This window comes from Okeania sp. SIO3B5, from assembly GCF_010692555.1.
GTDB lineage: Bacteria > Cyanobacteriota > Cyanobacteriia > Cyanobacteriales > Microcoleaceae > Okeania.
Map to the genome: position 1 here is coordinate 1 of NZ_JAAHHG010000020.1, position 50209 is coordinate 50209.

General features: G+C 36.7%; 47 protein-coding genes and 3 pseudogenes. 21 read left to right on the top strand and 29 right to left on the bottom strand.

Translation table 11 applies throughout. The features are described from left to right. Nucleotides 1-137: 137 nt before the first annotated feature. A complete protein-coding gene (locus F6K54_RS04380; RefSeq protein ID WP_293075009.1) occupies nucleotides 138-533 on the bottom strand; it encodes a hypothetical protein in 396 nt (131 codons plus the stop codon). A gap of 648 nt (nucleotides 534-1181) precedes the next feature. Between F6K54_RS04380 and F6K54_RS04385 the strand changes: the two are divergent. Next, nucleotides 1182-1847: pseudogene (locus F6K54_RS04385) on the top strand (RNA-guided endonuclease InsQ/TnpB family protein); the annotation flags it as partial. Between the two features lie 6 nt (nucleotides 1848-1853). Here F6K54_RS04385 and F6K54_RS04390 read toward each other — a convergent pair. The 5 genes from F6K54_RS04390 to F6K54_RS04410 form a co-directional block, all read right to left on the bottom strand. Further along, entirely contained in the window at nucleotides 1854-4814 is a 2961-nt protein-coding gene (locus tag F6K54_RS04390; RefSeq protein ID WP_293075012.1) for a CHAT domain-containing protein, read from the bottom strand. A gap of 63 nt (nucleotides 4815-4877) precedes the next feature. Beyond that, a complete protein-coding gene (locus F6K54_RS04395) occupies nucleotides 4878-5438 on the bottom strand; it encodes a hypothetical protein (RefSeq protein WP_293075015.1) in 561 nt (186 codons plus the stop codon). Nucleotides 5439-5835: 397 nt separating this feature from the next. Further along, the gene (locus tag F6K54_RS04400) at nucleotides 5836-6111 is read right to left on the bottom strand and encodes a hypothetical protein (RefSeq protein ID WP_293075018.1); all 276 of its coding nucleotides are present in this window, start codon (nucleotides 6109-6111) and stop codon (nucleotides 5836-5838) included. Further along, the gene (locus tag F6K54_RS04405; protein WP_293075020.1) at nucleotides 6101-7018 is read right to left on the bottom strand and encodes a hypothetical protein; all 918 of its coding nucleotides are present in this window, start codon (nucleotides 7016-7018) and stop codon (nucleotides 6101-6103) included. Before F6K54_RS04405 ends, F6K54_RS04400 begins: the two co-directional genes overlap by 11 nt. Next, nucleotides 7015-8688, bottom strand: coding sequence for a protein kinase (locus F6K54_RS04410; protein WP_293075023.1), 1674 nt, complete (start codon nucleotides 8686-8688; stop codon nucleotides 7015-7017). Before F6K54_RS04410 ends, F6K54_RS04405 begins: the two co-directional genes overlap by 4 nt. Nucleotides 8689-9457: 769 nt before the next feature. Here F6K54_RS04410 and F6K54_RS04415 point away from each other — a divergent pair. Then, entirely contained in the window at nucleotides 9458-9583 is a 126-nt protein-coding gene (locus F6K54_RS04415; RefSeq protein ID WP_293075025.1) for a hypothetical protein, read from the top strand. 356 nt (nucleotides 9584-9939) lie between these two features. On the opposite strand, the gene F6K54_RS04420 is transcribed toward F6K54_RS04415, so the two are convergent. The 4 genes from F6K54_RS04420 to F6K54_RS04435 all read right to left on the bottom strand — a co-directional run bounded on the left by F6K54_RS04420 (nucleotide 9940) and on the right by F6K54_RS04435 (nucleotide 14193). Beyond that, nucleotides 9940-11526, bottom strand: a complete 1587-nt coding sequence (locus F6K54_RS04420) for an NB-ARC domain-containing protein (protein ID WP_293075028.1) — start codon at nucleotides 11524-11526, stop codon at nucleotides 9940-9942. 1743 nt (nucleotides 11527-13269) lie between these two features. Then, on the bottom strand, nucleotides 13270-13437 hold the full coding sequence (locus F6K54_RS42685; RefSeq protein WP_366558054.1) for a hypothetical protein: 168 nt from the start codon (nucleotides 13435-13437) through the stop codon (nucleotides 13270-13272). 134 nt (nucleotides 13438-13571) lie between these two features. Continuing rightward, a complete protein-coding gene (locus tag F6K54_RS04430; RefSeq protein WP_293075031.1) occupies nucleotides 13572-13742 on the bottom strand; it encodes a hypothetical protein in 171 nt (56 codons plus the stop codon). 259 nt (nucleotides 13743-14001) lie between these two features. Beyond that, the gene (locus F6K54_RS04435; RefSeq protein WP_293075034.1) at nucleotides 14002-14193 is read right to left on the bottom strand and encodes a hypothetical protein; all 192 of its coding nucleotides are present in this window, start codon (nucleotides 14191-14193) and stop codon (nucleotides 14002-14004) included. A gap of 188 nt (nucleotides 14194-14381) precedes the next feature. Here F6K54_RS04435 and F6K54_RS04440 point away from each other — a divergent pair. After that, nucleotides 14382-15169 (top strand): annotated as a pseudogene (locus F6K54_RS04440) (transposase); the annotation flags it as partial. Nucleotides 15170-15952: 783 nt separating this feature from the next. Here F6K54_RS04440 and psb27 read toward each other — a convergent pair. Beyond that, a complete protein-coding gene (psb27, locus tag F6K54_RS04445) occupies nucleotides 15953-16351 on the bottom strand; it encodes a photosystem II protein Psb27 (protein WP_293075037.1) in 399 nt (132 codons plus the stop codon). A gap of 917 nt (nucleotides 16352-17268) precedes the next feature. Between psb27 and F6K54_RS04450 the strand changes: the two genes are divergently transcribed. The 3 genes from F6K54_RS04450 to F6K54_RS04460 all read left to right on the top strand — a co-directional run bounded on the left by F6K54_RS04450 (nucleotide 17269) and on the right by F6K54_RS04460 (nucleotide 21051). Further along, nucleotides 17269-20232: an insulinase family protein gene (locus tag F6K54_RS04450; RefSeq protein ID WP_293075040.1), complete on the top strand. Its 2964-nt coding sequence runs from the start codon at nucleotides 17269-17271 to the stop codon at nucleotides 20230-20232. Nucleotides 20233-20783: 551 nt separating this feature from the next. Further along, nucleotides 20784-20912 (top strand): hypothetical protein, encoded by a 129-nt coding sequence (locus F6K54_RS04455; RefSeq protein WP_293075043.1) that lies wholly within the window; start codon nucleotides 20784-20786, stop codon nucleotides 20910-20912. Beyond that, nucleotides 20884-21051, top strand: coding sequence for a zinc ribbon domain-containing protein (locus F6K54_RS04460; protein WP_293075046.1), 168 nt, complete (start codon nucleotides 20884-20886; stop codon nucleotides 21049-21051). Before F6K54_RS04455 ends, F6K54_RS04460 begins: the two co-directional genes overlap by 29 nt. Before the next feature lie 159 nt (nucleotides 21052-21210). On the opposite strand, the gene F6K54_RS04465 is transcribed toward F6K54_RS04460, so the two are convergent. Continuing rightward, a complete protein-coding gene (locus tag F6K54_RS04465; protein WP_293075049.1) occupies nucleotides 21211-21474 on the bottom strand; it encodes a BrnT family toxin in 264 nt (87 codons plus the stop codon). A 338-nt stretch (nucleotides 21475-21812) separates the two neighbouring features. Between F6K54_RS04465 and F6K54_RS43705 the strand changes: the two genes are divergently transcribed. The 3 genes from F6K54_RS43705 to F6K54_RS04475 all read left to right on the top strand — a co-directional run bounded on the left by F6K54_RS43705 (nucleotide 21813) and on the right by F6K54_RS04475 (nucleotide 22869). After that, nucleotides 21813-21911: a DUF2281 domain-containing protein gene (locus F6K54_RS43705; RefSeq protein ID WP_375341952.1), complete on the top strand. Its 99-nt coding sequence runs from the start codon at nucleotides 21813-21815 to the stop codon at nucleotides 21909-21911. A gap of 113 nt (nucleotides 21912-22024) precedes the next feature. Continuing rightward, complete coding sequence (locus F6K54_RS04470; protein ID WP_293075052.1) at nucleotides 22025-22240, top strand: UPF0175 family protein; 216 nt, start codon at nucleotides 22025-22027, stop codon at nucleotides 22238-22240. A 410-nt stretch (nucleotides 22241-22650) separates the two neighbouring features. Beyond that, the gene (locus tag F6K54_RS04475; RefSeq protein ID WP_293075055.1) at nucleotides 22651-22869 is read left to right on the top strand and encodes a DUF2281 domain-containing protein; all 219 of its coding nucleotides are present in this window, start codon (nucleotides 22651-22653) and stop codon (nucleotides 22867-22869) included. A 21-nt stretch (nucleotides 22870-22890) separates the two neighbouring features. On the opposite strand, the gene F6K54_RS04480 is transcribed toward F6K54_RS04475, so the two are convergent. Together F6K54_RS04480 and F6K54_RS04485 are read right to left on the bottom strand one after the other, a co-directional pair. Continuing rightward, on the bottom strand, nucleotides 22891-23124 hold the full coding sequence (locus F6K54_RS04480) for a hypothetical protein (RefSeq protein WP_293075058.1): 234 nt from the start codon (nucleotides 23122-23124) through the stop codon (nucleotides 22891-22893). A 28-nt stretch (nucleotides 23125-23152) separates the two neighbouring features. Further along, the gene (locus F6K54_RS04485; RefSeq protein WP_293075061.1) at nucleotides 23153-23341 is read right to left on the bottom strand and encodes a hypothetical protein; all 189 of its coding nucleotides are present in this window, start codon (nucleotides 23339-23341) and stop codon (nucleotides 23153-23155) included. Nucleotides 23342-24114: 773 nt separating this feature from the next. Here F6K54_RS04485 and F6K54_RS04490 point away from each other — a divergent pair. The 3 genes from F6K54_RS04490 (at nucleotide 24115) to F6K54_RS04500 (ending at nucleotide 25522) form a co-directional block, all read left to right on the top strand. Further along, nucleotides 24115-24321 carry a type II toxin-antitoxin system HicB family antitoxin gene (locus F6K54_RS04490; protein ID WP_293075064.1) on the top strand — a complete coding sequence of 69 codons (207 nt, stop codon included), beginning with the start codon at nucleotides 24115-24117 and terminating at the stop codon, nucleotides 24319-24321. A 219-nt stretch (nucleotides 24322-24540) separates the two neighbouring features. After that, nucleotides 24541-25122, top strand: coding sequence for a COP23 domain-containing protein (locus tag F6K54_RS04495; protein WP_293075066.1), 582 nt, complete (start codon nucleotides 24541-24543; stop codon nucleotides 25120-25122). A 202-nt stretch (nucleotides 25123-25324) separates the two neighbouring features. After that, a complete protein-coding gene (locus F6K54_RS04500) occupies nucleotides 25325-25522 on the top strand; it encodes a DUF2281 domain-containing protein (protein ID WP_293075068.1) in 198 nt (65 codons plus the stop codon). A 117-nt stretch (nucleotides 25523-25639) separates the two neighbouring features. On the opposite strand, the gene F6K54_RS04505 is transcribed toward F6K54_RS04500, so the two are convergent. Continuing rightward, nucleotides 25640-26923 (bottom strand): serine protease, encoded by a 1284-nt coding sequence (locus F6K54_RS04505; protein WP_293075071.1) that lies wholly within the window; start codon nucleotides 26921-26923, stop codon nucleotides 25640-25642. Between the two features lie 466 nt (nucleotides 26924-27389). On the opposite strand from F6K54_RS04505, the gene F6K54_RS04510 reads away from it, so the two are divergent. Next, a complete protein-coding gene (locus F6K54_RS04510) occupies nucleotides 27390-27542 on the top strand; it encodes a hypothetical protein (RefSeq protein ID WP_293075072.1) in 153 nt (50 codons plus the stop codon). 805 nt (nucleotides 27543-28347) lie between these two features. On the opposite strand, the gene F6K54_RS04515 is transcribed toward F6K54_RS04510, so the two are convergent. Next, the gene (locus F6K54_RS04515) at nucleotides 28348-29532 is read right to left on the bottom strand and encodes an NAD(P)H-quinone oxidoreductase subunit H (RefSeq protein ID WP_293075074.1); all 1185 of its coding nucleotides are present in this window, start codon (nucleotides 29530-29532) and stop codon (nucleotides 28348-28350) included. 154 nt (nucleotides 29533-29686) lie between these two features. On the opposite strand from F6K54_RS04515, the pseudogene F6K54_RS04520 reads away from it, so the two are divergent. The 7 genes and pseudogenes from F6K54_RS04520 to queG all read left to right on the top strand — a co-directional run bounded on the left by F6K54_RS04520 (nucleotide 29687) and on the right by queG (nucleotide 37575). Then, nucleotides 29687-30628, top strand: a pseudogene (locus F6K54_RS04520) (RNA-guided endonuclease InsQ/TnpB family protein). Continuing rightward, the gene (locus F6K54_RS04525) at nucleotides 30606-31070 is read left to right on the top strand and encodes a zinc ribbon domain-containing protein (protein WP_293075075.1); all 465 of its coding nucleotides are present in this window, start codon (nucleotides 30606-30608) and stop codon (nucleotides 31068-31070) included. The pseudogene F6K54_RS04520 and the gene F6K54_RS04525 overlap by 23 nt, the downstream one beginning before the upstream one ends. 378 nt (nucleotides 31071-31448) lie before the next feature. After that, a complete protein-coding gene (rsmH, locus tag F6K54_RS04530) occupies nucleotides 31449-32300 on the top strand; it encodes a 16S rRNA (cytosine(1402)-N(4))-methyltransferase RsmH (protein ID WP_293075077.1) in 852 nt (283 codons plus the stop codon). Nucleotides 32301-32598: 298 nt separating this feature from the next. Then, the gene (locus F6K54_RS04535; RefSeq protein WP_293075110.1) at nucleotides 32599-34263 is read left to right on the top strand and encodes a SpoIIE family protein phosphatase; all 1665 of its coding nucleotides are present in this window, start codon (nucleotides 32599-32601) and stop codon (nucleotides 34261-34263) included. A gap of 4 nt (nucleotides 34264-34267) precedes the next feature. Further along, nucleotides 34268-34693: an anti-sigma regulatory factor gene (locus F6K54_RS04540; protein ID WP_293075079.1), complete on the top strand. Its 426-nt coding sequence runs from the start codon at nucleotides 34268-34270 to the stop codon at nucleotides 34691-34693. Between the two features lie 832 nt (nucleotides 34694-35525). After that, the gene (locus F6K54_RS04545) at nucleotides 35526-35960 is read left to right on the top strand and encodes a hypothetical protein (RefSeq protein WP_293075081.1); all 435 of its coding nucleotides are present in this window, start codon (nucleotides 35526-35528) and stop codon (nucleotides 35958-35960) included. Nucleotides 35961-36651: 691 nt separating this feature from the next. Then, on the top strand, nucleotides 36652-37575 hold the full coding sequence (queG, locus tag F6K54_RS04550; protein WP_293075083.1) for a tRNA epoxyqueuosine(34) reductase QueG: 924 nt from the start codon (nucleotides 36652-36654) through the stop codon (nucleotides 37573-37575). 431 nt (nucleotides 37576-38006) lie between these two features. On the opposite strand, the gene F6K54_RS04555 is transcribed toward queG, so the two are convergent. The 3 genes from F6K54_RS04555 to F6K54_RS04565 all read right to left on the bottom strand — a co-directional run bounded on the left by F6K54_RS04555 (nucleotide 38007) and on the right by F6K54_RS04565 (nucleotide 39299). Next, on the bottom strand, nucleotides 38007-38228 hold the full coding sequence (locus F6K54_RS04555) for a hypothetical protein (RefSeq protein ID WP_293075085.1): 222 nt from the start codon (nucleotides 38226-38228) through the stop codon (nucleotides 38007-38009). Nucleotides 38229-38416: 188 nt separating this feature from the next. Then, on the bottom strand, nucleotides 38417-38797 hold the full coding sequence (locus F6K54_RS04560) for a hypothetical protein (protein WP_293075087.1): 381 nt from the start codon (nucleotides 38795-38797) through the stop codon (nucleotides 38417-38419). A 43-nt stretch (nucleotides 38798-38840) separates the two neighbouring features. Beyond that, the gene (locus F6K54_RS04565; RefSeq protein ID WP_293075089.1) at nucleotides 38841-39299 is read right to left on the bottom strand and encodes a DUF6232 family protein; all 459 of its coding nucleotides are present in this window, start codon (nucleotides 39297-39299) and stop codon (nucleotides 38841-38843) included. A gap of 234 nt (nucleotides 39300-39533) precedes the next feature. Between F6K54_RS04565 and F6K54_RS04570 the strand changes: the two genes are divergently transcribed. Next, nucleotides 39534-40067 carry a hypothetical protein gene (locus F6K54_RS04570; protein ID WP_293075091.1) on the top strand — a complete coding sequence of 178 codons (534 nt, stop codon included), beginning with the start codon at nucleotides 39534-39536 and terminating at the stop codon, nucleotides 40065-40067. A 606-nt stretch (nucleotides 40068-40673) separates the two neighbouring features. Here F6K54_RS04570 and F6K54_RS04575 read toward each other — a convergent pair. The 10 genes from F6K54_RS04575 to metH form a co-directional block, all read right to left on the bottom strand. Further along, nucleotides 40674-41078, bottom strand: a complete 405-nt coding sequence (locus F6K54_RS04575) for a DUF6516 family protein (protein ID WP_293075092.1) — start codon at nucleotides 41076-41078, stop codon at nucleotides 40674-40676. Then, nucleotides 41068-41358 carry a hypothetical protein gene (locus tag F6K54_RS04580; protein WP_293075094.1) on the bottom strand — a complete coding sequence of 97 codons (291 nt, stop codon included), beginning with the start codon at nucleotides 41356-41358 and terminating at the stop codon, nucleotides 41068-41070. The genes F6K54_RS04575 and F6K54_RS04580 overlap by 11 nt, the downstream gene beginning before the upstream one ends. Before the next feature lie 2 nt (nucleotides 41359-41360). Further along, nucleotides 41361-41753: a DUF6516 family protein gene (locus F6K54_RS04585; protein WP_293075095.1), complete on the bottom strand. Its 393-nt coding sequence runs from the start codon at nucleotides 41751-41753 to the stop codon at nucleotides 41361-41363. After that, nucleotides 41737-42027, bottom strand: a complete 291-nt coding sequence (locus tag F6K54_RS04590; RefSeq protein WP_293075097.1) for a hypothetical protein — start codon at nucleotides 42025-42027, stop codon at nucleotides 41737-41739. The genes F6K54_RS04585 and F6K54_RS04590 overlap by 17 nt, the downstream gene beginning before the upstream one ends. 45 nt (nucleotides 42028-42072) lie before the next feature. Further along, entirely contained in the window at nucleotides 42073-42483 is a 411-nt protein-coding gene (locus F6K54_RS04595; RefSeq protein ID WP_293075099.1) for a type II toxin-antitoxin system VapC family toxin, read from the bottom strand. After that, nucleotides 42480-42692: a hypothetical protein gene (locus tag F6K54_RS04600; RefSeq protein WP_293075101.1), complete on the bottom strand. Its 213-nt coding sequence runs from the start codon at nucleotides 42690-42692 to the stop codon at nucleotides 42480-42482. Before F6K54_RS04600 ends, F6K54_RS04595 begins: the two co-directional genes overlap by 4 nt. Before the next feature lie 94 nt (nucleotides 42693-42786). Continuing rightward, nucleotides 42787-43176, bottom strand: coding sequence for a hypothetical protein (locus F6K54_RS04605; RefSeq protein ID WP_293075103.1), 390 nt, complete (start codon nucleotides 43174-43176; stop codon nucleotides 42787-42789). 44 nt (nucleotides 43177-43220) lie between these two features. Next, nucleotides 43221-43880 (bottom strand): hypothetical protein, encoded by a 660-nt coding sequence (locus F6K54_RS04610; protein WP_293075105.1) that lies wholly within the window; start codon nucleotides 43878-43880, stop codon nucleotides 43221-43223. A 156-nt stretch (nucleotides 43881-44036) separates the two neighbouring features. Next, nucleotides 44037-44681, bottom strand: a complete 645-nt coding sequence (locus F6K54_RS04615; RefSeq protein WP_293075107.1) for a hypothetical protein — start codon at nucleotides 44679-44681, stop codon at nucleotides 44037-44039. A 376-nt stretch (nucleotides 44682-45057) separates the two neighbouring features. Beyond that, entirely contained in the window at nucleotides 45058-48633 is a 3576-nt protein-coding gene (gene metH / locus F6K54_RS04620) for a methionine synthase (protein ID WP_293075109.1), read from the bottom strand. Between the last annotated feature and the right edge of the window lie 1576 nt (nucleotides 48634-50209).

Here is a 50209-nt window from a genome sequence, read left to right on the forward strand (position 1 = left end):
TCTCTTGCTCCCCTCCCGGGAGCAAGAGGGGTGGGTGCAGCAGCCTGTGAGACGTCAACCCACTGAAGAGCTACGGCTCGGTAGGAATCCCCGTGCCTTGTGTCTTTAGGCCGGGGAGGATGTCAAATTCTAACTTATTACAGTATTGTCGAGTCTGCTTCTGCAAAAGGTAGAGGTGATTCTTCTGGGAAAGTAGTGATGTCATTATTAACAAACGGAATTTGATCGGTAATTTGGAAACCAGTAATGTCAATATCACTGAATAGGATTCGAGCAGGAATTGGTAAAGTAGAAACAGGCAGACCAGATTGTAAAGTTGTCAATTCATTCAAGGGAGAATCAAGCATGATGCTCTGAATGCTATCAGGGTTTAATAGTAATGGATCGTTGATTTCTTCACCGAAATCTGAATCTAAACTACCAATGAGTTCATCAAAGTTAATACCTTCACCACCAGCAAAAGGGCGTTCAAAATCTTCTGGTAGATTTTCTAGAACTTCCTGGGGATTAAAATTTTCGTTTTGGTCTTCCATGTTTTTTTTCCTTAATAAGTAAAGTATTCTCAAACTACATTGGCTAGTGATGCAAACAGATGTAGAACATAAGTTTCATGTTTTTTCTAACTTGTTCAATCAGTTTGTGGCACGTTAAGTCAGCGCACCGAGACCGGTCCGATTAACTGAAAGCTTTGCACTGCAAAACTTTTAGTTCCTTAGACTTATGTGTTAGCTGAATTAATGTATCTGATTAAACAAGATGAAGATAGCGATGCGATCGCTTCTGACTAATATTGAGCTAGAAACTTAACAGGGTATTGCCCTACTAAGATTTGAGAGTTATTAAATTTATCTTTTGTCTCTTAAGTTTCTCACTTAAGTTATCAAGCATAGTAGCTAGATAAAATTTAGATGTCAAGTATTTGGAGAAAAATTTTTTCTCTACCAATAACTAAGTTTATAGATAGTTTCTAAAAATCCCTTGATACAAGTCTTATAGCAAATCTGGTTATCAAAAGCTGATTTTTCAAATTCCTCTCTAACCCTTCTGCCTTACCTTCACAATAAAGCTCCTGTCTAAACCAGATTTAGTATAAGATACTTTTAGGATGGATAAAAACTTATGAAGTTTTACCAGAAAATGCCACTCCTAAATCTGTAACTTAAGCCAGGAAAGCTAATAGGTGGTTCATTAGCTTCAAGATAGAAACAGAACCTCAAGTCACTGAAAAATTAGTTGATGTAGTTGGTGTAGATTTGGGTGTGAAATCACTAGCTACACTCTCAACTGGCGAAATATTTGAAGGCGCTAAGTCATACAAAAAGTTAGAGTCTAAACTATCACGACTACAATACCTAAACAGGCATAAAACCAAGTTTTCCCGTAACTGGGAAAAAGCACAGCTAAGAATAGCGAGACTGCACACAAAGATAGCTGATATCAGGAAAGATACATTGCATAAACTAACAACCTATTTGGCTAAAAACCACAGTCAAATAGTAATAGAAGACTTAAATGTATCAGGCATGATGGCTAATCAAAAGCTAGCCAAGGCTGTTGCTGATATGAGTTTTTATGAGTTTCGTAGACAGTTAGAGTACAAGTGTGATTTATATGGCTCTCAACTAATCATCGTTGATAGATGGTTTCCTAGTTCTAAGACTTGCAGTAGGTGTGGTCAGGTGAAGCAGTCTCTATCCTTATCAGAGCGTGTTTTTGAATGCGAACACTGCAATTTTAGCTGCGATAGAGACTTGAATGCAGCATTAAATCTAGCTATGGCGGTCAGTTCGACCGTGACAGCCTGTGGACTGGATAACGCCGACGTTGCCAGGTTGAAGCAGGAATAGAACAAGCTATCTATAGATAATCATAGATTTATGTAGATAATCGCAGGTTTCTAAGAACGGTTGTTTGTACCACTCTAAATTTCGGAGTTCTTTCAGAGGTAACTTTCGATCCCAAAGCTGAATGTAGGGAGGATTTTCGGGAGAAAAGTTAGCATGAGTAGCTATATGAATAATTTTAAATGTTTGTTGGCTCCGCTTTTTCTGGAGATTCTCTAAGGTAAAGGATTGATTAAGTAAAACTTCCCCTGACCATAATTTCTCTGTAATAGTTAAAACTTCAGTTGGAACACTAGGTAGAGTAGGTTTGTCTACAAATTCCGACATTCCCATTGCCAGAACTTCTGCATTTTCAAGCCTTTCATAATTAGCATTGGTTAGACTCAAACTGGGAATTAGACTAAAATTATAATTCTCAATCAAAAAATTTTGCCCGTCATACAAGGCAGCTAAAGGAATTGAATGTAACTCTTCATCCAAATAAAATAATAGTGTATTGATACCAGCCTCTTTTAAGTCAGCTTCCAAGGGAGCAATTAACCACTTATATAGTTGGCGAGCTGCCGGCCATCCTGTTGTTCTAGGATCGCTGACTTCCATATAAAATTCTTTTGCAATTCGATGGAGTTTGTTCAGTTCTACATCTGGAATGCTTTTGACAATTGTTTTACCATCTGGCAAAACCAACATTAAAGTTAGTCCGCTTGTGAAATTTTGTAGTTCGACACCTTCAATTTTGTCAGTCAATTGGTTTGGATGAGCGATCGCATAAATCGCAGCAGGTTTTTGTTTAGTTTGAGTCTCAATTTGACTAAAAATTTCTCGAATACTAGCTTCGGTTAAAATTTGTGCGGTTGGAAGTTGAGTATTAGTAGATGAAGGAGGCTGCACAACTGGATAATTCGTTATCAACTCTGAGTTAGTTTTACCAATTGGAATTCTTTCTTCAATGGCAGGTACTCTTGGTAAAGATGCTTCTGGTTGTACAGATAATCTAATTTCAGGATTATTCAAGAGTGCAACTGGAAAAGGTCTGATTTCTAGAATATTAGCTGTATCTGAGGGGTGAGGTTGTCTCCATGATAAAGGTTCTGACTCAAAGCTAAAATTTACCAATGGTGAAATTTCACTCCAATTTTTTGAAAGTTCAGAAGGACTATTAGAGTATTGTCTGGCAGAATAATTTGGAAATTCTGAGAAGCGAGGTTGTCTCAATGAGAAAGGTTCTGACTCAAAGCTAAAATTTGCCAATGGTGAAATTTCACTCCAATTTTTTGAAAGTTCGGAACGACTATTGGAGTATTGTCTGGCAGAATAATTTGGAAATTCTGAGAAGCGAGGTTGTCTCAATGAGAAAGGTTCTGACTCAAAGTTAGAATTTACCAATGGTGAAACTTCCCTCCGATTTTTTGAAAGTTCGGAACGACTATTGGAGTATCGTCTGGCAGAATAATTTGGAAATTCTGAGAAGCGAGGTTGTCTCAATGAGAAAGGTTCTGACTCAAAGTTAGAATTTACCAATGGTGAAATTTCACTCCAATTTTTTGAAAGTTCGGAACGACTATTAGAGTATTGTCTGGCAGAATAATTTGGAAATTCTGAGAAGCGAGGTTGTCTCAATGAGAAAGGTTCTGACTCAAAGCTAAAATTTGCCAATGGTGAAATTTCACTCCAATTTTTTGAAAGTTCGGAACGACTATTGGAGTATTGTCTGGCAGAATAATTTGGAAATTCTGAGAAGCGAGGTTGTCTCAATGAGAAAGGTTCTGACTCAAAGTTAGAATTTACCAATGGTGAAACTTCCCTCCGATTTTTTGAAAGTTCGGAACGACTATTAGAGTATTGTCTGGCAGAAAGATTTGGAAACTCCACAGCAATAGACTCAGCTTCTGGAATATTAGTCCTCTTATTAGACTGATTCTGAGACCTGGTTAAGAAAAGAGATTGTCTGGATAAAACAAATTCAGAAATATTAATAACTCTGAGCGACTGTCTGAATAAAGTTTTCCCTGAAAGAAGAGGTACAAAGGAAACTTCATCATTATCTTTATAAATTTCTACAGTTCCGGAAGCAATTCTACCTCGGCGTAAAGCTGGATTAAAATTCTCCGAATTAGTAAGCTCAATTGTGCCGTTTTCTCTGACCTTAATATTTGTTGCGTGTTCTTGAGTTCCACCTGTAAGAATTTGTGGCAAAGCTACGATGGGTAAACCTGGATTTTGCAAAATTGTCTGAGTAGGTACTTCTAAATTCAATAGATTTCCATTTTGCCTAATCTGAACCCAACTATTTTCCGGCGCTATTACGGTATTAACATTACCGTTAGGAGCATCAAGAATTCCCAAATTCAAAACATAGTTTCCTGCTAACCCAATGTTTTGTCCGTCTCTGACTCTTAAATTTCCTTGATTAATAATTATGCCTGATGCACCTGAGAAAACAAACCCACTAGGAGAACCCACTAATTCTGAGTAGTTGTTTGGAGCAAACGTATCAAAACGAGAGGAAGGAAAACCATTGATATTATTTCCAATATCAATTGCAGTTGATGTTGTAGCGAAAAATGAAGCAGGTATATCTAAACTAGCATTGGAGCCAAAAATTATTCCCGCAGGATTCATCAAAAATAAATTGGCATTACTTCCTGTCACCCGAATCATTCCATCAATCTGAGAAATATTTCCTCCTCTAACCCTTGTGAAAATATTCTGTGTTTCTGGAGTTGAAATAAAATTAACGGTTTCCCCAGTATTCAAATTAAACTGTTCAAAACTGTGGAATAAATTAGCTCGATCTGCCGAACGACTGCCTCCCCCAATATCCAAAGTTTGTGAATTTGGGGTTTGAGATGTAGGCATAACAACCGTTCCCGTTCCATCAGATGCCGGAATAATTTGGGCAAGAGTCGTTAACGGGAAATTTAAAATAGTTACTCCTATCAAAGTAGCTATTTTTGATAATTGATTCATCAACTTTCGCGGTTGTGGAAAACCAGTCAGTTTTAACAGCTAGATGGAAATAGCTGATGGGGTTTAACCCGTAGCCAAGTTAGTATCCCTAGAGGTTTTCGCTATATAATTTAACCACATTTCTTCAGCATCTTTATAAGATAGCCTAGCGGTACAAGGATTAAACTTAGTATCCAGAAACTTCACTGGCTCGTAGGTTTCAATCCACAAATGTGCGCCACAAGGTAAAGGTTCATCGGGCTTATAAACTATACGACAAGGACCAGAAATTTCCATTTGATAACCCATATCATTACGATTTGTTTGCTTCAATGAGATTACTGGAATCAACTGCTCGGGAGTCATTTCGGGATATGTCTTAATCATCTTGCCATTTGCTTTGATGAAATGTTGATTGACATGAATCTTGGTCGGATTCTCGCGCCTGCGATGACACCAGACACCTTTAGGGCCCCTCTTACCTGGTATAACAATAGGCATTTTTCTCTTTCCATAAACAGGAATTTGCCAAAATCCTTTCTTTTTGAATGCTCCTTTTATTCTACCTTGAGCAAGTAGAGATCTAACTCGTTGACAACAAATACCTAATAAAAAAGCTGCTTCTCTAGTTCCGATAATAGTCATTTATAGTCTAGCGCTATAGTTTTAAATTATAATTTTAATACCAAAAATACTATATCACTTTTTTAGTTAAGTAAATTATGTTATTTTCGCTACATTTAAGAATTTAGAATTTAAAATTTAGAATTTAGAATTAATTTACCAAAAAATTGTGGTTTAAAGCCTCCCCTTTTAAGTTAAGGGGATAATAAATAAAAATTTTCATCTCTTTGTCAATCCTATCCGTTTTCAAGGAGAGGTAATTGTTAATTATTCATTATTCATTGTTGAAAATACCTTAATTTCTTAACTTCTTAATTTACCTATTCCATAGCACTGCTCGCTCAGATATTTACAACTTTGAGAATAATTTTTAAATAAGCCAGAGTGCATTGCTATAAATCCTGATTTCTAAATTCTTTTATTCTTCTCCCAACTCCTGCTGCAATTTTTCCAATGACAATTTAACCTCATCTCCCCGTTGAAATTCCCCCAAATTTTCATACTTATTAGAAGCTAGTTTTAACCAACGAATTGCTTCCTCGTTACTACCTAAACTTGCATAAACTTCTCCTAAAGCAGCCTCAACTTTTGCCCTTCCAACAACATCATCAACTCCTGTTAATTTTACCGATCGTAAATAATAATTTTTAGCTAACCCAGGTAATTGAATCTGCTGATATATTTCACCCAACATTTGATAAATGGCTGAAGTAGGATTTCCTGCCTCTATATAAAGATTCTAAAATAGCGATCGCCTCTACGTTCAAATCATTTTGTTGGTAAAATTCAGCAATACTTAGTACCCGTGCTTCACCGTCTAACTTTTGAGTAAGTTCCTCAACTTTTGCCAGAATTTCTTGCTGTTCAGATTTTGAGACCACAGCAAATTCTCTTCCCAAATCATTTTCTTGTTGAGGAAAAGGCGACTTTTGATCGATCGAAGAGACCTGTGTATCAGTATGAATAATAACTGTATATTTAATATCTGTTTTTAAAGGAATTTCCCCTGAATAAAGCACTTGATTTTCACTAACTTCTGTTTCCCAAATATATTTTCCTGACAGACTTTTAATTATAACAGTATAACGAGTTGCATTTGTCACAGGATTCCAGGGCAAAATCAAGGGTTTATCTGGTAATAATAAAGTGTGACGTGGACTAATAATATAGGGGATTTTATCACTTTCTACTTGATTAATTCCACGAGTTGCATCTAAAGGAACACATCCATCTGAAGTTTCAACACATTGGGATTTAGCCTGTAAACAGCCATTAATTGTTTGAGATATACTATTTTTTTGTAAACTCCAAATTTCCCAGTTTGCATAACAAATTGCCATTAAATTTCCTTCTGATGTGAGTTTTATTTTATCGGTTGTATAGAGTTCTGTTCCGACAAAAACTGGATGATACTCTGACCAATTTTGACGCTTTAAAAATACTTTTCCATCTGCTTCAATAATTCGCCCAATTGGAGCTCGATCGACTTTTGTAGTAGCATTAGCTGGTTTAATTGTAATCTTATTTTTTAAATTAGTTACACCATTAACTAAAATCAACAACATGATAGTAAAGAGAGCAAAAAAGAATTTTAAATTCACAATTTTTCTCCTTCCGTTTGTAAACTTTGGCGGACTAAATTTTTCCATGTATTAGTTTCAGGATTTTGAGTGGATTTAATATTAATACAATTTTGTCTTACTTTCGTTAAACTGTCTACATCTGTAGGAACTTTCTCCAACAACTGTGCTAACAAACATTGTGCTGGAGCATTTTCATAATTTAGTTTAATTGCTTTTTTTAAATGAGATTGAGCTTGAGAGTAATTTAATTTCTGAAAATAAGCCCAACCAAGATTTTTATGCAGGTTTGATTCTACCCTTTTAGTGAAATCAAAAGGATATGTTTGACGTATTTCAGACATAAGTTGCAAACCAAGGTTTAGATTATTAATTGCTATTTCACTATTTCCATCTAACCAAATTTGTAGACGGGATAGATTATTAATTGCTGCGACTGCCACATAATAATTATTTCTTGCTGGAGCAGAATCAATTGCCTGTTGATATTCAGTTTTAGCACATCCAAAATCTTGTCTAGTTTCACAAATTAATCCTAACTGAAGATAAGAAGCTGCATTTTCAGGATTAAATTTTAGGGCTAGTTTATAATAAAATTCAGCCTTGCCTAAATTACTATTTTGATACTGTTCAAATCCAATATTTGTGAGCTTCTTATCAAAAGTCGGAAAAATCCAAGTTTGGATGAAAAAAGGAATTTTTGGTAGAAGTAAACGAGACCCTATAAATCCCATTAAAATTAGAACTAAAAATTTCCAATAAAGCTTAATTTGTGTTTTTGATTTAGTCTTTGCAGCAATTTTTTCTGATAATTCTTTAGATTTTTTGAGAATAAATCGTGTATGTTTAGGTCGCCTTTGTGGAATAGGATTCATTAACTCATCAATAAAATCAGCCAGTAGAGGTGAAATTTGAGGAGCATAATTCCTCCAGATAATTTTGCCAGTTTTTCCCTCAGTTGGAAAATTCATAGGAGACTGACCTGTAAGTAAATGAACAAAGGTACGACCTAAGGCAAAAAAATCAGATTGTAAGACAGCTTCTCCAGTCATTTGTTCTGGTGCAGAATATCCTAAAGAACCTATTTTTGTTGTACCCCAATCTCCTACTCCAACTGTGCCAAAATCAATTACAGTTAATTGTCCGTTTGGTCTCAAAATTAAATTAGAAGGTTTTAAATCTCGATGAAGTAAGTTTTGACTGTGAAGCTGATCCAAAATTTCTGTAATTTGTTGTAACCAATCTAAAGCTTCATCCTGATAAATTTTCCCATGATTTATCAACCACTCCTCTAAATTTTCACCTTCGATTTTTTCCATAACTAAACAATGGAGTTGTTTAGAACTTTTATGAGGTGAAACTGTAAAATAACCATTCGGTTCAACCCGAGGAATTCCAGGATGACGCAACCACATTAATACCCTTGCTTCTTGTTTGAACAATCGAACTAAATCAGGATTATTGTCATATTTCAAAACTTTTAAAACTTTCAAACTTCCCCAATCTTCTAAACCCATTCCCCAATCTTCTACTTCAAAAATTTTTGTAGGATGTGCAGGTTGTGGTTGTCGTAAATATCGAACAATCCGATAGCGATTTTCAATCAACAATGCAGTGCCACAAGCTTGACAAAAATCAAGCTCTTCTGGATTTTTACGATTATTACATTGAGAATTGATACAGTAATTCATAATATAGGGAATAGTTCAACAATTAATAATTAATAATTAATAATTAATAATTACTTCTCCTTGAAAAGAAGAGGATTGACTCAAAGGAAAAAAATTTTTTTCCTTTAAAGGAGAGGCGTTCAACCTTAATTATTCGGTAATAGGGAGTAGGGAAAAAACTTGTTATTTATTGAATTTTCCTATATTGCAAAATCCAGGTCTTCCCGAACTACAAAAAAATCAATGTAATAGATAGTATTTTTTGAAAGTGGTAAGTAGTTGTGCAAAAATAATTAGATAAAATCCGTTTATTGTGCATTAAAAAAAATCTCCAATTGCTATAACTACACTCATATTTCTAATTCTTTATCCTCCTGTTTGCGGAGCATTCCGTAGGAAATTCAGCAATTATGAATTCTGACTCAGACTCGACTTAACCATTCTATAACTGTTTAATTGGATTTGATATTACACATATTTAGGGTCTGCTGAATAAAGTCTTTTTGTTGGGGTAGGAGACAGGAGACAACCCACCCCTAACCCCTCCCAGGAGGGGGACAGGAGAAATGGGAATGAACGAAGAGATAGGAGTAAAAATTGTCTCTTAATTTTTCTGCCATAATCACCCCAAAATACTAGCTTTTTGAGCTTTTTCTACCGAAAAAATGGTACTTTTTTAGAATATAAAAACGCTAAAACCTATATCAGCCAATGCTTTGGTATTTAATCAGCAAGCCCTATTTAACCAAGGAATGTATAGCATAAAAACAAAATACATATTTATGAAATTATGAGATTTATTAGAGGCTTAAATCCAGATATTAGAAAGCTTTTAGAAATAATGACACCAAACAGCTTACTTCAATATCTCAAAAAAGTGCTTAATAATTTAGGAAAAGAATATTTCAACAATTAATAATTAATAATTAATAATTAACAATTACCTCTCTTTGAAAACGGATAGGATTGACGCGGTAGGGAAAATTTTTTCTTCTCTTGGTCGATTGGATATGGCTCTGAGACCTCCCCATCCCACCCTATGGGAAGCTCCGAAGAACGACCGCTTTTTTCTCCTTTAAAGAAGAGGCTTTCAACCCTAATTATTAGGTAATTAATTTTGCTTATGCACTTATAAGATAACTGGATATAACTTTCTTCCTTCCTCCTTTTTCCTTCTTCAATTAATTTTGCTTATGCACTTATAAGATAACTGGATATAACTTTCTTCCTTCCTCCTTTTTCCTTCCTCCTTCTTCCTTCCTCCTTCTTGCTTCAATGAATTGCACTAATAATATTTTCTAGATTTTGGGTAATATATTCTCCCTCAAAAAATTGTTCTTGTAAATTTGATAAACTTTCCTCTAAACGTTTAATTGCTAGATTTAAACCTCTAGCATTAGTAAATAATCTCGACCTGAGTCGGTTCATAACTAAATCCAAAATAGAATAATGTTTTTTACTATTCTCAGAAGGTTCAAGGGGATAAAGTTTTAACAAACGAATTCCTTCCAAATCTTGATTTTTAATCAATCTCACCAACTCTTCATCCACCTGATAAACAAACTGTTCAATGGCATATTTCATCACCACAGGTTGAAGACTAAAATAAATTTGACCCTGTTTTTGACTCTTTTCTATCAATGAACGTCGTCCAAGAGAACCAACTATTTCTAATAATTCCGATGCTGACAGAGGAAATAAAATTTTTTCTTGCAGTTGAGATAAATTTATAGGTTGTTGTTCAAGAGCTAACCAATACATCAACTCCTTCTCCGCTACAGATAATCTTTGAAAAGGTTGATCGAGTAAAGATCGAACATCTCCCATTAAAAGCGTATTTTTAATAAAGTCTCCAACTTGACCAGCATATAATTCTTGAACCATTCCCGAAATAATCTTGACAGCTAAAGGATTACAACCATAACGTTCAATCAGACTCACCCAATCTTTACTCACAACAAATCCTCGTTCTGCCAAAATTTTTTGGGAAATTTCTTCAGAACCAATCACCTGTAATGAGCGAACTTTTTGCCCTTCCAATTGACCTAAATCTTTCAACTTCTCAGAACTTGCCAAAATCAAACAACTTTGATGCGGCTCTTCAGCAATTCGTTGAATGAATTTTCCATAGTCTGTAAAACCATCACCATAATAACCTGCTAAATCCTGACAACTTAGAATCATTTCCACATCATCAAGAACCAACAAACAACGATTACTGCGTAAAATCTCCATCAGTTGAGAAATTCCAGTTTCAATATCCTCGAAGTTGCTTAATGGTTGAGGGGATAAAAATTGGATCAAATCGGTCAAAATAGAACGGAGTGGTATCTTTTGACGTAGCGATCGCCAAATTACAAAATCAAATTTATCTGCATTTTGTTTAGCAAATTTCACCGCCAGGGTGGTTTTTCCCATTCCCCCCATCCCTAATAGAGCAACTAACCGACAACGATTGGTTAAAGTCCATTGACTTAACTGAGACAATTCTTTCGTCCGCCCATAAAATGTTTCCACATCTGGAGCAGCATTCCAATCTTGGCGAGAAATTAAGCTAGAAGTTTTAGGTTCAGCAGTCTGAGGTAAAAATTCTTCAGATTGACTTTGCTCCTGATACAGAGCCACCAACAATTGCTGTAACTTAGCCATTTTTCCTGGCCCTTTACCTAAAATTTGAAACTTACGATAGGTTTCACCCAGTCTTTTACGAACCGTTTCTGGCTTAAGTTTTAGTTGTGTGGCAATTGTGGCGATCGACTCTCCTTCCAGTAAAGCCTTAGATAAAACTTCAAGCTCTGTATCTGAGACACCATAACTACTTGCAACTTGTTTAAGAAAATTTTGAGGAATCAAGGTCATTTCAGTTATCAGTTATCAGTTATCAGTTATCAGTTATCAGTTATCAGTTATCAGTTATCAGTTATCAGTACCTCCTGATAATTAGGGAGGCTTGAGACCAAAATTTTTTGGTCATACTTTAGTATCCCAAAATACAGCGCTACACAAATACGTTAGGACATTCCTCTTGTTGTCTATTACCTTGCGACTAGCCTCCTCCGGAAGGGCTAAAGTTAACTTCGTCGCGGAGTCGCACCGCTATTCCCTGTTACCTTACAACCCAAATTTATCGTCCTAACCAAAAGAAGTAGTGCTATAGAAATTCTCTTAATATTATACACAATTTTGGGTAATAAGTGAGATTTTTTTAGTAACATAGCTATAAATAGAAACTTATGTGATTCATGGACAACCAAATCTTGAGTAGGAAATTAGTATAAAAATCCCTGTCTAGGCAAGTATTTATACTGTATAAATTATCTTCATTGACCAAAAAATAAGCTCTCAAGCCTCCCCTTGGCTGCCCCACGAGCTACCGCTCTACAAGGGGATGAAAAAGCGGTCGTTAGCGCAGTTTCCCGAAGGGTGGGGTGGCGAGATCCCCTCGCCATATCCAATCGACCAAGACAGCGGTCGATATTCGTAGCTTCCCGTAGAGTGGGATGGCAAGGAAACCTGCGCCATATAATTGACCAAAAGAAAATTTTCAAGCCTCTGGCTTTAGGCAGACAGAGGTACTGATAACTGATAACTGAAACCCACATTCCGCAAGAGTAAAATTTTCCGGAAAATATTCAGCATAGATACTAAATAAAAATCTAGCGGTAATCAAAAATTAAATCAATTATCCCGTAAAAATCATCAATTATTTCCCCCTAATTCCTACTTCCTACTCCCTCTTTTCCGGAAATGTCTAATGTATAAAAAATTAAATCCGGATTACTAATACCAAATTGAAATGAAGCTGTATAGAATAATATTTCAAGCATAATAGACCGCAGTCCATTAATGGATAATGGATAATTACCTCTCCCTTTTAGGTAAAGGATTGACCAATAAGGAAAAAAATAATTTTTTTCCCTTTGAAAGGGGAGGCTAATAAAGGTGAATTATTTAATTATTAATTATTAATTATTCGGTAAGTGTAGATAGATATAGATCGATTTAATGAATTTCAAATTCTATCCAACCTCATATAAAACTGGTATAAGTAGATTGACTACTCCCCTGGCTCTCTGCCGAGGGGATTCTAAGCAGATACTGCGCAACAGGATAAATCCGTGTTGCTCCGTTTCTTCTTAGCTGACCAAAGATACACTCTTTGGGGACAATTTCCGCGGTGCCCCTACACAGTCGGCTTAAGTTTAACCCATGCTTTGCTGCTTACTTTTGTGATTATATTTGCAGCCGCGTTACAGTCTGCATTAATTAACCAATTATTACTACTCCTATACAAACCACGCTTTATTCTTTTTCCTGACGGTTTCCAATCATCGGGTTTTTCACCATAAATAGGCAGATCGTTACCATCTAAAAACGAAGCAATACTTGTATAACTTTCCTCGGTTTCTATGAATATAATCCCATACTCAGAAGATAATTGAGCTATTCTTTCTTTGAGTCTAGCTGTAGGAATTGGTACAAATTCTGAATTCTTTTTATGACCATTATCTATTTGATTTTTCTGACCTTTATTCCAACCAAATACAATTGTACCAATAGAATTTTTGTGCGCAATGATTAATTACTATTCTAGCTGCTTTGTTAATACCCAAATCGCATTTGGCGGTTACGCTTTTCTGTAATTGCAGCCAGTTTATTTGACCAAAATCCAGTCGGTTTATTTTCTTTGATAGTTGATACTTGTTTGTTGTACCAACGATTCATTGATTTGAGATGTTTACCATCTATAACCCGCGCTTGTACCCACATTCGATACACAGGTCAACCAATTATATCATGTCCGGTTGAACAGTTATAAATAAACGATGAAGGAGTCAGGAGTCAGGAGTCAGGAGTCAGGAGGGAAGAAAGAAGAAGAAGGAGAAAGTTTTTTTTATCACTAATTATCCGGACATGATATTATTTACACCATGGTCAATTCCTAATACATTTTCTTGATTTAATTGAGGTTTAACTACTATTTCTTTTTCATAGACAAATTCCAAATAAAAACATCTGTTCCTCGGTAATATCCTCAGTTCTTTAATAGAAGCAAAGTTGAGATTACTCGGCATTGGAATTAAAAAGCAATCTAGACCAAACCAGCGTTTACAGGTATTACAAGCGTGGCACTCTAATTTGATTACCTTTAAGTTTTAATGCTTGCTTGGGATAACTAACTGTAGCCATTCCCCCTTTTTTTCTGTAGTTAGGAATCTTTGGTCTGTCTGAGATTTTTCCTTCACTATAGGCTTTTATTAGACCACCCTGAAGAGCGAAATGATTCAGCTACAGTTCTCAATATTTGTTGTGCTGAAGAGCGAATGTAAAACTTTATAGTGATTGTTCTTTTTGTAGACTAATTCCTGCGTCATACTTACCCAGAGTTTTGTGAGACTTAAAATATAATTGTCTGGCATAATATATTCCCATGTTAGTTAGCTTGTGAGACTGTTCGCACAAGAATGTTAAAATAGCAATTAATTCGGGATTTTTACCTACTAAAACTTGCTGACAACAGTACATTTGAAACGAGGGTTGGATGGCTTACCCCTGAGTAATAATAGGATAAAAAAGATAATTTATGACCTAAAAACTGGTATTAAATCTATTCCCATACGACTCCTGAGGACTGAGGACTGACTCCTAAAAAGTACCCTACCTATTTGTAGCAAACATTTATAAAATTGGTATAAATGGCGTAAAACTAGAGAAAAGGAAAAGATGACGAATTATTTCAGAAAAAGCCAAATATAGGAATAGAGCTAATAGACCGCAGTCTCAGCAGAGGCCATCGTCCCGGAATAGTGTTAATGGATACTGGTTATGGTAATAATACAACATTTCTCAAAAAACTCGAAGAAAGGGAATTAAAATACTTAGGAGGAATCGCAAAAAACCGAAAAATAGTAGTTAAACAAAAATCATTCTCAGAAATAGAAACTAGAATAGATGAATTGGCAAAAAGCTTGCCAGTAGAGAAATTTGAGCCAGTTATCTTAAGTTTAGAAAAACCAAAAAAAGTTTGGGTTACAACACTCACAGCATCGACTTCACGCCTTTCTGGAGAAAGAACTTTTGCTATCGTTATGAATGCTAGTTCTACAGAAGAGGCAACAGAAATTGATTATTTTATTACCAATGTTGAGCCATCAAAAGTGACATCTGAGTGGATAGTAAATAGCTACTCAAACAGGAATTGGATAGAGGTTTTTTACCGAGAAGCGCTCATGATGGTTAGGGTTAAGAGAATATCAAGTAAGAGATAAATGGAGTCTAGAACGCCATTTTATCTTAGTGTTTTGTGCTTATACTTTTATCATTTGTCATAAGTTAACAGGGGGACTACGAAGGCAATGGGCGAACAAACCTTTGAAGACCTTTACTGAAGCTTTGGAAGCTTTTCGTACAGCTATGTATGCACCGTTTTTTTGATTGGTTGACTAAAAACCGTGACGTATTTGCCTCTCACAGAGAGAGTTTGGGCTATATTTGGGCTTAAAAGTTGTTTCATTAATTGATAATGGATAATGGATAATGGATAATTACCTCTGGTTAAAACCGTCCTTGATTGAATATAAGGAAATATTATTTATTTTTTCCCCTTAAAAGGGGAGGCTTTAAACCAGAATTATTTAATTATTAATTATTAATTATTCGGTAAGTCCCAATAGTAATTTTTATAGCAGTTTTCATGTTTCATAGAATACAAAGATTTTGGCTTACAGCGGTTTTCATTTCAGTAGACCACAGTAGGGACGTTGCATGCAACGTCCCTACAGGATTTTGGTTATGGCGATGTGGTTCATCAATTTGAAAAGCGCTGTAAAAGCAGCTATGCTGAGGACAGAGGGCAGAAGTTTTTTAGTCAACATGAGTGAAAACCGCTATAAACCCTCAAATTGACAAAAAAAAATTCGGATTTATAGCTACCCGAATTTATATAGCTGCTAAGAAAAAACTGAGAAGCTGCTGATTTTTTCACCTTCTTTGTAAGACAAATTACAGCAGATTTAAAGTAAATGAGGTACACATAAGAATATTCAATAATTTAGAATTACCTCTTCTTATAAATAAAAGGATTGGATAAAAAGATTTTTTTTCTTTTAGTCAATCCTATCCATTTTCAAGGAGAGGTAATTATCTTTTTTTTGCGGGTTTAATACCCCACCGTCAACGGGGGTGTTCAAAATTGTTTGGGGTTAGAATCCCCATGCAATTTTCCCTCCTGACTCCTGACTCCTGACTCCTGACTCCTTCTTCAATAATTATTAATTATTAATTATTAAACTCCCCGTTTTAAAGCAATTTCTACTTGTCTAAATTCTTGATTTAAACGTTTCTTCAATTTTTCAGGTACAGGACGATTTGGATAAGAACTATAATGCCCTGCTAAAGAATTAAGAGCAGTTCTCATAGTAGTAAAAGAAGGTAAAGTCGATACAGAATTATCACGTCTGTAGCGAGAAGCATAGTCATTAATTGTTTGACGTGCTAGTGCTTGAGCTTCCGCCTTACTTTCTGTATTTTCTGGTAACTCAATAGCTGTTTTTAAGGTATTTATTAAAGCTAATGTGTCTTCTTGATAATTTCCAGTTAAAGTTGCGGGATTATTAGAACAGCCTATCAAACCTATTACACAAACGAAAACTAAGGCTAGTATACGAGAAATAAAACGTTTCATAGAAATTTATTTGCTATGGTAGCTAATTTGTTATTGATTATTTCATAGTATAGTCTAGATCAACTTGAGACTTTACTTTACAAAATCAAAAGCTAATTTAGCTACATCGCCGAGAACCCCACGCCAATTTTAAGGTATGGCTTGGGAGTATGTCACTTCAATCTATACAGTATAGTCAGTAGGTTCCTTTCTGGAAGGACTTCAATAATTTAGAATTTAGAATTAAGAATTTAGAATGCGCGAATTACCTTTCCTTGAAAAGAAGAGGATTGACGAACAGGAAAATTTTTATTTATTATCCCCGATCAAGCTATCCCTTGCCCATAAGTCTTGAAACCCTTGTGGGACCCACCCCTAACCCCTCCCAGGAGGGGAAAAAGGAGAAAGGAGAAAAAATCATAGTAGCTAAGTAAAACTACTGAAGTTGTCAAAAAAAAAGTATTTTTCCATACATTTTTTCTCCCGAAAAAGCAGAACCAAGGCTTATACATAACTCGTCTATTTTGTCAAGCTTTATGTTAAGAAAGATGTGGGTCATTTCAGTTATCAGTTATCAGTTATCAGTTATCAGTTATCAGTTATCAGTTATCAGTTATCAGTACCTCTGCAATAAGGAGGCTTGAAATAAGGAATATGTTCTTTTTTTATCCCCTTAAAAGGGGAGGCGCATACCCACAATTTTTCGGTAAAGCATAGATCAAGGGAAAGGTTTAAAGCACAATATTTCGGTAATGCAGCCTGCTTTGATTATTGCAGTCAACCCACATATTGACCACTATAATTTTCTTCTTACTTTTGACTTTTGACTTTTGACTTTTGACTTAAATAAAAAACTACCCTTGGCCAGAGAGTAAACCGAACTAGAAAAATAGCCTACACTAAATAAATAAAGTAAACAAAATCGCAATTGATTTTCTATGCCCGTATTAAGCGAAAGAACCTTAGAAGTTGGACAAAAATTAGAAGGCTTTGAGGTAAAAGCCATTACCCACCTCAAACAACAGCAGATAGTGGCATATCAACTAGAGCATCTGAAAACTGGTGCAAAATTGCTACACCTCTACTCAGAAGATGCTGAAAATTTGTTTTCCATCAGTTTTCCTACTCCTCCGCCAAACAGCACAGGAATACCGCACATTCTAGAACATTCTGTTTTAGCAGGTTCAGAAAAATATCCTGTACGGGAACCATTTTTTGAAATGCTAAAAATGAGTCCGGCCACCTTCATCAATGCGATGACTGGACCTGACTGTACTTATTATCCAGTCTCCAGCAAAGTCAAACAAGACTTATTCAACCTGGCAGAAGTATACTTTGATGCAGTATTTCATCCTCTACTGACGGAAAACACATTCAAACGGGAAGGCCACCATCTAGCTCCTGCCGATCCGGAAAACCCTCAAGGCGACCTAAAATTTACTGGGGTAGTCTATAACGAAATGAGTGGTGTTTTTTCAGACCCCGAACAACGCTTAGATAGTATTGCTAATAGAACTCTATTTCCTGACAACATCTATGGTCTCGAATACGGAGGCGACCCAAAAAATATTCCCGAACTCACTTACCAAGATTTCCGGGAGTTTCACGCCAACTATTATCATCCTAGTAATGCTTACTTTGTTTTCTACGGGAATATTGCCACTCCAGAATATCTAAAATTTTTGGCTGGAAAGTTAGATGTTTTTGAACAACGGAAACCCAACATCAACATTACTCCTCAGTCTCAATGGAGCGAACCCCGTTTCCAAGAAGCTTCTTATCCTATTAGTGCAGCAGACTCGGCAGAAGAGAAAACTTATATTATGCTCAAATGGTTGGTAGGAGATAGTACCAACTCAGATGAGTGGGTGGCCTTGGATATTCTCAGCCGAATACTGTTGGGAAATGAAGGGGCACCATTGAAAAAGGCGATCGTTGAATCTCAAATAGGTCAAGACTTACTAAGGTCTGGAGTAGACTCTGTAGGTAAGGAAACTACTTTTCATATTGGTATTCAAGGTAGCGAACCAGATCGTGGTGAAGCATTCAGTCAGTTAATTATTAATACTCTCACAGAACTTGCAGAAACTGAACTTGAACCTAATCTTGTGGAAGCAGCTTTCCAACAAGCAGCATACCAACATCAAGAAATTGCCAGTATGTATCCTTTGCGGATGTTGTTCCGGGTGATGCAAACTTGGATTTATGGTAACGATCCATTAACGTTTTTGCAAATCGGCGATCGCCTCGTTGAATGCAAACAACGTTATCTTGAAGACCCTAATTATTTCAACAACCTCATCCGCGAAAAGTTACTCAACAACCCCCACCGTTTAACTTTAGTATTAAAGCCAGACCAAGAATGGCAATCAGCTTATGACCAAGAAATAGCAGCACAAGTAGAACAGGTACGTTCTCAACTGACTCCAGAAGAGCTAGACAATATAGCTAAAGAAGCAGAAGCACTAGAAGTTGAGTCAGGAACTCCCAACGATCCAGAAGCAGTAGCTAAACTACCTCAACTACAGGTAAGCGACTTACCACCAAAACCAGATGATCTTCCTACTGATGTCGAACAAATTGATGGTGGAGTCACACTATTACGCAACCATGTGTTGGCAAATGGGGTAAACTATTTGCAGATAGATTTTAGTCTGCGGGGGTTGCCTGAAGATTTGTGGTTGTATGTACCTACTTATATAGATGCTTTGCGGAAGTTGGGTGCAGGAGATATGAATTACGAACATATTGCCCAACGCATTGCTTCTTATACAGGTGGAATTAATTTTAGAACTCAGTTGGGGACTCACGCTCAAGATCCTTATCGCCCTATACATGGATTTCGTGTAACTCTGAAAACCCTTGACGAACAACTACAGCCAGCATTAGATTTATTGCGAGATTTGATTTTTGCAGTCAACCCTCGCGACACTGCTAGACTGCGAGATGTTGTTAATCAGTCTCTGGCTCAGAGTAGTTCTGATTTGGTTTACAATGGTATCTATACAGCCATGTTGCGTGCTGGCGCTGGCATGACGGCAGAAGCTAAAATTAGCCAAATTCTTAACGGTTTGCCTCAATTAGAGTTGCTGAATAAAGTATGCGATCGCTTTGATGAGCATGGGGCTAACTTGATGACGAAAATTGAAACTATCCGTGATTATGTTGCGAATCAACCTATGACTGCTAGTTTCACTGGTTCCGACAATGGTTATGAGGTGGTGAAGAAAACCCTCTCAGAGTGGAGTCAGCAGCAACAGCAACAACCAGGAGAGAATTTTGCTAGTCGCTTCGATCCTATTTACAATCTACAGGAAGGTTTGGCAGGCCCTGTACAGGTAGCTTATTGCGTTCAGACTATGCCTGCACCCCACTTCAGTCATCCCAAATCACCATTGTTAGCATTGGGCGCTCATTTGTTGGGTTTGGGTTATCTATTCAGTGAAATTCGTTTGAAGGGTAATGCTTACGGTGCTGGATGCTCTTACGGTGGGTTAGGAAAGGTTATTTCTTTGTATTCTTACCGAGATCCTCATGTGAGTCGTACTCTTGAGGTGTTTGCAGGTTTGATAGATTATATCAAGGATTTAGATTGGACTCAGACTGATGTTGACCGAGCTATTATTGCTACCATTCAGGATGATTCTCCAGTGTTACGCCCAGAGATGGCTACAAGTTTAGCCTTAGAGCGTTATTTGATAGGGAAAACTACTGAAGTACGAGAGGAACGTTATCAGCGATCGCTTAATGCTACGGTAGGGGATGTTAAGGAAACTTTGTTAGATGTGTTTACTTCAGGAATGGAGCGCAGTAACATTTGTGTGATGTCTTCTCGCGCCAAATTAGAAGAAGCAAACGATCAGATGGAAGAAAACACTTTGGAAATTTCTGATATTATGTGATTTCAGAAAAAGTAAAACCTTGTAAGGACGTTCCATGGAACGTCCCTACTGTAGTCTACCCAAATGAAAACCGCTATACAGAAAAATTTATACTGATTATACTAACTTAATATCATACTAAAAAATAGACATTAAGGTAGAAAAACTGATTCAATAACCTAAGAATATCTCCCCATCTCCCCATCTCCCCATCTCCCCATCTCCCCATCTCCCCATCTCCCCCTCCCCCCATCTCCCCATCTCCCCCTCCCCCCCTCCCCCCCCCCCCCCNAAAGAATAAAGGGAATGTCAAATTACTGAGAAACCAGTAGATGTAGTTGTTGTAGACTTAGGAATTAAAACGTTGGCAACATTGTCAACAGGAGAAGTATTTGATGGCTCTAAATCTTACAAAAAGTTAGAATCTAAACTATCACGATTGCAATACCGCTCGCAGGCATAAAACCAAGTTTTCCAATAACTGGAAAAAAGCACAGCTAAAAATAGCTCAGTTACATTGCTGAGAATAGCTAACATCAGGAAAGATACATTGCATAAACGCGCCTACTTATTTGGCTAAAAACCACAGTCAAATAGTAATAGAAGACCTTAATGTATCAGGTATGATGTCAAACCATAAGCTAGCTAAGGCTGTTGCCGATATGGGTTTTTATGAGTTCAGAAGACAGGCGCGAGTATAAGTGTCAACTATACGGCTCTAAGTTAATCGTTGTTGATAGATGGTTTCCTAGCTCTAAGACTTGCAGTAGGTGTGGAAAGGTAAAGCAGTCTCTGCTGTTATCAGAGCGCGTAATCAAATTGCGAACACTGCAATTTTAGCTGCGTATGAGACTTGAATGCGGCGTTAAATTTAGCTATGGCGGTTAGTTTGCTCCGCAACGCTAGCGCGAACGACCGTGACAGCCTGTGGACTGGATAACGCCGACGTTGCCAGGTAGAAACAGGAATAGAACAGGCTATCTATAGATAATCATAGATTTATATAGATAATCGTAGGTTTCTAAGAACGGTTGCTTTTCTAGCTGAGATGATACGAATATTACCGTTACGTTCTGTATGAACAACAGTAATAATTATAAGACCTTGAATAGCTCCGATACTAATTTCGCGAATCTCTCCATAATTATATCTTTCATCAATAATAGTAAAAACTATGCCATAAAAAATTTCGGTTGCTTCTTCAAAACTAATGCCATGTTTTCTGATATTCTGTTGTTTTTTGTTTTCATCCCACTCAAACATTAAATTGGTTATATTTTAGAGTATATAAGGCTAAGATTTTTCACTATTTATAATACTCTTTTGAGGCTAAATTCTTAACAAGACAAACAATATTCCTACTGATAACTGAAAAAAGGCGATCGCTCCAATAAATATTTGCCAGAAAAAAATTTCAGCAAAGGGTTGATTTAAAATTTATTTGTGCTACTATTTGTATAGTGGGAAAGATGCGCTCATATGTACTCTATGTCCAGTCGCTCAATTATCGCTTCATAACTTCATCCTGCTGAAAAAAAAAGACGATATAGATAATTTAGTCATCTTTAGATGACTTAAGCTATTAGCCAAGGATTTCAATCTTGGTTTGGTTTATTGCCAAAATTCGGAGTTTGCCTCCAGATAAAGTTGGCGAAATAATAGATTTTGTGGATTTTTTGTATCAGCGACAGCAACAGTAAAGTTTGACTCACTCTACTACTAAACTATCTGAAACAGCCTTTGAGAAAATTTGGGATAATCCCGAAGATGATAATGCTGATAACTGATAACTGATAACTGAAAAGGAGCAATTATGAATTTAGTTTGTGAACTTCCTATGGGAATTTCGGAAAATGAGGCTAAGTTTTTTTTAGCAATAAAATTGTATGAAATTAATAAAATTTCTTTAGGAAAAGCAGCAAAATTAGCAGGATATTCTAAGTCAGCTTTTATAGAAATTTTGGGACAATATAAAGCCCCTATTTTTAATTATTCTCCTGAAGAACTACGGGAAGAAATAAGTAAATGATTGAAAGGACAACGTTTAGGAATTTCTGATAGAGATTCAATATTCTTTAACAGCTTTTGATACTAATGTCTTGCTATTTCAATATTAACAATACAACCAATATTCCTACTAACAACTGATAACTGAAAAAAGGCGATCGCTGCTATTCATATTTCCCAGGAAAAAATTTCAGCAAAGGGTTGATTTAAAATTTATTTGTGGTACTGTTTGTATAGTGGGAAAGGTGCGCTTATATATACTCTATGTCCAGTGTCGTAATTATCACCTCATTTAGATTGAAGCACCTAATTTATCGCTTCAATAATTAACAAAACTCACCTCCCATCCTCACAGCTCAACGCTCAACTTTTCACCAACGCCAAAAAACAAAGTACATAGTATATAGATATAAATGTAGATAGATATAAATAATGACACAGACAAATACTTACACCGAGTCGGAAAAAATACTAATTGTCAAAATTCGGAGTTTGCCTCCAGATAAAGTTTCGGAAATAATAGATTTTGTGGATTTTTTGTCTCAGCAACAGCAAGAGCAAAGTTTGACTAACTCTACTACTAAACTATCTGAAACAGCTTTTGAGAAAATTTGGGATAATCCCGAAGATGATGATTATGACTATTTATAAATAAGGAGAGGTAATTATTAATTATTGAAGACGTGGTGCTTCAGCAAACTCATCAAAAGAACGAAATCGACCATTTTCAAAATCATCTAATCCTTGCTGAATACCTTTAATAGCTTCTTCCGTATCGGCAGTTTCCCAGTCTAAAACTCTGGCAAGTAATTCACTGACAACTAGAGAAATATCTTGTCCCTGTTGAGTTGCTTTTTCCCGGAGTCGTGCTTCTAGTTCTGGAGTTAGGTTAATTGTAATTGACATATATATTGTTGATATTTTGATTGAGAATTTAAGGATTTTGTCTATTTTTGCGAGTGGGAATTTCTAGTACATAATCTGCTTGAGTACACAAACTGCGTAACTCCTCGAAGGTATCTGCTAAGGAAGGTTTTTGATGTTGTTTTTGCCATGCTAAAAACTCCTGAAATGTTTGGGTGTCGATAATAGCAGCTACAAGTTTTTCTTGTTCATAAATCATTTGTGGTTTTTGGGTTGGTTATTTTAGGTCTGATAAATTTTGTTGTGCTTCGTGTATTTCCCAATTCAATTTTTACCTCCTATATCCTTGATATTTTGATTGATAATTTAATGTTATTTATACAGGACTTACGCAAAGACACTATGTATAGAGTCCAGTAACTATTGTTCAATAGTGACAACTACTATATATAGCGTATCTACCTAAGTCCTATTGTATTAACATTGAACTCTGGAAATATTTTTATCTGGAAAAATACTCACAAAGGTCAGAACTTACGCAAAGACACTATGTATAGAGTCCAGTAACTATTGTTCAATAGTGACAACTACTATATATAGCGTATCTGCCTAAGTCCTATTATATTAACATTGAACTCTGGAAATATTTTTATCTGGAAAAATACCCAAAAAGGTCAGGACTTACGCAAAGACACTATGTATAGAGTCCAGTAACTATTGTTCAATAGTGACAACTACTATATATAGCGTATCTACCTAAGTCCTATTGTATTAACATTGAACTCTGGAAATATTTTTATCTGGAAAAATACCCAAAAAGGTCAGGACTTACGCAAAGACACTATGTATAGAGTCCAGTAACTATTGTTCAATAGTGACAACTACTATATATAGCGTATCTGCGTAAGTCCTAAAGGTTAGAGAATTAAAACAAATCTTGCAAAAAGCAGGATTTTCACTCTTATCAAGAAAATTTCTCCTAAATTCTGAATTCTAAATTCTAAATTCTAAATTCATCTCTGGAGATGTCTAATGAAATATAGTATTTTAATTCAATGGTCTGAAGAGGATAAAACCTATATTGCTAGTTTGCCTGAATGGGGAAAGTATGCTCAAACTCACGGTGAATCTTATGAGGAAGCACTGGAAAATGCGAAGGAAGTTTTGGCAGATTTAGTTTACGTTTATGAGGAAATGGGGAAACCTCTGCCACAGCTACAGAATTTACAAAGAACCTAATTTGTATAAGCAAACTCAAGAAATTTTGCCGTCACGCACCTTTTTTTATAGATAATTTATGGTGCGTTACGCCCTCCTTGGGAATGGGGAAAAACTGATACCTGAAATGGCTCAACTTTTCCGAAAATTCCTCACAGAAAATTGGATAAAATATTGAGGAGTCTATTTTGATATTCTCAAAAAATATTCATAACTATATATATATATGAGGAGAAACTTATGCAACAGAATGGAAAAATCGCAGCAATAGGAGGAGTTATATTAGTTGTAGTAATTCCTATAATTGGATTCTTAATGCAGGCAGTAGGTTTAGGTATTAATATTGTGCAAGGTTGGCCGACTTTTTTTGTAAAAAAAACAGACCGCTTTTCCTGCGAGTTACGACCAGATACAGAAAGAGGAAAAGATGTTTGGACGGTGATGTATGACGATAATAAAAGTAAACAACCCTGGTTAGGTATGGTTATACCGATGGGAAGAGTTTGGTCTCCTGAGAGACGATGCCAAGAAATAGAAAAGCGGTTAGAAAATTTTCGGGAAGATGGTTTAGTTTCTCTAGGGTATCGCGACGACCCGAATACTCCACAACAACAAGTCTTATGTGTCAAAACAAAGTTAAGCGGTGATGGTTGTCCGTTGTTGATGACTTTGGATGTGGGGACAGATGGTTATCAAGCGTTGCGAGATACTACCAAAGCATTAAGAAATGGAAGGTCTTTTTACCAGTTGGCAAATTCTGGTTCTTCTGAGAAATCGCCTGTTGTTTATTTGGAAACTTTTTTGGCAGAGGAAGATAAGTAGTAGGGTGTGTAGCGGCATCCTTTTTTTTGGTTTTACAGAAAGTCAAGAAATTTAGGCATCAGGTACCTTTTTCTTTATTGATAATCTGATGGTTACGCTAGAAATTTTTCATGTTGCGGAGCAAAACACACCCTACCAGACCAACTTTTTCTACCGTAAATGAATCAAAAAAACAAAGTACATAATATTTTAGATATAAATAATGGCACAGACAAATACTTACATAGAGTCGGAAAAAATACTAATTGCCAAAATTCGGAGCTTGCCTCCGGATAAAGTTTCGGAAATAATAGATTTTGTGGATTTTTTGTCTCAGCGACAGCAAGAGCAAAGTTTGACTAATTCTACTACTAAACTATCTGAAACAGCTAATGTTGTTTGTATTAACATTGAACTCTAGAAATATTTTTATCTGGAAAAATGTCCAAATCGGATGTATAAGTATTTTGTGAGAGAAATAGTAGAGTGTGTAAGGATATTTCCTCTACCAAAGCCAACAATTAAGCTTGACTTTACCTTAATCTATTTTAATTTTAGACATCTTTAAATCTAGCTTTTGATCTGGATAATCTGTCAATTCCAAAGAAAGTTCTTTAGCATTATCTAATAAGGCAAGTGGAATCGTAATAATACCATAATATCTTCTACCATTTGGTGGTAATTCCCCTGGTAAATCTTCTGTACTTGCGTTGAGAGACCTTCCCTGGTCATCTGTAACATTCAAAAAACTGTACAGAAATCTCACAGACTGGTCTCCTTCATTTTTTATATTGACATCTAAAACTAGAGAATTACCCCACCGACGAACATCATTAACTTCTAGAGCTACTCCAGCGTCACTACTCACAATTGGAAAACTTTGCTGGGATTGATTTTTTTGAGAAGACTGTACCTTGGCTTGTTTATTCTGGGAGTCTTTTTTAGTAGTTTTTTCCTCCAGCAGTTTTTGTCGTTCAGCTTCTAATTCTTGCACTCGTCGTTCAGCTTTTTGACGCTTCCACCGTTCCTCCTCCAGTTGCCTTTGTAATTCCTCCTTATGTTTTTCTCTTCCTTTAGCGATCGCCCTTCCCCGATATTCCTCAAACAAATTAATAGGTATACCCCAAGAAAAAGTCCAACGTTGAACACCCGTCTCTACTCTGTCCACAGCTTGCTGAAAAGTTGACCGTTGTGACTCAGACAAACTTGCTTGTAGAGAAGCAAAATTTTGCACAACTTCCACATCACTCATTCCATGAACTGCCACAACCTCACCCTTTACATTCACAACAGGCGCTCCACTCATTCCACCCACAGTCAAAGCTTGATAAGAAACTCCATAACCCCGCGCCAACTTGTCCAAACCCGAAACATCACCTGAAACAAACTGGTCTACCAACTTCCCACCCCGAATAGGAAAACCAGAAATATAGATAGAACTACCTTTTTTCAGACTTTCTGAATTACCTATTTTCAGCACCGGATAGTTACATTTTCCTCCTACTGCCTTAAAAGTAACTAAAGCTAAATCTATATCACTGGGAAATATTTCAACCCTAGCAACATCCCAGACTTTTCCATCTTGTTTAGTCTGTAATAATCTTTCGCCCTCTTTGTTAACTACATGAGCTGCCGTTAGTACGGTACAGACTCCCGCTGCTCCAGGCACGAAAAAACCAGTTCCATGTCCGGGTTGGTTTCTATAAAATAGTTTGACAATACTAGGTTCTAGTCGAGAGGCAATTTCTTGTGGTGATAAAGAACAATTTGTCAGAGTTAGTGAAAGGAAAGTTAGACCAAGGATGCGGGGTAGAGATTTCATCTATTTCGGAAGTTCAGAAGTTTGAGAGTCTAATTTTTCTTGATTATTACCTACAACTCTAACTATGGTCTTTCTCTTCCCATTGAGGAAATTGAAAAGGTCATTGCTCTAAAAAAAGACCCACTATTTACCTATAATCCTTATCTACATTAGATAATAGAACAACTTTTTCTAGTTGTCAAGGGGTATTGGGGGCAGGTTTATCTAATTTTAGGTTGAGCCAGAATAATTTAACGTGGAACCCGCCCCTACTAAAAAAATGTCAATATTTGGCCACAATACTTATCTACTTAGAAAATAGAACAACTTTTTCTAGATGTCAAGGAGCGATCGCTCAATTACTTTAAATTTTGATTATCCCTGTGGTGGAAATTTCCAAATATACTCTTTTTGTTCCTGACCCTAGATTCTGATTTTTCCTAGCCCTAAAAAAAGAGCCACTATTTTCCCATAATACTTATCTACTTTGAAAATAAAACAACTTTTTCTAGTTGTCAAGGAGCGATCGCTTTTTCAGTTATCAGTTATCAGTTATCAGTTATCAGTTATCAGTTATCAGTTATCAGTTATCAGTTATCAGTTATCAGTTATCAGTTATCAGTTATCAGTACTAATTTAATGAGACTTGATACGAATCCTAAAATTATAGACAAAATTGAAAAGGTCTTTGCTCTAAAAAAAGAGCCACTATTTTCCCATAATACTTATCTACTTTGAAAATAAAACAACTTTTTCTAGTTGTCAAGGAGCGATCGCTTCATTATTAGTCTTCAAGCAAAATGAAAATTCCTCCTCACTTCTGACTTCTGACTTCTAACTTCTGACTTCATTTCCTGCCTGTCCCTGCCTGCGGTGAAAATATCAGGAACGGGCAAGATGCCCATTCCACAAAACTATTAAAATCCCAAGCGCATTTATGCAACGCCATAATAAGTGGAGAGTCATCTTTGAGATGACTTAAGCTATTAGCCAAGAATTTCAATTCTTGGTGGGTTGGTAGGTCTTGTCTTTGCCCCCTAAATCCCCCAAAATTGGGGGACTTTGAGAAGCAAATTGAACTCTTGTTCCCCCCAAACTTGGGGGGCTAGGGGGGCAAATTTCAGTTTAACTTCATCAAGGNCAGTTAACGAAGTCAGAAGTCAGAAGTCAGAAGTTAACCCACTCCTGCCCCTCCCAGGAGGGGAGCCAGGAGGGGAAGTCGGGGATTTGAGCAAGGCTCCAAAAATATTACGCCTTAAAAGGCGGGGTTTTAGACCCATATTATTTTGATAAGACCAAAACTCATAAGACATAGATCTATAGATCTATATACTTTCCTTCTTCCTTCTTCCTTCTTCCTTCTTTATTCTTCCTTCTTCAAAAAAACCAAAAGCAGAAAACCAATAAATCTTTCTTACTTTTGACTTTTGACTTTTGACTTTAAATTATCGATCTACAGACCCCATAATAATGTCAATACTACCCAAAATAGCCACAATATCAGCCACCTTTGCACCTTGTAAAATATGAGGAAAAACCTGCAAATTCACAAAATCAGCAGCCCGAATTTTAAAACGCCAAGGGAAAGGACTATTATCACCAATAATATAAATCCCAATCTCTCCCTTACCACTTTCAATCCGAACATAATGTTCACCTTTCGGAATCTTAAAAGTAGGAGGTATTTTCTTACCTAAAAATTGATAATCAAAATCATTCCACTCAGACTTAGGCCCTCCAGCCATCCGTTTTGCTTCCAGATTTTCGTAAGGTCCCCCAGGAAGTCCCTTTATCGCTTGACGAATAATCTTGACGGACTCCCGCATTTCCCGAATCCGCACAAAATATCGGGCCAAACAATCCCCATCTTTTTCCCAATGAACATCCCAGTCAAAATCGTCGTAACATTCATAGTGGTCAACCTTCCGTAAGTCCCATTTAACACCTGAAGCACGCAACATTGGACCAGAAAGCCCCCAATTAATCGCCTCTTCCCTACTAATCACACCTAATCCTGTAATCCGACGACGGAAAATAGGATTATTAGTAATTAAACGTTCATACTCATCAACCTTTGGCAAAAAATAGTCGCAAAAGTCTTCACACTTATCTACCCAACCGTAAGGTAAGTCGGCAGCTACCCCACCAATACGGAAGTAGTTATTATTCACCATCCGATAACCTGTAGCAGCTTCCCATAAGTCATAAATCATTTCCCGTTCCCGGAAAATATAGAAGAAAGGAGTTTGGGCACCCACATCAGCCAAGAATGGGCCAAGCCACAAGAGGTGATTAGCAATCCGGTTTAGTTCCAGCATAATTACCCGGATATAGCTAGCCCGTTTGGGGACTTCAATATCGGCCAATTTTTCCGGAGCATTCACTGTTACAGCTTCGTTAAACATTCCCGCAGCATAATCCCAACGACTAACATAAGGGACAAACATTGTATTAGTGCGGTTTTCAGCAATCTTTTCCATGCCCCTGTGTAAATAGCCAATCACAGGTTCACAGTCAACTACATCTTCCCCGTCTAAGGTGACAATTAACCGCAATACCCCGTGCATTGAGGGATGATGGGGCCCCATGTTAATGACCATGGGTTCGGTTCTGGTTTCAATTTTGCTCATGTTGATTCTTCTCTATAGTGATCTATTTTTATTTCAGCCCAATTATATTGTTAGACTGTAAATGGGTTCAGGCTAAATGTTATTATTATTGCTTGTATTTATCTAACGTTGGCATTTATACCCGCGCTCTCCTGCAAGGGAGCGTCGTATGGGAATGCCAATCAGTGCTACAATAAAATCACTTAATGTTAGTAATAGGCCAAAAACATTGAAGTCCAGATACAAGTACCGCATCTATCCAAATCATATCCAAATAACCAAATTAAATCAACTATTTGGTTGTTGCAGATATGTTTGGAATAGCACATTAGCACATTGTAATCAACTATATTCTAACGGTCAAAAGAAACCTAGCTATGTGGACTTAACTAAACAATTCATAACTCAAGCTAAACAAGAATTACTTTGGCTAAAGGAAGTTGCATCTACTCCATTACAACAGTCTCTCAAGGATTTAGAAAGTGCCTATAAAAACTTCTTTGATAGTTGCAAAGGCAAAAGTCAAGGAATTAAAGTTAAGCCACCAAAGTTTAAGTCCAAAAAATCTAGGCAATCTGCAAGATTTGTAGGTGCTAATTACAAGATTGGTCAAGATAAAATCTATCTACCAAAAATAGGCAAGATTAAAATAGTTTGGTCTAGAAAATTGCCTGCTGAACCTACCTCTTTGACAATAATCTAAATTTGACAATAATCTAAAGATGCAGCAAATCGTTATTTTGCTAGTTTTGTAGTAGATATTAAGCCCGAACCTTTACCTGAAACTAATAATTCAATAGGAATTGATTTGGGAATTTCGACTTTTGCAACTTTAAGTAATGGAGATAAAATTAATGCTCCAAAGCCTCTTAAGAACAACCTCAAAAAGCTAGCTAAATTCCAGCGTAAATTTGCTCGTACTGAAAAAGGCAGCAAGGGTCGTGAAAGGCATAGGTTAAGAGTAGCCAAACTTTCCTACGGAATGCTACGCAAACATGCTAAAATCAAAGATATTCGTACAGATTTTTTGCACAAACTATCAACCGATTTAGTTGAAAAATATGACACCATTGTGTTAGAAGACTTAAATGTTTATGGCATGGTTAAAAACCGTTAAGTTAGCTAAAGCAATCAGCGACTTAGGGTGGAGGCAGTTCAGAACTTTAACTGAGGCTAAATGCAATAAATATGGTAGGGAATTTAGAATTATTTCTAGGTGGGAACCCACTTCTCAAAAATGTTCTAATTGTGGTTTTCAAGGTGGTAAAAAAGAGCTAAATGTTAGGAGATGGACTTGTTTGAATTGCGGTGCATCCCATGATAGAGATGTAAACGCTGCCGTCAATATTTTAGAAGTTATTCAACCGAAAACCAAGGTTGAAACTAAAGCAATAGAAAACCCGATTCAACTATCACTTTTCAATGAAGTCGCCGAGGGTCAACGGTCGATTATTTATCGGACACGGAGCCGTCGTAAGTCGTCCCCTAAAAAGGATGCAAATGGTAATGATGTGTCAACCCTTCCTGAGTCATTAGTTCAGCTTAGTCTGTTCGAGTGATGGATAGGAATCCCGCCCTGTCTCGCAGAGCAGCGTCGGGAGGATGTCAAGTTCTGTTAAATAGTCAGTTGCTAGAACCAGATATAATTCTACTTACCCTGAGACACTACATATATTAGGTCAAAACTATAGTGCCACACTATAAGTAGTGTTTTCAATCAAAAATGCGTAATTTATAGCAATGTGCGCTGGCATATTTACAAATTACAAGAACTGTCCAGTAGCTAAAAGTCTTATATTATCCGTTTTTTATTCCCCTCCTGGGAGGGGGTAGGGGTGGGTTGCCTGTTGCCAGATAAGCTGTTGCCTGTTACCTGCGCACAGCGCTATACAAACTAATTAGTCAATTCTTATTGTAAATTGTAAACTTCAGACTTGATGAACCATGTATCTGTTCTCAGTGCCGAGTTAATCCAAGGTTTAGCAATATCTCCAAGAGGTCTTTACTTAGATGCAACAGTAGGATTTGGTGGCCATACCCAGTCAATTTTAGCTACGGCCCCAGATGTTAAAGTAGTAGCTATTGACCAAGATGAACAAGCGATCGCCTATTGTCAAACTTTATTGGCCTCTGAAAATTCTAATATTCAATTTTGGCATGGAAATTTTGCAGATTATGAGCCAAAAAATCTTGAATTTGATGGTATAATAGCAGACTTGGGTGTAAGCTCGGTGCAATTGGATACCCCAGAACGAGGGTTCAGTTTCCGGCATCAAGCTAAACTAGATATGCGGATGAACCAGCAGCAATCTCTGACCGCAGCCGAAATAGTTAATTCTTGGGAAGAAGCCAAATTAGCAAATATTTTTTATACCTATGGGGAAGAACGTTTGTCACGACGTATTGCTAGAAAAATAGTAGAACATCGTCCTTTTGAAACAACAACCGAGTTAGCAGAAGCGATCGCCCACTGTGTACCTCGTAAATACCGTTATGGTAGGATACATCCCGCCACTCGTGTTTTTCAGGCTTTAAGAATACAAGTAAATCAAGAACTTACTGCCCTAGAAACTTTTCTAGGCAATGCTCCTAATTGGCTCAAACCAGGAGGTAGAATAGGAATTATTAGTTTTCATAGTTTAGAAGATCGTTTAGTTAAACATAGTTTAAGAAGTTCATCTGTTTTGCAAGTATTGACAAAAAAGCCCATCCAAGCCCAAGATAGTGAAATAACATTAAACTCACGGGCACGTTCTGCTAAACTTAGATTGGCAGAAAAAATTGGTTAATCTAAGTATAAAAATCCATAAATAATTAACAAAAAAAACTGAATTATAATTAAATTTATTGTTGAATATTGTTCAGTAAATGAAACCTTTATTGGAATAATATATCTAGAATTAAGTATAGAATATACTCAAAATTAGTTTTTCTTGGAAGTTTATGGCCAGAGAAAAAATGAAACCCAAATTCATAAAATTTAACTCAAGGCTATTTATCCTAAATAATATACATTAATAAATTAGGAAACTCTCAAGGCCAACGAGAGTATAAAATTTGAAAAATTGTCTGGGAGTAAGGCATAGCATGAGTCGGGGAGAGGGGAAATTAAAATTGATGGTAGTCGATGACGAACCAGACAACCTAGATTTGTTGTACAGAACGTTTCGGCGAGAATTTAAAGTATATAAAGCAGATAGTGCCTTCAGTGCTATGAAAGTTTTGGAAGATGAAGGAGAAATGGCACTGATTATCTCTGACCAAAGAATGCCAGAAATGAATGGTACAGAGTTTTTAGGCAAAACATTAGAAAAATATCCAAATACAGTTAGGATTCTACTTACAGGCTATACAGATGTAGAAGACTTAGTAGAAGCAATTAACTCAGGAAAAGTATTCAAGTATATTACAAAACCTTGGAACCCTGAAGAACTTAAAACTGTAGTACAACAAGCTTCAGACACCTACAAAATTGTCAGCCAACGCACCAATGCTCTAACTCGTGCTTTGCGACGAGAGTCTATTTTAAATGAAGTAATGAGTGCTATTAGAGAATCATTGGATTACTCTAGTATGTTATCGACAATCATTCAAACAGTGGGACAGACTTTTGACGCAACAGAAGGCAAGTTATGGCCAGTCAAAGGCGATCGCTTAATGCCTGAGTCTTTTTCTTATCAAAACCCTGAAATTACTCAAAACAACTTCCCTTTCACGCCAGAACAATTTTTGGAAGTAGTAAAAAGTCGTCAAACCCAATTAGAAGAAAGTTCAGATCGAAGGATATGTAAATTAATAATCCCCCTGATTTATCAACAAGAGTTACTAGCAGTTTTAGCTCTTTATCAACAAGACAGAAGTAAATTCTGGTCTTCAGAAGATATAGAGTTGATAGAAAGTGTCCTGGAGCAAGGATCATTAGCATTATCTCAGGCCAAACTATATCAACGCACCAGAGAACTTGCAGAACAAATGCGTAATGAGCTAGAGGTAGCTCGTCAAATACAGAGCAACCTATTACCTCAAAGTTGGCCAGAATTTGAAAAATTAAGGATACAAGCTTGCTGTTATCCGGCCAGAGAAGTAGGAGGTGATTTCTTTGAAGTTTATACTCATTCTCAAGGTGACATCTGGTTGGCAGTGGGAGATGTTTCCGGTAAGGGAGTACCTGCCGCTTTATTCATGGCAAGTGCTATGTCTGTGATGCGACGAGAACTTTCTCAAGAAAATCCCCCAGATCCCTACGAAATCATGCACAATCTTAATACTGGTCTCTGTGATGACCTTATTAGTAACAATTGCTTCATTACAATGGTTTTAGCTCGTTATACACCAGAAACTGGATTGTTAGCTTATGCTAATGCTGGTCATGTGTATCCCTTGGTTTGGTCTCAAACTACACTACTAAGTGCAGAAAATCAGGACTCTAATCAAGTGAAACCAAATTTTCTCAAGGCTCGTGGTATTCCCCTAGGAATATTGCCAAAATGGAAAGGAAAAGCAGGTACTATAGACTTAAATTCAGGAGATGTTTTTCTACTAACCAGTGATGGCATCACTGAAGCAACAGTAGTTCAAGAGGCTACTGATAGTGGGGAACAAACTCGTGTAATGCTACAGCAAGAAGGTTTATGGCAACTTTTAAAACAGCACAAAAGTGAAATAGACCTAAATAATTTATTAGCTTATATCCGAGCTAATAATCAAGTTCAAGAAGACGACCAAACTATACTATCTCTGGAGGTTCTGTGAATTTATGAAAACCGAGCTTCAGGTGCCAAGCGACTTACGTTTTTTGACTATTGTTGAACAGTGGTTATTGAGCAGTTTAGAAGTAGAGCTAGGAGAACATATTGATTGGCCTCGTCAATCCAACCGTTTACGCTTGGTTCTGGCAGAAGCTTATTCCAATGTGATTCGTCATGCTCATAAAGACCAACCTAACTTACCAGTATTAATACGCTTAGAAGCCAAAGACGGCGGTATTGCTTTGGAAATCTGGGACTATGGTCAAGGTTATAGTATGGGAGAGTATAACCCACCAACTCCAGAAGCTAAACAAGAAAGTGGTTATGGATGGTTGATTATGAATAGATTAATGGATCGTGTAGATTATACATTGCAGATAGATGGTAGAAACTGCCTAAAATTACAAGCAAGTATACCAGAAAAAGTACCATAAATGTAGTTGCTTCATTAATATTGTATTTTGATATTGATGAAAATATTGCTGATGGAAGTTAAAACTAACTACTTTTTCTGGACTAGATTTATCGGAATTACCATCTAGATAATGGAATAAAATAGACCAAAGTTTTCGGGCTTTTTCTTTGATAAGGGACTTCCAAATAAAAAATTATCCCATTAGCTATGAAAGTAAGGGAGTAGGCAGTAGGGAGTAGGGAGTAGGGAAGAAATTGAAAAAGTAAGAAAGTAGAGATCGGTAAATTTTTAAATACAGTATATTTCAGGTAAATGAGGTACACATTAAGAATGGTAAAGTGAATGCAAGTGCGGGCATCTTGCCCGCGACAGGTGTACCTTACTAATATGAAATACGCTGTAATTGACTACTCCCCGCAGCTATTGCCGAGGGGATTTTAAGTTGATACTACGCAACACCGATAAATCCTTGTTGCTTCGTTTCTCATGATTCTGACCAAAGATATGTTCTTTGGGGACAATTTCATTGTGCCCCTACACAGTCGGCTTAAGTCTAAACCATGCTTTGCTGCTTACTTTTGTCTAAACGTTTGTATATCCAGATAATAGCACAGGACAACTAAAGTTGTCTAGTCTAAACGACTCGCTTGTTTTCATCCCCCGGTTAAAACACGCTTGCTCTCAACGTCGCTTTTCGGTAATCAGCGATCGTTACTCAGCACTCAGCAACGCTATAAATATGATAAATCTAATAAGTTTTGTTAAGTTTGGTTGCATCTAAACTGTACTCTACCGCAATATAAAAATAAGGTTTATTTAGATAAAATTAAATATATATTAGATTTGTTATTATGAATATGTTTTTTCCTTTAGCTCCTCGTTATCGCCTAGATGACGAATCTCCTTGGCTAGAAAGAATCGATCCTACTCGTAATTATTGGATTCATATCAATGGAGAAAAAACACTAACGGCTGTAATTCCTGGTTTTACAGTATCTTCTACAGATGAATTTAAACAAAATATATTTCAATTTCGCGACCTAGAACCAGGGGCACATATAAAAATTGAGAGAGCTTCCGAAACTTGTTATATTTACTGTATTAGTCAAAACTGCTATGCAGTCGAATGCTATTTTAATAAATCTCTAGTATGGCATCTATTTGACAAAGAAACTTTAGAAAGTTTATTAATGACAGGTCATCCAGATTGGAAGTGCGCTTCTAGTAGTATAGAACTAGGACAACAAATGTTAGTTCGTTCGTTGCAAGTATCCACTACAGCTTGAAATTAATAATCTGACATGAAATTTTCTAGCTTGAGGAAGCAAATTTACCGAAAAATTGGGTTTAAAGCCTCGCCCTTGTAGGGCGACTTTTTATTTGAGCATGCAAGTGAATTGGATATATGCTAAACTGTTATTAGTTGCCGGGGGGCACTCGGAAACTCGTGCGCGGACGTGGAGGGAAGCATCAGACTACCGCCAAGGAAGCAGCACCCTGTGAAGTGTCAACCCGCCGAGGAGCTATGGCTCAGTAGGAATCCCCGCGCCTAACAGCCGGGGAGGATGTCAACTATCTCTGGGATAACAGCTTTCAGCGATCGGCTTTGGTTGAAATCCCAGACTTATAGGTGTTGGTTAACGAAGTCAGAAGTTAGAAGTTCAGAAGCGAGTGTGTAATGCTGAGGGGACCTACGGGGCATATAAAGTGCGGAAGTAATTCCGCACACAGCCCCTCCAGAATGTAAGACACACTTCATTACAGTCAGAAGTTAACCCACCCCTCGCCCCTCCCCCTCCCAGGAGGGGAAGTAGGGGATTTGAGCAACTCTCCAAAAATATTACGCCTTAAAAGGCGGGGTTTTAAACCGATATTATTTTGAGAAAAAGACTTTACAGAAGATTTTCTAAGATCGCCTTCCTATTCCCTGTTCCCTGTTCCCAATTAATACAAATTTTACAAATCTAGCTAGTATCAATGAAATCTGCACTTAGCGTGAGTCAAATCAAACAGAAAGCCTTAGAAGTAGGATTTCATAAAGTTGGGATAGCTTCAGCAAATGAGTTAAGTTCAGACAAAGAAAGATTGCAAGCATGGTTGAACAAAGGTTATCAAGCAGACTTAAAATGGATGGCTAACCTCAAACGTCAAAACTTGAAGCTAGTGATGCCAGAGGTCGAATCTATTATTTGTGTTGCTCTCAACTATTACACGCCACATCAACATTCTGAAAATTCTGAAATAGGTAAAATTTCTCGCTATGGGTGGGGTAGGGATTATCATAAAGTCATGCACCGAAAGCTAAAAGCTCTGACTAACTGGTTGCAAGAGCAAGAAAAGGAAATTTTAACCAGGTATTATGCAGATACAGGTCCAGTGCCCGAAAAGCCATTAGCACAACAAGCAGGTTTGGGTTGGATAGCAAAAAATGGTAATTTAATTACTAGAGAATATGGTTCATGGGTCTTTTTGGGGGAAGTGCTAACTAACCTAGAGTTGACAAGCGATCGCCCTCACACTCAACATTGTGGTAGTTGTACTCGTTGTTTGGAAGCTTGTCCGACTAATGCGATCGTAGAACCTTTTGTTGTTGATGCAAATCTTTGTATTGCTTATCATACAATAGAAAATAGAAATCCTGAACTACCTGAACATATTAAATCAAATTTAAAAGGATGGGTGGCGGGTTGTGATATTTGTCAGGATGTTTGTCCTTGGAATGAACGGTTTGCACAAAAGACAAATATTGATGATTTTCAACCTTATCCTGGTAATGTAACTCCTAAGTTAACAGAATTAGCAGAGATATCTGAACAAGATTGGGATAAGCAGTTTCCTGCTTCCGCGCTACGACGTATTAAGCCAGAAATGCTGCGACGAAATGCTCGTGCTAATCTTTGAGGATCGTTAACAACATTCATTATTAGCTAAAAAAATTGAGCCTAAATTTATTGACATACTCCCGACGTTGCGCTTGCAAGGGCATTGCGGGATTCTTCAGCCAGAGAAACCCTGACCGCTGTTTTAACAGAGGTGATGTCCTCCCCCTGTGTTGGTAACAATTATAGTGACTATATTTGCAATTGTCAATAACTATAGTTATTTTACTATAGTATGTATTCTATAAAGAGAATAAAGAAAAAATTCGCATAGGAACAACAAATACAACGCCCGGCTTTCCCATCCCTCCGCTCCCCTAATAGCTGCCGCCACCATCCTCCGCCAACGGGAGAGCGCGCGGGACTTCCCGCCGGGGGAGTTAACAACTTGAGGATGAGGAGAAGGACGCATAGACTCAGAAATTATATTAGTGTCTAGCAAATACTTTAAATTCATAAGTCAACTTCTCTCCCTGGTGACTTATCTCGTAAGTTATCAAAAGTATTATGATCAAAAGTAATTCCTTCTTGTTCTATTTTTGCCCTAAATTTTTGATAGGCTGACCAAAAATCATTAACCTCTTTAATTTCTATTAAAATTTCTTGGTTATCTGGTAAATTTATTTCCTCTAATAACTCGATAATTTTTCCTTTTTTAATTCCTTTTACTAACATAAAGTTAACTTCTTAAAGATACAGCAAATTCTGGTTTAATTATAGCACTTATGGTCGAGCGATAAAAATAAATTTAGAGACAGGGTTTGGGCAAAAATTGTTTTTGTTGGGTTTATCCTGTGGATAAGCTACGCTAATTTTGCCTCAACCCAACCTACAAAAACTATCTCAACAATTTATTGAAGGATTCAATGCTTTTTCAATACTTCTTTTACACCTTCGATAAAAAATTGAGCAACGGGATGATCGATTGTCTTTTTTAAAGCTGCGAAACTTCCTGCTTTTACTCCTCGGATAATTCGCTCTTTTAACTGAGGGTTTTTATCAACTTCATCCACAGCTTTAGCACTCAAATCTGTATAACTATCGTTAGGATAATCTGCTGAAAGTTGATTTAGTAGGTCTTTAATATCTTTAGCTGCTTGTGCTAGGTCTGGAGAATTATTAATTTGGGTGTCGATGTTGTCACGCATAGTTCTTTTATCAACACCAGTCTGGAAATTTCCTGATAGGTTATTAATGTCTCCTTTAGCATAGTTATAATTGATTTGTTTGTCTTGATTAGTCATAGCTTTTAATCTCCATATAATCTAAGTAAATAGTGTATTTTAATTACCCAATTCTAAATCCATTTTCAAAGGTACCATTCATGTTTACAATGTCTCCATCAGAAATATTATATGTATAATTGACTGGTTTATCCTGATTATTCATCACTTGAGCAATTGTGTTAATAATTGTGTCGATGAGACTTTCATCCTTAGATTTGAGCAATTTTGTACTTCCAGCGTTTGTTTCTATGGTTATGCCATATCTTTTAGCCTTAGTAAATCGCTCTATAATCCCCAAGGCAGTCACAAAAATTATGCTAAATGTAAACCACTTAACATCTGGATTACTCTTCATCCATTCAATTCCAACCAAACTGAGGATTACGCAAATAATGATAAAATTTAACTTGAAAAAATAGTTTGGTTTAATTCGGTACTTTCCAACAGAAGTAATATTTCTAACTTGGTAAACTTTGTTGTCCAAAGTAATAGTATTGTTAGTTATATTTAATGTACTCATTGATTTGTAATAAATGTCCTTTTTTGCCTAAATAAAATACATCCTAGCTTTAGTTATCCTTTATTGTTCAGATTCACTAATTGCTCAAGATATTCTCATTTTAATCAAGCTATATTAATATCGACCACTCGAAAAAGGACGGATAAAGAAGGAGATTTTATTAAAAACTTTGAAAAAGACGGATAAAGAAGGATAATAGCGGATAAATTATTCAAACAAATTAATTCTAAAACAATGGACTGGCAAACAGTTTTAAATTCAATTGATGAGTTGGTCTTTCAACAAACAGGAAAACACCTAAATAATCTACAAATAGCAATTTTGAAGGGAGTTCTAAATGGTCATAAATACACGGAAATTGCGCAAATGTACGGATGTACTAAGGGTCATGCAAAAGATGAAGGATACGAACTCTGGCAACTTTTATCAGAGGTTTTTGGGGAAAAGCTAAATAAGTCGAATTTTTGCGCTACAGTCGAACGTTTAGGATTTGCAAATTATCAGTCTCCCCTAATAGGAAATCATGTTCGTGTTGATAGTATTAATCTATGTAATAATTCTACTGTTTCAGAATTAGAGAACAGTAATGCTGCAAACACTAAATCGGAGTACAAAAAGACAACCTCTTGCCAATCCACCATTGAAAACGTCTTGTATACAAATAAATTAAATACTGTCTCGAAATTAATCAAACTGGGTTTAACAGCAGAGCAAATTGCTGAAGCGGTAGATTTACCATTAAATGAAGTACAACAACTAATGGAATAAATTTGTATATTATTTAGATATAACTATAGCTTTCATTAGTATTATGATTGAGAAAAGTTTAGCGAACGCCTCCCATCACTACTCAAATTTCCCCAAAAATATCTATTCCGCTCCACAACTCGCAACAATTACCTAACCATGTTCAAATAATCTTTGAAAGCTAATATAATTAGGGCTTGCTGATTAAATCTCAAAGCATTGACTAATATTGGTTTTAGTTTTTTTAGGTCTGAAAAAGTACCTAGTTTTCAGCTCCAATAGCTCAAAAAGGAGCGCATTTTGGGCAAGATAGGGGAAGAAAATCAAGGGAAGATTCTTCTGACTACCTCTTCTATAATTCTCATTCCTCCTGAATTGCAGGATTGCTGAATTCTGGCTTCTACCCTTACCCATAAAACTTTTTCAGCAAACCCTAATTAGTTTTAATATTGAGGATATGAACATCAATAGACATCTGGTAAAAATCAAAAATTAAATCAATTATTATCCATAAATTATCAATTATTCCCCTCCCCTCCTGGGAGGGGCGAGGGGTGGGTTCCCTGTTCCCTGTTCCCTCTTTTGGAGGATATGAACATCAATAATTAAAAGGAGATATTAATGAGATTAAGAGTCAATGAAAATGGTTTGGTTGAGAATATTTTCAATTTCCTGCAATACATCTACTAAATTAGGAGCATTTGAGGAAATAACATTTTCTTGACTACCTTCATGTTTATGGTGGGGAAAATTTGGTAAGTTTAGCTTTTTATGATGCCTGGTATTGTCATAGCGGAAGATCAGATTATTTGAGTTTGTCATATATTGATAAGAATACATATCACGCTCTACAGTTATTTTTACATCTACAAACTCGCGAAAGTAAAGCGTTGAATCATCTTTAAATTTAACTTCTCCCCGAATAAAACCTTGATAAGTACTTTGTTTTTTGGAATTAAATGTACAATTTTGAATTATTGAAAATGTCTGAAGAGCTTCATTAAGTAGCTGAAAATATTCTTTAATCAGCAAAATCAACTCCTTTATAAATTTCTAATTCTTTTCGTAATCGTTCTAACATTATTGATTCTCCAATCCATTCATCTAATTCTAGAGTTTCTTCAAATTCATCATTTTCATATTTTTGTAGAAATTCGTTTGTGGATAAATGATATTTGGCTTCAAATTCTGAGAGTCGTTTTTCTATACGTTGAATACTGTTAGATATTAAGCTTAATTCTTTTTCTACCATATCCTGAAAAAATATCTTTAATGATTCTGGATGCTGGCATTTAATCTTAAGTTCTGGCATATTTACCTCCTGAGAATATTTTCAATTTCCTGCAATACATCTACTAAATTAGGAGCATTTGAGGAAATAACATTTTCTTGACTACCTTCATGTTTATGGTGGGGAAAATTTGGTAAGTTTAGCTTTTTATGATGCCTCGTATTATCATAGCGGAAAATCAGATTATTTGAGGCAGTCATATATTGATAGGAATACATATCGCGGTCTATAGTTAATTCTACATCTACAAATTCTCGCACCATTAAAACAGAATTATCTAGAAACTTTATTTCCCCTCGAATCATACCTTCAAAATCACTTCGTTGAGAGGGTATAATCTGAAAATGCTGCACTATTTCACAAGCTACTATTAAGTCGTGAAGTTGCTGCAAGTAATCCTCAAATAACAAACTCAATATCTCCCAATTTATCTATCTTTTCTTCGAGTCGTTTCAACATCAGAGCTTCCCCTATCCATTCATCTAATTCTAAAGTTTCTTCAAATTCGTCATTTTCATATCGAAGCAGAAACTCTTGAGTGGGTAACTGATATTTTTCTTCAAATTCTAAGAGTCTTTTTTTTGTTTGAGTAATTCCTGATTTCAGGGATTTTACCCGGTCAGATATCATATTTTCAATGGTGTTTTTTAATGATTCTGGGTGCTGGCATTTAATTTTAAGTTCTGGCATATTTATTATTTCCTTTAAAAGTCAGGTTAGTAACAGTATCAGTTATCATGGTAACATTTGAAATCCAGCTTGAAGAAAATGATTATCTAAAGTTAAAGCTGTAACTATCTTTTGTTGTTTCATAATGATAAATGACAAACAATCAGTCAGAGAATAGGATTTGTCTTGATGCTTTTGAAAATATTGCCATCCTTGGTTAAATAGACTTCGATCAATATTAATCAATTCTATCTCAGGACTTTCCAATAGTTGATTACCAACTTCAACTGCTTTATAATGAAGGTTTCTACTATTGAAGAAAGTTACAACTTCATCAAAAATATACGTTGTTGTTACTAAAAAAGGCTGAGATTTTACTAAAAAATTCCAATTTTGTAATACTTGTTGATGAGCATCTTCACTTTTGATTTCTAGAGCTAAAATATAGCTAGTATCCAAAAAATATACTTCTTTCATTGTTGATTATACAGATAACGGTCGTGATTAATTGCCCCATCTTTTACATCACATTCCACAGGATTTTTACCTAAATCCCAAATGGAAGGTGTTTTTTTGATGCTGGTGATAATAATTTTTCCATTTTCTTGAATAATCTCAAATTCTTGGCTTTCTCCTAACAATTCTTTAGGTATTAATAAGCCTTGTTCTGTTGCTGTTAATTTCATGTTTAATTACCTCAATTAATTTTGTACATTGATTCATTAAATAGAAGCGATCGCCAATTCAACAATTAAAGCGATCGCCAACTGATGACTGATTTTATGGTTCAGTCCAGCCTTCACAAGCTGCAATTAAAATATTAGCAACTGGATTATCCAGAGCTTCTTTTAATGCTTCTGTTCCTGATGATTTTAATGCTTCTATAACTCGCTGTTTTAATGTGGGTTTATTTTCTACAATTTTAATAGCTTGGGTGACTACTGCCATTTTACCTGCTGTGGTTTCTGTAGGATTTGACTGTTCTAATTGTTGGAGAATTTGTTGAATTTCTGCTGCTGCTTCAGCTAAGGTTTTTTGTTGAGATTCGTCAATTGTTCGATCAACATTTGAAGCCATAATGTTTCCACTGAAAGTCATACCATAGTTGTTATTTTGGTTATATCCAAATGTTTGACCACCGGAAATGTTAATTCTTTTTTTGTCTGACATGGCTGATATACTCCCTATTATATTTAGTGTAAAATTGATTGTATTTATTCATATTTTAACAAGCTTTCTTGCCTTGTTGTAACTTGATTAGGTAATTTAGATTGACCTAGGTTGATTGTGATAGGAATGACAAGATTATTAGCCACACTTTTTTGATAGAAAGATTCATCTTCTTTTGTTATGTAAAAATCAATCTTTTCTTTTAAGTCAGGCTTTTCCCGATCTTTTGTCCAAGCATAAATTCTTAAAGTATAAGCTCCTTCTCTAATTTCTATTTTCTCTCCTCTTATAGGACTCCAGTCAAATCTAACAAATTTAGTTAGAGAAGATTGAGCTTTAAGAGCAAGTGGATGTGCTATTGTATCGCTTTCCCATCGGCTACCCCCATCTAAGAATTTTATAAAACTGCTCCAAGCAATATCGAAAGTTTTAGCTGGATTTTCTTGACGTTCTACTAAGAATCTTATTTGCTCAATTGAGCTTCCTTTCGGACTCCAGTTGGAGAATGTAATTGGTAATATAAAAGATAATCCTCCCCACTCTTTTCCAGATTCAGTCTCTAAATAAGTATTTGCAATTATAAAAATCTTTCCTATTAACATCCTAACTTGAGAGGGCTTAAAATAAGCAAAATACGCAGTCAGAATTGATATTACTAAACTAATAAAGGCAATAATAATTGAAAAAATATCAGTAATCTTCATATTCTTAACAGGGAAATATAGAAGGGGCAAGAAGAAAGGTGAGCATATTGCTAACCCTAAATTAAACTATATCAAATTACGCGCCAAAGTATTTGCCAAATGACTCTGGATGTTGATGTTTAATCTTTATTTATGGCATATTTATTATCTCCTTTCTTAGTTTGTCAATAACTTCTTTAATTCATCTTGAATACTTACAGCTACTTGCATTGTTTCATCAAAATATTTCCCATAACTATTAGCTTTATCACTAATTTGCATAGCTCTTAACGCATAAATATTATCAGAAAACTGTTCTGGTCTAAAATTAGGGTTTTCTCTGAATATTCTTTCTGTTTTAATAGCACGCACAATATCTTCCAGTGTTAGTTGAAGTGCCTCAATAACTTTGTCTCTATCCAATAATTGAACTGGATTTCCTACTTCTTTTAACTTATCTAATACAAGAACGTTGTTAACAGTATTATTAAATTTATCAGCTTCTAAAACTAGATGTCTAAGAGCTAAAGAAGCTAAAGGAATTTTTTCAGTAGATCTGTTCATAAATCCCGTCCAGAGAAAAGAGTTGTAGTAATTAAGACCACTCAACCGTTCAAGGAAAATTGGTCCTTTTCTAAGGAGCTTAAGACCATTTGCTCGAAGTTTACTCTTTTGTTCGATATTAAATATAGTACCAAATGTGAGACCACTACTGCTGCCAAAACCACGAATAGGAGGAGTGAGAAATTTAACTTCTTTCCAACCCATCAGCTCTATAATAAAATCATCGCTAATAAAAAGTTGTTTTGGATCGTAAGTCATAAAAATAAGCCTAAAACTAATAATTTAAAAACAGTTTATACCATACCAAATAGATGCTTTTTTTTACAACTTAAAGCTGATTTATAAAACAAAGATTAAGATACCTAGAGTTATCAGCAAGTAGGGTGGCTTACGCTGGCGTAACCCACCAAAAAATTATAGATTTGGCGGTGCGTTAACGAAGTGTAACGCACCCTACTGGATTGTTTCACCTAAAATAGTGCATTAGCTTTTTTCGTCACCCCATCGCCCCATCACCCCATCACCCCATTACCCCATTTTCTAATGCAACATTTAAGATGAAACAGTCCACTACTACTGACTCCTTCTTCCCTCCTGTCTCCTGACTCCTGTCTCCTGACTCCTTCTTCTCTAACTACGCACTAAAATATTTCGCCACTGGATGATAAGTAACGATCGCTGTTGTAGACTGCTCAGGATACAACTGCTCGCTCTCATCCATATACATATCAATTCTATCTACTTGCAACAAGTCTAACTGCTTAAACTGATCCTGCATATTCGGACAAGCGGGATAACCAAAACTATAACGCGATCCTTGATAACGCTGTTTCAGAATATCCTTAATATTATCCGCATCCCCTGCACCGAAACCTAACTCCTGACGAATTCGAGCGTGTAACCATTCTGCCATTGCCTCAGCAGTTTGTACCGCCATACCGTGGAAATACAAATAATCTGTATACTGATCGGCAGCAAATAACTTCTGGGCAAACTCAGTCGCTATTTCTCCTACTGTTACAGCGTGCATCGGGAACACATCAATAATTCCCGAATCCTTGGGAGCAAAGAAGTCAGCAATACATAACCGTCGTCCAGACTTTTGCCGAGGAAATTCAAAACTGTTGACAACTTTTGTTGCCTTTCCAGTCTGAGTCACTTCCTCTGAGTCATAAATGAAAAGTGTATTTCCTTCTGCTTGACAAGGGAAATAACCATAAATAGCTTGGGGATGTAGCAACTTCTCATCAATTACCCGTGATTTCCAAGTTTCCAGAATCGGATAAACTTTCTCAGCTAAAAACTCATTATATTCTTCCCGTGGTTGCCCTTGGGGTTTGCGGAATTGCCACTGCCCTGCCATCAACGCTTGTAAATCTAAATACCAGAATAATTCCTCGAATGGCATATCTTCTGGTTGTAATAACTTGGTTCCCCAGAATGGCGGTGTGGGGCGATCGATATCTACTGCTACATCATCGGAACGTCGAGTATCTACTACTACTGGTTCAGCAGGTTGAGTTTCCTCTTTTTTATCAGACTTAACTTGGGTATCAACTTTACCATTACCATTCCCATTCCCATTACCGTTACCATTTTCTTCGGCAAACTCACCTAAGAACCCTTGAATGTCATCCCATTTCTCTCCTGCTTTTGCTGGCATCAATTTATCCATGAAATGCAAGTCGGAAAACGCATCCTTACCATAAACTACTTTACCTTTGTAGGTATTTTGGCAATCTTGATGAACGAATTTAGGTGTTAGTGCAGCACCACCTAAAATCACCGGAACTGTAATACCTTCTTGGTTAAATGTTTCCAAGTTATCTTTCATAAATGCGGTTGACTTCACCAATAAACCACTCATGGCAATACAGTCAGCATTATGTTCCCGGTAAGCGGAAATAATATTATCAACTGGTTGTTTAATTCCGAGGTTAATTACTTTATAACCGTTATTTGACAAGATAATATCTACGAGGTTTTTGCCAATATCGTGAACGTCCCCTTTAACAGTAGCAATTAAGAAAGTTCCTTTAGAATTATCCTCACCTGACTCTTCTGTTTCCATGAAAGGTTGTAGATAGGCAACTGCTGCTTTCATAGTTTGAGCAGACTGCAATACAAATGGTAATTGCATTTGCCCAGAACCGAATAATTCTCCTACTACTTTCATACCATCTAATAAGTAGACGTTGATAATATCTAACGGCGGATATGTTTCCAAAGCTTTTGCCAATGCTTCTTCTAAACCTATACGTTCCCCATCAATAATATGTTGTTTTAAACGTTCTTCAATTGGTAAATTTTGCGTAGCCGAACGGTCTTTTTTAGTTGTTTTACCCTGGAACATTGTTGTCAATTCAGTTAGAGGATCATAAACACAAATATCTCCCTCAAATTGACGTTGGTCATATATTAGTTTCCGACAAACTTCTTGATGTTCTGGTTCAATTTTTGACATGGGTAAAATCTTACTGGCACTAACAATAGATCCATCCAAACCTACTGCCATTGCTTCATGCAAAAATACCGAGTTCAACACTTGTCTTGCTGCGGGATTTAAACCGAATGAAATATTAGAAACCCCAAGCATTATATGACATTCTGGTAACTCTTCCCGAATCCTTTTAATAGATTCAATTGTGGCTTTTCCATTTTCCCTATCCTCTTCAATCCCTGTAGAAACTGGCAAAGCTAAAGTATCAAAGAACAATTCACGGGCAGGAATCCCATATTCTACTGCTGCATCATAAGCTCGTTTAGCTATTTCAAATTTCTTATCAGCAGTCCGCGCCATTCCATCTTCATCAATCGTTCCAACTACTACACCTGCACCATATTTTTTCGCCAATTCTAATACTTTATAAAAACGGGGTTCTCCATCTTCATAGTTAGTAGAATTGAGCAAACATTTACCGCCGACAACTTTTAAACCAGCCTCCATTTTTTCCCATTCTGTAGAGTCTAACATTAGAGGCAAATTAACATTTGTGACTAAACGAGATGCTAATTCGTGCATATCTTTAACCCCATCGCGCCCCACATAATCAACGTTAACATCGAGAATATGTGCCCCTTCTTTTACCTGAGATTTTGCTAGGGCAACTAAGCCATCCCAATCTTCATTATTGAGTAAAGTTCGACATTTTTTGGAACCACTAGCATTAAGTCTTTCCCCAACAATTAAAAAGGAGTTATCTTGTTCGTAAGTTTCCGAAGAATAAATAGATGCTGCTGAAGGAATATAGTTATATTTTCGTTCTTTTGGTGTGAGAGTTTCAGTAATTTCAGCTAATGCTTTAATATGGTCTGGACGAGTACCACAACAACCGCCAATAACTTGCACTCCCAGGTCTTCAATAAAGTGCATTAATGCCATTTTCAACTCTAAAGGAGTCAGTTTATAATGAGCTTGTCCACCGATATTTTCTGGTAAACCAGCATTAGGAATACAGGAAACAACAAAAGGTGAATTTTCCGACAAATAACGAATATGTTCCTTCATTAAATCCGGACCAGTAGCACAATTTAATCCCAGAATATCAATAGAATAAGGTTCTAAAATTGTTAGGGCAGCACTAATTTCTGAACCGACTAACATAGTGCCAAAAGATTCCATAGTTACTGACACCATAATGGGGCGACGATCGCCTTTTTTAGCAAAGGTTTCTTCTATGCCATTTAGTGCTGCTTTAATTTGTAAAACATCCTGACAAGTTTCTACCAGAAATAAATCTACTCCACCATCAAAAAGACCTTCTGCTTGTTCGGCAAAACCATTTTTTAGGGTGTCAAAATCAATATGTCCGAGGGTAGGTAATTTTGTCCCTGGCCCCATTGATCCAGCAACAAATCGAGGCTTTTCTGGGGTAGAAAATTCCGCAGTAACAGACTTTGCTAATTCGGCCGCTGCTTTATTCAAATAATAAGCTTTGTCCGCTAAATCGTATTCTGCTAAGACAATTTTTGTACCGCCAAAAGTATCAGTTTCAATTACATCGGCACCTGCTGCTAAGAACCCTCGGTGGACTGTGGCAACTGCTTCTGGTTTTGTATGGACAAGATATTCGTTGCAACCTTCGTATTCTTTACCGCCGAAGTCTTCAGCAGTCAGGTTTTGGACTTGAAGATTAGTACCCATTGCGCCATCAAAGACGATGACTGGGCGTTCTGGACTATGGAGACGATTCAAAAATGGGCTGTTCATAATCTAGTGTTTGGTTTTTAGATATTAATTTTATACTACTCTTTTCAGAGTTTAAGAGCAATTTCTGTTCTTGTATGATAATATGTATTAGGAGGTGCTATCGCAATTAGGACATAGATTTTCTACAGTTAAATAATAACTCAAAAAAATAGAATTTATAAATCGGTTACTTATGACTTATATATCCTAAAACCAATCAAATTTTTATTAGTAGTAATACGATAATTAGTTATAAATATAATTTGAGAATGAGAATGATATACAATCAAAACTCATAGATAAATTAAGATTTTTTTATCTTACAATTACCAAGTTTTTCTAATAAAAATTAGACTGATTAATTATAGTTAATTAGGGTTTGCTGAAAAAGTCTTATGGGTGAGGGTAGGAGTAAGGAGAAATGGGAATTATAGAGGAGGTAGGAGAAAGAATAGTCTTTTGATTTTTTTGCCCAACTATGCGCCTAAAATGCTGATTTTTTGAACCATTACGACCTAAAAGCTTGGATTTTTTCAACTAACTACTCCTGTTTCTTCTTCTTTATTCCCTTCTGATATCATGTCCGGATAAGAGCGTGATGAAAAAACTTATTATGAGTGCTTCAACAGTAAATCTTTCTATTTTCCCTACTCCCCTACTCCCCAGGGCTGTTTCAAAGTATAGTATATTAACGATTTAGGGAGAAAAGAAGATGAGAAGATAGTGGAATAGTGAAATATACCAAAATTTGCCTATTTTGAGCGCCAATAAGCGTCGTTAAGCTCTGAGAAAATATTTAGTTTAACGCCTCTTAAAAGCCTCTATCCCCGTGTCTCCCTGTCTGGTGCGTCCCCGTGTCTATTGAGAATGAAACAGCCCTCCCCCCTACTCCCCTACTCCCCCGCTCCCCTACTATCTTAATTATAAGTATTCAACCGGACATGATATGACTTCCCCTCCTGGGAACAGGACTGTTTCAAAGTATTGTAGATTAAGAATGAGCGATAGAACGGGAGATGAGGGCATAGTGGAACAGTGAAATTTGCCAAAATTTGCCTATTTTTCAGCGAAACAGTTATGGATAGTTTTACTTCTTTAGGTGAAGAGTAAACTTTTAATCATAAATTAAAAGCCTCCATCTCCGCGTCCCCGCGTCCCCGTGTCCCCGTGTCTCCGTGTCTCCGTGTCTCCGTGTCTCCGCGTCCCCGTGTCCCCGCGTCTCAGCGTCCCCGCGTCCCCGCGTCCCCGCGTCCCCGCGTCCCCGTGTCTCCGTGTCTCCGTGTCTCCGCGTCCCCGCGTCCCCGCGTCCCCGCGTCCCCGTGTCCCCGTGTCCCCGTGTCCCCGCGTCTCAGCGTCCCCGCGTCCCCGTGTCCCCGCGTCCCCGCGTCTCCGCGTCCCCGTGTCCCCGCGTCCCCGTGTCCCCGTGTCTCCGTGTCTCCGTGTCTCCGTGTCCCCGTGTCCCCGTGTCCCCGCGTCCCAGCGTCCCCGCGTCTCCGCGTCCCCGCGTCCCCGCGTCCCCGTGTCCCCGCGTCCCCGCGTCCCCGTGTCCCCGCGTCCCCGTGTCTCCGCGTCCCCGTCTCCCTGTGTCTATCGAGAA

Bases quoted from the DNA above. Each gene is read 5' to 3' on its own strand.
- F6K54_RS04380 (WP_293075009.1), bottom strand. From the start codon at position 533: ATGGAAGACCAAAACGAAAATTTTAATCCCCAGGAAGTTCTAGAAAAT.
- F6K54_RS04390 (WP_293075012.1), bottom strand. From the start codon at position 4,814: ATGAATCAATTATCAAAAATAGCTACTTTGATAGGAGTAACTATTTTA.
- F6K54_RS04395 (WP_293075015.1), bottom strand. From the start codon at position 5,438: ATGACTATTATCGGAACTAGAGAAGCAGCTTTTTTATTAGGTATTTGT.
- F6K54_RS04400 (WP_293075018.1), bottom strand. From the start codon at position 6,111: ATGTTGGGTGAAATATATCAGCAGATTCAATTACCTGGGTTAGCTAAA.
- F6K54_RS04410 (WP_293075023.1), bottom strand. From the start codon at position 8,688: ATGAATTACTGTATCAATTCTCAATGTAATAATCGTAAAAATCCAGAA.
- F6K54_RS04415 (WP_293075025.1), top strand. From the start codon at position 9,458: ATGAGATTTATTAGAGGCTTAAATCCAGATATTAGAAAGCTTTTAGAA.
- F6K54_RS04420 (WP_293075028.1), bottom strand. From the start codon at position 11,526: ATGACCTTGATTCCTCAAAATTTTCTTAAACAAGTTGCAAGTAGTTAT.
- F6K54_RS42685 (WP_366558054.1), bottom strand. From the start codon at position 13,437: ATGTGGGTACAAGCGCGGGTTATAGATGGTAAACATCTCAAATCAATG.
- F6K54_RS04430 (WP_293075031.1), bottom strand. From the start codon at position 13,742: ATGCCGAGTAATCTCAACTTTGCTTCTATTAAAGAACTGAGGATATTA.
- F6K54_RS04435 (WP_293075034.1), bottom strand. From the start codon at position 14,193: ATGTACTGTTGTCAGCAAGTTTTAGTAGGTAAAAATCCCGAATTAATT.
- psb27 (WP_293075037.1), bottom strand. From the start codon at position 16,351: ATGAAACGTTTTATTTCTCGTATACTAGCCTTAGTTTTCGTTTGTGTA.
- F6K54_RS04450 (WP_293075040.1), top strand. From the start codon at position 17,269: ATGCCCGTATTAAGCGAAAGAACCTTAGAAGTTGGACAAAAATTAGAA.
- F6K54_RS04460 (WP_293075046.1), top strand. From the start codon at position 20,884: ATGAGTTCAGAAGACAGGCGCGAGTATAAGTGTCAACTATACGGCTCT.
- F6K54_RS04465 (WP_293075049.1), bottom strand. From the start codon at position 21,474: ATGTTTGAGTGGGATGAAAACAAAAAACAACAGAATATCAGAAAACAT.
- F6K54_RS04470 (WP_293075052.1), top strand. From the start codon at position 22,025: ATGAATTTAGTTTGTGAACTTCCTATGGGAATTTCGGAAAATGAGGCT.
- F6K54_RS04475 (WP_293075055.1), top strand. From the start codon at position 22,651: ATGACACAGACAAATACTTACACCGAGTCGGAAAAAATACTAATTGTC.
- F6K54_RS04480 (WP_293075058.1), bottom strand. From the start codon at position 23,124: ATGTCAATTACAATTAACCTAACTCCAGAACTAGAAGCACGACTCCGG.
- F6K54_RS04485 (WP_293075061.1), bottom strand. From the start codon at position 23,341: ATGATTTATGAACAAGAAAAACTTGTAGCTGCTATTATCGACACCCAA.
- F6K54_RS04490 (WP_293075064.1), top strand. From the start codon at position 24,115: ATGAAATATAGTATTTTAATTCAATGGTCTGAAGAGGATAAAACCTAT.
- F6K54_RS04495 (WP_293075066.1), top strand. From the start codon at position 24,541: ATGCAACAGAATGGAAAAATCGCAGCAATAGGAGGAGTTATATTAGTT.
- F6K54_RS04500 (WP_293075068.1), top strand. From the start codon at position 25,325: ATGGCACAGACAAATACTTACATAGAGTCGGAAAAAATACTAATTGCC.
- F6K54_RS04505 (WP_293075071.1), bottom strand. From the start codon at position 26,923: ATGAAATCTCTACCCCGCATCCTTGGTCTAACTTTCCTTTCACTAACT.
- F6K54_RS04515 (WP_293075074.1), bottom strand. From the start codon at position 29,532: ATGAGCAAAATTGAAACCAGAACCGAACCCATGGTCATTAACATGGGG.
- F6K54_RS04525 (WP_293075075.1), top strand. From the start codon at position 30,606: ATGGCATGGTTAAAAACCGTTAAGTTAGCTAAAGCAATCAGCGACTTA.
- rsmH (WP_293075077.1), top strand. From the start codon at position 31,449: ATGAACCATGTATCTGTTCTCAGTGCCGAGTTAATCCAAGGTTTAGCA.
- F6K54_RS04535 (WP_293075110.1), top strand. From the start codon at position 32,599: ATGAGTCGGGGAGAGGGGAAATTAAAATTGATGGTAGTCGATGACGAA.
- F6K54_RS04540 (WP_293075079.1), top strand. From the start codon at position 34,268: ATGAAAACCGAGCTTCAGGTGCCAAGCGACTTACGTTTTTTGACTATT.
- F6K54_RS04545 (WP_293075081.1), top strand. From the start codon at position 35,526: ATGAATATGTTTTTTCCTTTAGCTCCTCGTTATCGCCTAGATGACGAA.
- queG (WP_293075083.1), top strand. From the start codon at position 36,652: ATGAAATCTGCACTTAGCGTGAGTCAAATCAAACAGAAAGCCTTAGAA.
- F6K54_RS04555 (WP_293075085.1), bottom strand. From the start codon at position 38,228: ATGTTAGTAAAAGGAATTAAAAAAGGAAAAATTATCGAGTTATTAGAG.
- F6K54_RS04560 (WP_293075087.1), bottom strand. From the start codon at position 38,797: ATGACTAATCAAGACAAACAAATCAATTATAACTATGCTAAAGGAGAC.
- F6K54_RS04565 (WP_293075089.1), bottom strand. From the start codon at position 39,299: ATGAGTACATTAAATATAACTAACAATACTATTACTTTGGACAACAAA.
- F6K54_RS04570 (WP_293075091.1), top strand. From the start codon at position 39,534: ATGGACTGGCAAACAGTTTTAAATTCAATTGATGAGTTGGTCTTTCAA.
- F6K54_RS04580 (WP_293075094.1), bottom strand. From the start codon at position 41,358: ATGCCAGAACTTAAGATTAAATGCCAGCATCCAGAATCATTAAAGATA.
- F6K54_RS04590 (WP_293075097.1), bottom strand. From the start codon at position 42,027: ATGCCAGAACTTAAAATTAAATGCCAGCACCCAGAATCATTAAAAAAC.
- F6K54_RS04595 (WP_293075099.1), bottom strand. From the start codon at position 42,483: ATGAAAGAAGTATATTTTTTGGATACTAGCTATATTTTAGCTCTAGAA.
- F6K54_RS04600 (WP_293075101.1), bottom strand. From the start codon at position 42,692: ATGAAATTAACAGCAACAGAACAAGGCTTATTAATACCTAAAGAATTG.
- F6K54_RS04605 (WP_293075103.1), bottom strand. From the start codon at position 43,176: ATGTCAGACAAAAAAAGAATTAACATTTCCGGTGGTCAAACATTTGGA.
- F6K54_RS04610 (WP_293075105.1), bottom strand. From the start codon at position 43,880: ATGAAGATTACTGATATTTTTTCAATTATTATTGCCTTTATTAGTTTA.
- F6K54_RS04615 (WP_293075107.1), bottom strand. From the start codon at position 44,681: ATGACTTACGATCCAAAACAACTTTTTATTAGCGATGATTTTATTATA.
- metH (WP_293075109.1), bottom strand. From the start codon at position 48,633: ATGAACAGCCCATTTTTGAATCGTCTCCATAGTCCAGAACGCCCAGTC.